This is a genomic window from Mycobacterium sp. NPDC006124 (genome assembly GCF_040614235.1).
Taxonomy (GTDB): domain Bacteria; phylum Actinomycetota; class Actinomycetes; order Mycobacteriales; family Mycobacteriaceae; genus Mycobacterium.
Genome location: NZ_JBEXUA010000018.1, coordinates 1 through 55,753, shown reverse-complemented (window position 1 = coordinate 55,753; position 55,753 = coordinate 1). Strand labels below are relative to the sequence as shown.

Sequence of the window (55,753 nt, the reverse complement as noted above, 5' to 3'; positions counted from 1 at the left end):
GACCAAGACGGCGGACGTGCCGGTCGGCTCTGGTGTCATCGTCGACGACGTGGTGATCACCCAACCCACGACCGGGGTCTTCAAGGGCTTCTCGACGGTGTGCCCGCACGCCGGATGCAACGTCAACAAGATCACCGACGGCAAGATCATCTGCCCGTGTCACAACAGCGAATTCAACCTCGACGGCACCGTGGCCCAGGGCCCGGCGAAGAAGCCGCTGGAGTCCAAGGCCGTGACCGTGCAGGGCGAGTCGATCGTCGCCGGCTGAGCCAGCTAACCGGCGGCGTTGGGTCGCAGCGGCGGGCAGTTGCCTGCCGCGTCGACGGCGAGCTCGAAGTGCCAGATCTCGTTGGCGTAGATCTGGCACAAGCCGAACCGCGAGCCGTTGGCGATCATCCACTGATCGGCGACCACCGGCCCGACGTCGACCGCCTTGCCGACGACGTGCATCGACTTCTCCGGTGACGCCACGAACTGCGCCGCCAGGTCGGCGTTGCCGTAGGTGGTCACGGCCTGGTCGAACAACCTCTGCTGAAACCCCTTGGAGCGCCAGCCAGAGGTGAGTTTCACGTCGACGCCCTCGGCGGCCGCCGCGGTGGTGGCGTCCTGAACCGCGGCGAGCAGCGCCGGCTCCAGGAAGCCGACTGCCGGATTCTTCACGTCGAACGGCGAGATCAGCTGACCGTCGGGAATCGATCCCCCCGTGGTGTCCTCGGCGGCCGTGCCGATCGACAACGGTTCGACCGCGACGGCAGGTCCGGGCGGCGGTGCGGTGGTCTGTGGCGAGGGCGTGCCGCAACTCACCAGCAGCGCGCTCAACCCCAGGGCAGTCGCCACCGATCCGCTCACCCCCCTCACCATGGGGTGAGCGTATTCGCCGCCGGCATCGACCCTTGCCTCGGAGCCTGTGGCAGGCTCCAGAGCGATGGAGCTGCCATGCCCGGACCCCGACCTGCCCCACCTCGCCGACGTCGTCCCGTCGGTGCTCGCGGCGCTGGGCGGGTCCGAATTCGAGCGCCGGATCCCCCTGCCAGACGGGCTGGCCGGTGCCTGCGTGTTGCTGGTCGACGGGCTCGGCGCCGACCTGCTGCACGCCCACGCCGGGGACGCCCCGGTGCTGGCCGGACTTCGGGGGCAGTCGCTGAGCGTGGGCTTCCCGTCGACGACGGCCGCGGGGCTGGCCGCCGTCGGCACCGGATGCCGTAGCGGTGAGCACGGGATGGTCGGGTATTCCTTCCGGCTGGGCGACGCCGGGGTGGTCAACGCCCTGCAGTGGCGCGGCCACCCAGGTGGCGAGGATGTTCGCGAGGCCCAGCCGCCCGAGCGGGTGCAGCCCCTGCCGACCACCTTCGAGAGGGCGGCGGCCGCCGGGTTCGCCGTGACCGTGGCGTCCAACGCGCAGTTCGCGGGCACCGGGCTGACCCGCGCGGTGTTGCGGGGCGGCCGCTACGTCGGCGTGTACGGCCTCGGTGACCTCGCCGCGACGGTTCGGGGTTCACTGACGAGCGGCGGCTTCTGCTACGGCTACCACGGCGACCTCGACCTCATAGGTCATCTGTACGGCCCGGGTTCGGAGGCGTGGCGACTGCAGTTGCGTCAGGTCGACCGGCTTGTCGAGTCGGTCGTCGAGGGTTTGGCGCCGGGAACCGTGCTGGCCGTCGTGGCCGACCACGGCATGGTCGCCGTCGGCGACGGCGATCGAGTCGACGTGGACGCGACGCCGGCACTGCTCGACGGCGTCGACGCCATCGGGGGCGAGGCACGCGCCCGGCACGTGTACGCCGTCGAGGGCGCGGGCGACGCCGTCCTCGCGGCGTGGCGGGAGACGCTGGGCGAGCGGGCCTGGGTGGCCTCGCGCGAGGAGGCGATCGCCGCGGGCTGGTTCGGCGAGCGCGTCGCCGACCGCGTCCGTGAGCGCATCGGCGACGTGGTGGCCGCCGGCCGCGACAGCGCGGTGATGGTGCGGCGCACCGCCGAGCCGGTCGAATCGGGGCTGATTGGACATCACGGGTCGTTGACCACCGCCGAACAGCGCGTCCCGCTGCTGTTGGCCTACGGCTAGTCTCGTCGCCGTGATCGTGCTGCTGCCGCCCTCGGAGACCAAGCGGGACGGCGGCGACGGTCCACCGCTGCACTTGGAATCGCTGAGCTGTCCCGCGTTGGGCGAGCTGCGCGCAGCGCTGGTCGGCGAACTCGTCGACCTGTCCGCCGACCGGCCGGCAGCCCGTCGCGCACTCGGCATCTCCGCGTCGCAGGACGCCGAGATCGACCGCAACGCCGCTCTGCGCACCGCACCGACGATGCCCGCCGTCGAGCGGTACACCGGGGTGCTCTACGACGCCCTCGACGTCGAATCCCTCAGCGGCGCAGCCGCTTCCCGTGCGCGCGCCCGGCTCGCCGTGGGCTCGGCGCTCTTCGGACTGCTCCGGGCCGACGACGCCGTCCCCGCCTACCGGCTCTCGGCGGGTTCCAAACTGCCCGGCGGTGCGACGCTGGCGTCGCGATGGAAGCCCGTGCTGGAGCCGGTGCTGGCGCGGCTCGCCGCCGACGAGTTGATCGTCGACCTGAGATCGGGGTCCTACGCCGCCTTGGGCAGGGTGCCCGGTGCGGTCGACGTCGACGTGGTGGCCGAGCACGCCGACGGTCGGCGCACCGTCGTCAGCCACTTCAACAAGGCGCACAAGGGCCGGCTGGCGCGAGTACTGGCGTCGAGCCGGGCCGAGCCGGGCGACGCGGCAGCGGTGGCGACCCTCGCGCGTCGCGCAGGCATGCGCGTGGAACGCACGGGCGGCGACCTGGTCGTGGTCGTACCCGCCTGACGTCACATGACCGCAATCGCGCGCGGGCTTATGGTTGCCAGATGAGCATGCGGATGCCGGCGCTCACCGTCGCGTTCGGGACGATCCTGACGTGCGCCCTCGTCCCGCAGGCATTTGCGGCAGCGCAGGCGGTGGCACGGCTGACCGCGGTGAGAGAGTCCGGCGTCGGCGACGTCGTCGCCCCGGCGGGCACGCTCGCGTTCAGTGCCGGGCTCCTCGCGCTGTTCCTGTCGCAGGGATTCGTCGTCTGGTTCCGCTGGGTACGTCCGAGCGCCCGCTTCGATGGATTCGGCCTGCTACGCCTGGCACAGCGCAAGGTCGACGGCCATGAGCCCTATTGGCCGGAGGACGTCCCCGAACTGCGCTCCCTCGCCGAGGACCGGATAGCGCGTTCGCGGCGCGTGTCCTGGGCCGAACGAATCGGCGCCGCGGCGGTAGTCGTGACGTTTCTGGGGATGGCGATGGCACCTCCGGTGTTCGGCGACGGTGTGGTGGCGGAGGCGGCCACGCAGGTCTTGCGGTATCTCTGCGTCGTGCTGGCGCTGGTCGGTTTGGCGGGAGTCGTGACGAGGCGGCGCACGCCAGCTGACGTCAGAGCCGAGGCCTTCCTCGAACGCGCCGCGTCGGTCCCCGACGGCGGCGCGACGCTGGGGCGAACCGAGAATGCGTCATAGGCGGCGATGAGCTTCGCCCCCGGGTGTGGTCTGATCCGACATGGGCAAACTCATCTACGGTTTCAACGTCTCGGTCGACGGATTCGTCGCCGACGCAGCCGGCAGCATCGACTGGTCCGAGCCGAGCGAGGAGCTGCATCGGTATTGGAACGACGTCGAGCGGGAGACCGCCGTGTCGTTCTACGGGCGGCGGCTCTACGACCTGATGTCGGCGTACTGGCCGACCGCGGACGAGGATCGAGACGCCTCACCGGTGACCGTGGACTTCGCTCGAATCTGGTGCGCCATGCCCAAGGTCGTGTTCTCCCACACCCTGGAATCGGTCGGCTGGAACTCCCGGCTCTAACGCGGCGATCCGGTCGAAGTGGTCAGGAGACTGAAGGCCGAGACCGACGGCAACCTGGCGGTGGCCGGCGCTACGCTGGCCGCGCCGATCGTCCGGGCCGGACTGGTCGACGAGTATCGACTCGTGGTCGCCCCGACGGCCGTGGGCGGCGGCACCCCGTTCTTCCCGACGCTGCCATCGTGGATCTCACTGCGACTGTTGGAGAACCGCGCGTTCCCGGGTGGCGTCGTCCTGCTGCGCTACGAGGCTGTTCACCGCTGACCGGGGAAACCGACCCCGGCTCGAATCACAGCGTGCCGAAGAACTCGATGGAGTTGCCGTCGGGATCGGCGACGAACATCCACCCCATCCCGGGAACGGGTTCGAACTCGGTCGGCGGCTCGACGACCTCGTAACCCGCGGCCTCGACCTTGGCGGCCAGTTCGCGCAGGTTTCGCACCCCGACCGTGAAGTACCTCAGACCGGCTTGCGCATGGCCGCCGCCCGCGGCCGGCGGCAACGGCGGTGGCGTGGTGTAGGTGACGAGCTTCACGACACTCCCGCCGAGGGTGTAGCGCCGCTGCGTGCCGTCGGCGAAGTCGATCTGACCTTGAGGCTCCAAGCCGAGGAAACCCTCGTAGAAGTCCACCATCGCTACGACGTTGGTCGTGACGAGACCGATCTCGACACCGGGGCTGAGCAAGTCCAGGATCACGAGCTCAATGTAGGGCCGGGCGAGGTCTGGCGCGGCTGATTTCCCGTCGCGGCGGTCGTCTGCCACACTTGTCGGTGAGGGGAGTATTCCTTCGCTACGGTGTCGTCATCACGTTGTCCAACGCTGGGCAGCCGGTGCCGTAGATCGCACCAGGTGTGCGGTGGCAGAGACCTCGGCCGTAGAACTACGCCCGGAGGCAGCCTCAGCCATGCAAGTTACTCAGATCGAATGGATCGTCACCCTGGGTGTGACGCTGGCGGTCCTCCTCTTCGACGTCATCTTCATCGCCCGTCGACCCCACGAACCCACGTTCAAGGAATGCGCGATCGCGCTGTCCTTCTACGTCGGTTTGGCAATCGCCTTCGGCGTGTGGGTCACCTACTTCCACGGCACGCAGTTCGGCGTCGAGTTCTTCGCCGGCTGGCTGACCGAGTACAGCCTCTCGATCGACAACCTGTTCATCTTCTTGATCATCATGGCCAGCTTCAAGGTGCCGAGGAAGTATCAGCAGGAGGCATTGCTGATCGGCATCATCCTGGCGCTGATCTTCCGCGGCATCTTCATCGCCATCGGCGCCGTCGCCATCAACCAGTTCTCCTGGATCTTCTACGTCTTCGGCGCCTTCCTGGTGTACACCGCGATCACGCTGGTCCGCGACACCGACCACGACGACGACGCCGAGAACAGTGTCGTGAGGTTCGCCCGCAAGCACCTGACGCTGACCGACAAGTGGGACGGTCTGAAGCTGTGGATCAAGGAGGACGGCAAGCGTCTGATGACGCCGATGTTCCTCGTCATCGTGGCGCTGGGAACCACCGACCTGCTGTTCGCGCTGGACTCGATACCCGCGATCTACGGGCTCACCAAGGAGCCCTACATCGTGTTCACCGCCAACGTCTTCGCCCTGATGGGTCTGCGCCAGCTGTACTTCCTGCTCGGCGACATGCTCAAGCGCCTGGTGTACCTGTCCCAGGGCCTGGCGTTCATCCTGGCCTTCATCGGCGTGAAGCTGGTGCTGCACGCCCTTCACGAGAACGAACTGCCGTTCATCAACGGCGGTGAGCACGTCCCGGTGCCGGAGATCCCCACCCTGGTCAGCCTCGGCGTCATCATCGTCACGCTCGTCGTCACCACCGCCGCGAGCCTGTACAAGACCCGCGTCGTCGACAAGAAGCCCGAGGCGGTCGACGAGACCACCTAGCGCCGACTTGCCGAAAGCGATGCCAGGCTTCAGGATCCGACCCAATGGATACTCAACGGGCTCGTGACCTGGCATCGCTGGACGCACTCGGGCAGGGGGAACTGCTCGCCTCCGGTGAGCTGACCGCCGCCGAACTCCTCGAGGCCGCCGTCATCCGCCTCGAGCTGGCCCGCGGGCTCAACGCCGTGGTCACCGATCTCCTCGAGCACGGGCGACGGCGAGCCTCTGCCCTCGACGAATCCGGCGCCCTGCGCACGGGGGAACTCGGCCCGCTGGCCGGCGTGCCCTTCCTGCTCAAGGATCTCGGGGCGTCCCTCGCCGGGGCGCCCGAGGTGATGGGTTCGCGCGCGCTGCGCGGCTACGTCCCGACCGAGTCGTCCTGGGTCGTCGAGCGGTATCTGGACGCCGGTCTGGTCGTGTTCGGCAAGACGAATACGCCCGAGTGGGGCAATCACTGCACCACCGAGCCGTACGTCTTCGGCCCCACGGTCAACCCGTGGTCACCGGACGTCACCCCCGGCGGGTCTAGCGGAGGGTCGGCGGCCGCGGTGGCGGCCGGGGTGGTCCCCGCGGCATCCGGCGGTGACGGCACCGGCTCCATCCGGGTGCCCGCGTCGTGCTGCGGGCTGGTGGGGCTCAAGCCGCGGCGGGGTCGCAGCTCGTTCGCCCCCGACGGCGGGCAGGGCCTGGAGGGTCTGGTCAACGGGCACGCCCTCACGCGGACCGTGCGGGACAGCGCGGCACTGCTGGACGTCATCGCCGGGTCCGCGATCGGTGACCCGTACACCGTGCCGCGGCCGGACACCTCCTTCCTGACGGCGATCACGCGGCCGCCGACCGGCATTCGAGTGCTCACCACCACCGAATCCCCATTCCCCGGGCCGCCGACCGATCCGCAGGTGGTGGCCGCCGTCGAGTCGGTGGCCAACGTCCTGGCCGACCTCGGCCACCACGTGGACGCGGGCTCGCCGACGTTCGACCCCGACGCGGTCGCCGACGCGATCGCCGTCCTGCACACCGTCAGCAACGCGCAACTGCACGCCTTCGGCAAGCAGGTCCTGGGCCGCGAACCCACCGACGACGACTTCGAACCCAGCAGCTGGGTGATGATGCGCGAGGGTTTCACCACCACCGGCGTTGCCTACGCCGAGGCAATCGGGGCGGTGCACGCCCAGACCCGCCGCTTCGCCGCCGGGATGACCGCCCACGACGTGCTTCTGGTGCCGACGCTGCTGACGACCCCGCCGCCGTACGGGTTGCTGAACCAGCCGCGCGGGACCACCAGGGCGTTCTTCGACGTCGAGTTCGCCACCACGGGCTGGACGACGATGGCCAACGTCACCGGCTGGGCTGCCGTGTCGCTTCCCCTCGGGGTCACGACCACGGGCCTGCCCGTCGGAGTGCAGTTGATGGCACCCGACGAGACGGTCCTGCTGCAGTTGGCGGCGCAACTCGAGACGGCCATGCCGTGGGCCGACCGGCGCCCCGCAGGCTGGATCGGTTAGCTCGCCGCGGCGCGCTCGGGTGCGCGGTCCGCTTCGTCGACCGCCACCGGAATGGTCGCGGTCAGCGTCGTGCCCTCACCCGGCGGGCTGACGACCTCCAAGTGGCCCGACACCGCCTCGACCCGGTCCCGCAGACCGATGATGCCCGAGCCGCCGCCGGCGGTCGCTCCCCCGATGCCGTCGTCGGCGACCTCGATGCGAAGCGCGTCCTCGACCAACCCGACCTCGATGCTGATGCCAGAGGCCTTGGCGTGCTTGGCGGCGTTGGTCATGGCCTCGGCGACGACGTAATACGCCGCCACCTCGACGGGTTCGGGGAATCGGCGGTCGAGATCCACTTTCACGCTGGCCGGCACCACCGAGCGGCGGCCCAGCGCCCGCAGCGCCGGACCCAGCCCACCCTTCGAGAGGATTGCCGGGTGGATGCCGCGGGAGAGCTCCTGGAGGTTGGTGTACAGATCGGCCAACCCGTTGATCACGTTGTCGAGCTGATTGCGGACGGTGACGTCCTCGGGTGACACGGAGGCCTCGATGGTCCGCAAGCCGAGGCCCAGGGCCACGATCCGCTGCTGGGCGCCGTCGTGGAGGTCGCGCTCGAAGCGCCGCCTGGCCTGATCGGCGGCGGCCACGATGCGCGCTCGCGACGCCCTGAGCTCGGCCTTGGTCTCGGCATTGGAGATGGCGGTGGCAACCAGGTCGGCGAAGTCGCAGATGCGCTCCTCGGTCCCGTCGGGCATCGGGCCGGGCTGTCGTGAACCGACCACCAGAGCACCCCGGGCTTCGCCGTCCACGGTCACCGGTGACCCGGCCCCAGCATGCTGACCCAACCCGTGCATGCGGCCGGCGATCTCGCCGTCTAGTGCCGCATAGTCGTCGATGCGAGCCGTACCGCCGGTGCTGCGGATCCGGCTGGTGATGCTGTCGCCGTCGACGCGCAACCGCTCCCCCACCCGAAGGGTCTCCCGGCCCGGCCGGTCACGGGCAGCCAGCACCGTGCAGAAGCCGTCGTCGTCGAACCGGACGAGGGTCACGTGGTCGACGTCGAGGCCCCGCGCCAGCTCGGTGACCGACACCGGATACACGACCTCCGGCTCGGCACCGCGGGCCACCAGCGTCGCCACCCGTCGCAGCGCGGCCTGCTGCATGGCCAGCGCGGCGGCCTCGCGGCGACGCTGTTCGGCCTCGAGGGCGCGCAGCCGCGCCTGACCGGCGAGGACGTTGGTCAGCAACGCCACCGGCAGGAACACAGACAGCGCCGCGGTCACCCCGTCGAGATGGAAGGACAGGTACACCAGCGCGCTGGCCACCGACGTGGTGATGGCCAGCCCGAAGCCCCACCCCGCGGACACGACCAGCACGCCGAGCAAGAAGATCGCGCCGAACGCGTTCTCGGGAGCCACCCTGGTCAGATAGAGCACCACCAGCGTCTCGGCGACGAGGAATCCGACCGCGACGACGACTCCCCATCCCAGTGGCCGCGCGGTGGGGCGCACGAACGCCGCCAGCAGGCGGTGGCGCAGAGCGCCGAACCAGCCGTCGCCGTCGTGCTCGGCAGTCGTCGCGCGCTCGGTCATCGCACCGGATCGTAGTGCCTTCACAGGTAACTTTCCGGCTAGCAGCAATGCCCGACGGGCGAGCGCCTGCCAAGCTCGTCGCATGATGTTCTCCAGGGGTGCGCAATGCGCTGTTTGATCGTCGACGACAGCGCCGACTTCCGCGACGCCGCCACCGACATGCTCGAACGGGCGGGCATCGACGTCGTCGGTGTGGCACGTACGGGCGAGGAGGCGCTGGCCCGATACGCCGACCTGCATCCCGACGTCACCCTCGTCGACGTCGAACTGGGCGGGGAGAGCGGTTTCGACGTCGTCGAGCGGCTTCACGACGCCGACGTACCGGCGCCGTCGGTCATCCTCATCTCGACGCACTCCGAGCAGGACTACGCCGAGATGATCGCCGAGAGTTCGGCGTTGGGCTTCCTGGCCAAGTTCGCGCTGTCACCGACCGCGATTCGCCGCATGGTCGGGCGCTGACTCGCCCTCACAGCGAGTCGAGGTACATGATCACCGCCCGCACCCGGCGGTGCTCGTCGTGAGTCTCGGGCAAGTTCAGCTTGGTCAGGATGCTGCGCACGTGCTTCTCGACGGTGCCCTCGGTCACCCAGATGCGCCCGGCGATGCCCGAATTGGACAGTCCCTCGGCCATCAGCGTCAGGACCTCGCGCTCGCGGGTGCTCAGTGCCTGCAGCGGATCGTCACGACGGCGGGCGGTGACCAGTTCCTGCACCAGCGCGGGGTCGATGACCGACGCGCCGGCGGCGATGCGGCCCGCGGTCTCGACGAAGTCGTCGACGTTGGTGATGCGGCTCTTGAGTAGGTATCCGACGGAGTGGCCACCGGCCAGCAGTTCCATCGCATGCTCGACGTCGACGTGCGCCGAGAGCACCAGAATCGCGATGTCGGGCCACTGCTCTCGGATCGACTTGGCGGCGTCGAGGCCCTCGGTGTCGTGCGACGGTGGCATCCGGATGTCGGTCAGCACCAACCCCGGCTGACGGTCGGCGACCATGTCGAGCAACTCCACGGCGTTGCCGGCCTGACCGACCACCTCGAACCCCGACCGGGTCAACAAACTGGCCAAGCCCTCCCGCAGGAGGACGTCGTCGTCGGCGACCACCACGCGCACGGCATTCATCGTCGACGATTGTCGCACTCCACGTGCTGACGTGCAGCGAGCGCACAGGATTCTTGCCACGACACCCGCATGCGACACTTCGGGGATGGTTCCGCCCATCGCCCGACCCCGACTGGAGGGCAACGTCGCCGTCGGGGACGACCGCCAGATCGGTTTCGCCGAGTTCGGTGATCCGCTGGGTCGCGCCGTGTTCTGGTTGCACGGCACCCCCGGCGCGCGCCGCCAGATCCCGGTCGAGGCCAGGGAGTACGCCGAACGGCACCGCATCCGGCTGATCGGCGTGGACCGACCCGGCATCGGTTCGTCGACGCCGCACCAGTACGACGACGTGCTGGCCTTCGCCGACGACCTTCGGACCATCGCCGACGTGCTGGGCATCGACAAGATGGCGATCATCGGGCTCTCCGGTGGCGGTCCGTACACCCTGGCGTGCGCGGCGGCGATGCCCGAGCGCGTGGTGGCGGTGGGCGTGCTCGGCGGCGTCGCGCCGACCGTCGGTCCCGACCGCATCGGCGGCGGTGCGATGGCACTGGGCTCGGCAATGGCGCCGCTCATGCCGTTCATCGGACTGCCGCTGCGGTTGGCGGCCGTCAGCATCCTCAGGTTGGCCAAACCCTTTGCCGACCGCGGCATCGACGCCTACGGGCGGTTGTCACCGGTCGGCGACCGACAGCTGCTGGCCCGGCCGGAGTTCAAGGCGATGTTCCTCGACGACCTGCTCAACGGGAGCCGCAAGCAGATGGCGGCGCCGTTCGCCGACGTCGTCGTCTTCGCGCGGGACTGGGGCTTTCGTCTCGACGAGGTCAAGGTGCCGGTGCGATGGTGGCACGGCGACAAGGACCACATCATCCCGTTCGGTCACGGCGAGCACGTGGTGGCGCTGTTGCCCGACGCCGAGCTGTACACGCTGTCCGGGGAGAGCCATCTCGCCGGCCTCGGATACGCCGAGGAGATCCTGGGCCGCCTGACGGGGCTGTGGGACGACCTCGACGCAACCCCCTGACGCGAGCCTTACTGCGAGGGCGGCGCGGTCGACCCTTGGGCGCGGCCCAGGATGCGGTCCACCCAGTCGAAGGCGTAGCCCTCGAACAGGGTGCTCCCGAGGCCCTCGCAGTGCCCGCCCCCACCCTCGGCTTCGCTGAAGGTCGTCAGGCGTCGCTCGCACGTCAGCTTGTCGAACAGCAGCTCACCCTGGGCCGCGAAGTCTCCCTCACCCTCGGTGAGCAGCGTCGGGCACTTGATGTCGGCGGCGACGTCCTCCAGCGTGAAGGTCAGCTGCTTGCGCAGGAAGTCCCCCACCGTCGCGGTCCCCATCGCCGCCATCCTCGAGCCGTACCACTCCACGTTGCGCGGACCGTCGACCGCCTTGTCGAGTTCGGCGTCCAGTTCGGCGTCTCGAGCCAGCAGGCGCGTCAGGAAGTCGTCGGCGTCCTCGAAACCCAGGGAGCCGGCGAAGGCGCCGATGCGGGACGCGAAGTCGTACTGCCCTGGGTCGGCCACCAGGGCGGCCACCCTCGACTCGAACGCCGTTGCACGCGGGCCGAGGTACCCGCCGAACGAGCGGCCCATGACGATGACCGCGTGCGGGTGCACGCCGTCCTGCCGCAGCACCCAGTCGAACGCCTCCGCGAACGGCACCTCGAAGTCGGGCCGGAAGGTGCGCCGGTGCTCGTAGAGGGTTCCGCCCTGCCCTGGGCCCTCGAAGACGAAGAAGTTGTATCCGCGCGGCAGCGCCATGTAGCCGGTGGAGACGTATCCCGATTCGGCGGTCGAGTCGTATCCGCACGGCGCGAGGATCGTCGGCCGGGGGGTGTCGGCGTCGGCGGGACGAAACAGGTACCCGGTCATCGACACGCCGTCGTACGGAATCTCGACGGTGGTGACGTGGCAGTCCAGCAGCGGCACCGCCGAGCGGAACGTCTCGCGGTGCTGGCGCCAGGCCCGTTGCAGTCGTTCGTCGTCGAGGTCGTGCCGGATGAAGAAGAACGCCTGGCGCCAGTATTCCGACGCCCGCAGGAACGCCTTGCGGGCCGTCACGACGTGGCCACCCCGCAGCGCGTCCTCGGCCAGTTCTTGAGCGACCTGGGCCGTGGCCGACCACTCCGAGAACCACGAGTCGTAGTCGCCGTCGACCACCCGGGCGGCCGTCGTCATGACCTCCCCGAGGTCTGCGGCGTTGGCCGAGACGGCGATCATCGTCCGCCCGAGTTGAGCGTCCATCTCCGTGTCGTCGAGCAGTATCTTCACGAGCCGTTCGTTCCCATCTGAGGACTTACTTCACGGGACTTGGTTCTTGGGTACCCACCTCGGGGTCGTCCCAGTGGCGGTCTGCGGGGTCCGCCCTTGCACCGGCGACGAGCCTAGCGCCGACGACGGCGTGGACGCCGCTCATCGGTCACCGGATCCTCGTGTTGGCCGGATCGTAGAGGGCCTTCAACGACACCGTCACCGGGTGCCGGACCCCACCGACGTTGACCTCGAAGTCGCCGTCGGCGACCCACCCGGCGTCCACCGCCGCGCCGTCTGCGGACCGCACGTAGGCCAGACCGACGCACGCGCCGCTCGTCTCCGCCCACGCCGCGGACGTCACCTGGCCGGCGACCTCGCCGTGGCGCAGGATCAGCTCACCGCCCCACAGCATGGCCTCGGGCGCGTCGACCCGGAAGCCGACCACGCGGCGGTGCAGCCCGTCGGTCCGGGCCCGTGCCACGGCCTTCTCGACCGCCGCCCGTCCCAGGAAGTCGACGTCGGTGGCGAGCTTGCAGGCGAACAGCAGCCCGGCTTCGACCGGGGTGTCGTTGGGAGTCAGTTCGCGACCGAAGGCGCGATAACCCTTCTCCAGCCTCAGCGATTCGATCGCGTAATAGCCGCCGCGCACCACTCCGAGATCGGCTCCGGCGACCATCAGGTCCTCGTACACGCCGACCGCGAACTCGGTGGGCACGTACAACTCCCAGCCGAGCTCACCCACATAGGTGATGCGCGTCGCGCGAACTTCTGCGTAGCCCAGCCCAATTCGCTGGCTGGTGCCGAACGGGAAGGCGTCGTCGCCCAGATCGGCGTCGGTGAGCGCGGCGAGCAGATCCCGCGACCGCGGGCCCATCACTCCGAACACCGCCAGGGACGACGTGACGTCGACCAGCCGGGCCTGCGTGCCGGCGGGCAGGTTGCGAGCGATGTGGTCCTTGTCCCGCTCGGTCGTCGCGGCGCTGCTGACCACCAGGAATTCGTCGGCGGCGGTGCGGGTGACGGTCACGTCGGATTCGTAACAGCCGCGTTCGTCGAGCATCCCGGTGTAGACGCACGACCCCACGTCGACGGCGACGTCGGCGGTGCACAGCCACTGCAGCGCCGCTTCGGCGTCCGGTCCGGTCAGCAGGTACTTCGAGAACGACGTCTGGTCGAACACGGCGACCGCGGTGCGGGTGGCGACCTGCTCGGCGGCGGAGTATGGCAGCCAGTTCTGCTTGCCCCAGGAGTACTCGATGGTCGGTTCGACCCCGGGAGGCGCGAAGAAGTTGGCTCTCTCCCAACCCATTCGGCTGCCGAAGTTGGCGTTTGCGGCGACCAGCAGGTGGTGCACCGGGGAGCGACGGAACGGCCGCGCCGTCGTCATCTCCCGGTTGGGCCAAGGGATCTCGTAGTGCAAGCCCAGCACCTCGGAGACCCGGTCGTGCAGCCACCGGGTGTTGCCGTTGAACGGCGCGAAGCGGCGCACGTCCACGCTGGTGAGGTCAGTCGTCGGTGAACCGTTGCAGATCCACTCGGCCAGTGCGCGTCCCGCGCCACCGGCCGAGGCGATGCCGACGGAGTTGAAGCCGGCGGCGACGAAGAAGTTCGCGACCTCGGGCGCCTCACCGAGGATGAACTGGTTGTCGGGGGTGAAGCTCTCCGGACCGTTGTACAGCTTCTTCAGCCCGGTCTCCTCGAGCACGGGGATGCGCAGCAGCGCGTTGTCCATCAGGATCTGAAAGTGGTCCCAATCCTCCTCGAGCAGTTGAAATTCGAAGGGGTACGGGATCGCGTCGGGGCTGACCCACGGCTTGGCCTCCGGCTCGAACCCGCCGATGACGAGGCCGCCGACCTCCTCCTTGAAGTAGGTGTAGCCGTCGGGATCCCGCAGGATCGGCATGTCGGGGTGCACACCCACGATCGGCTCGGTGACGACGTAGAAGTGCTCGGCCGAGTGCAACGGCACGTTGACCCCGGCCAGCGAGCCCACCTGCTTGGCCCACTGTCCGGCGCAGTTGACGACGATCTCGGCCTCGACGTCACCGCGGTCGGTTCGCACCCCGGTGACCCGGCCGCGGTCGAGGTTCACGCCGACGACCCTGGTGCGCTCCATGATTCGGGCACCTCGTTGGCGCGCCCCCTTGGCCAGCGCCTGCGTCAGATCCGACGGGTTGGCCTTGCCGTCGGCAGGCAGCCAGATGGCACCGACCAGGTCGTCGATGCGGATGACCGGGTAGTGCTCGAGGGCCTGCAGGGGAGTCAGCAGTTCGCACTCGAGGTCGAACGCCGCGGCGTTGGCGGCCGTCCGCCGCAATTGGATCATCCGGTCCTCGGTGCGCGCGACGGTCACTCCGCCACACTGCTTGTAGCCCGCGGTCAGTCCCGTCTCGGCTTCGAGTTCCTGATACAGCTCGGTGGAGTACTGCACCAGTCGCGTGCCGCTCTCCGAGGCCCGCAACTGCCCCACCAGACCGGCGGCGTGCCACGTGGTGCCCGACGACAGCTGCCCCTGCTCGAGCAGCAGCACGTCGCTGATGCCGAGCTTGGTGAGGTGATAGGCCACGCTCGTGCCGATCACGCCGCCGCCGACGATGACGACTCGCGCCCGGTCGGGCATGCTGCTGACGCTGGTCACATCGTCTCTCCCATGTCTCGTCCCGCCGCAGCGGCGTCGTCGAGCAGGCGGGCGAAGTCGCGGCCCCTGAACTCCTCGACGGCGTTCTCGTAGCGTTCCATCGCCCACTCCCAGAAGTCGAAGTCCATTGCGCTGCTGCCGTCTTGGATGCAGCCCCACAACGTCCAGCCGTACTGGGAGACGGTGCCCTGCAGCCGCGCCCTGGCCACCTCGGGGCCGGTGGTCCGCCCGTAGTACGCGGTGACCAATGCCTCGAGCTGGTCGAGGGACAACCCGTTGTCGCGCCAGATGTTGCCCAGCTCGAAACACGGGTCGTTGTTGCCGGAGTACTCGTAGTCGATCAGCCAGATCTTCCCGCCGTCGTCGACGAAGTTGGCCGCCAGCAGATCGTTGTTGCACGGCACCGTGACCGGGTGAGGACGGTTCAGAACCTTGCGGATGGCCGCGAACTGGTCGGCGAACTCGAGATAGCCGTCCGGCAGCCGGAATCCGTGCGTTTCGACGATTCGCAGGTATGCCGCCTGGCGAGCGAACATGTCGAAGTCGTTGCGGAACCGGGGCCCGTCGTGCAGCGTCCGGCAGGCCACGGCGGCCCTGGCGATCACGTCGTCGCGCGCGAAGTCCGCCGCGGTCAGAGTGACACCGTCGAGATAACCGATCAGCAGGATGCCGAGGTCCGGACGGTAGTCGACGACGGGTGCGCCCACCCCGGCCTGCTCGGCGGCGCAGGAGTTGAAGTACTCGTCGTCGCGGTCGATGGCCAGCAACTCCGGGTCACTGCCCGAGCACCGCGCCACGTACACCCCGTCGGCGGTGGTGACCTTGACGTTGCGGTTGGTGAGCCCGCCGACCAGATCCTCCACGACGCGCTCGCGCCCGGCGAGCACCGGCAGTCGATCGAGACGATCGTGAAGCTCGGAGTCGCTGAGCGAGAAGGACATCGGCACTCAGTCGGTGTCGCCGGGTGCGGTGAGGATGCTTCGCAGCATGTGCATCGCCACGGTGGTCGACCGTTCGCGGACGTCGGATCGGTCGCCGGGCAGCCGCAGGGTCCGGGTCAGCGTCGGCCCCTCGGCCAGCCGCACGCTGAAGCACACGGTGCCGACCGGCTTCTCGGCACTTCCCCCGCCGGGGCCGGCAATGCCGGTGATCGCGACCGCGGTGTCGGCGCCGAAGCGGGTCAGGGCGCCCGCGGCCATCGCCTCGGCCACGGGTTCGGATACCGCGCCGTGGGCCGCCAGCAGGTCGGCGTCCACCCCGAGCAGGTCCATCTTGGCCTGATTCGAGTAGCTGACCACCCCACCCGCCACGTAGTCCGACGAGCCGGCCCGGTCGGTGAGTCGCGCGGCAACCATTCCCGCCGTGCAGGATTCGGCCGTCGCGATCGTCCGGCCCGCCAGCAGCGTGGCGATCTGATCGTCGACCAGCGCGCCGTCGGTGGAGAACAACTGCTCGCCGTGCCGGTCGGTCAACAGCGCCAGCAGGTCGGCGTACACCGGGGCGGCATCGGGTTCGTACCGGGTGACGATCTCGAGCTCGCCGCGTCGCAGACAGGTGGTGATCTCGAGCCGGTCGAAGTCGGCGATCGAGGCCTCACCGTCGCGCAGGGTCTCGGCCAGGGCGGACTCTGGCAGTCCGAACATGCGAATCGTCGCCTGGGTGAACTCGGTGCGGCCCGCCAGCGCCTGCGCAACGGCGTCGGTGCCAATCGCCTTGTCCCACATGGGTTGCAACTCGCGCGGCGGTCCGGGCAACACCACCACCGCCGGCTGACCCGCCGCACCCGGCACGACGACGCCCGGCGCCGTGCCCACCGGACCCAGGATCTCGGATCCCACGGGCACCATCGCCTGCTTGCGGTTGGCCGCCATCACGGCCTCGAAGTCGGCGCCGGCCCAGGACTGCGAACGGCTCATCATCTTCTTCAGGATGTCGGCGATGGTCGCCTCGAGCGCCGCGTCCACGACCAGCTCGCGGCCGCAGAACTTCGCGACCGTGGCCACCGTCATGTCGTCTGCGGTGGGGCCGAGCCCACCGCTGGTCACGATGAGGTCGACGCCCTCGCCGGCGAGGAAGCGCAATTGGGCCTCGATGTCGGCCGGCCGGTCGCCGCAGATCGTGACGTGCGCCAACTCGACGCCCAACTCGAGCAGCCGGTCGGCGAGCCAGGGTCCGTTGCGGTCCTGGACGCGGCCGGTGAGGACTTCGGTTCCGGTGACGACGATTCCCGCGCGAGCGCTCACGTAGTAAGACATTACGACCCCCGGCGGTCGGGTGTCGTTGGCCGGGCGGCAATGTCCGGCGGCTACCGTCGGCACCCGTGACGACCTCCGTGGTCAGCGCCCTGCCCGCCATCCTCGATCCGATGTACTGGCTGGGTCACGACGGCCTGTTCGGCTCGGCGGTGCTGCCGGGGGTGATGCTGATCGTCTTCGTCGAGACGGGGCTGCTGTGCCCCTTCCTGCCCGGGGACACGCTGCTGTTCACCTCGGGTCTGCTGGCGGCCCAGGCCGACGCACCGGTCGACGTGTGGACGCTGGCGCCCTGCGCCGCGCTGGCAGCCGTGGCGGGCGGACAGGTCGGGTATCTCATCGGGTGGCGGCTCGGTCCGGCGATCTTCGCCAAGGAGGACGCCCGAATCTTCAAGAAGCACTACCTGACGTCGTCGCAGAGGTTCTTCTCCCGGCACGGGCGCAAGGCCATCGTGATCGGGCACTTCGTCGGCGTGGTGCGCACGTTCATGCCCGTCATCGCCGGAGCCTCGGCGATGCGCTACCGCGTGTTCCTGGTCTACGACGTGCTCGGTGCGGTGCTGTGGGGCGTCGGTCTCACCGTGGTGGGCTTTCACCTGGGGAGCGTGCCGTTCGTCGACGACCACCTCGAGCTTATGGTGGTGGTGATCGCAGGACTGTCCACCCTGCCGGTCGCCGCGTCGGCGGTGCAGGCCTACCTGGCCCGGCGCGGGGCGCCGGCACAGGCCTTCCGTGCCCGGCGCGGGGCGCCGGCACAGGCCTTCCGTGCCCGGCGCGGGGCGCCGGTCAGCGGGCCAGCCAGCCCTTCACCGTGTTCAGATCCCGCGAGTACGTCTCCAGGTTGTCCTCCTGGAACCGCGACCCCCCGCTGATGGCGTCGTCGCCTCGCCAGATGACGCGTACGCGAGTCTCGCCGCGGAGGTAGATGTCCACGCGGCCGTCGATGCGGCGGGTCCAGCCCGCGGCGGCGGTGGTGTCTGCGAGTTCTGACCGGAGGTCCTTCGTGGTCATCGCCATCTCCTCAGCCACGTCCTCTTCGGATGAGCTCATGGGGACATCCTTGCGGTAGCCGTTGCGTCCCGTGCGGGCACCCCGGCTTTCGGGAACCGACTCTCAGGAACCGTCCAGCGGGTCTCGGTAGCTTCGCCAGGATGTCGATCAAGCCGAACGCGTGGATGCGCGTCTACGGGCCGGTCGTCCTCCTCGTAGCGCTCGTCGCGTACGTCGGGATGTACCTGCGGTGGACGAGCCTCGCCACCCAGGTCGACCTGCTCGTCTACCGGTTCGGTGCGCGACGGGTGCTCGCGGGTGCGGACTTGTACTCGATCGGGTTGACCGGCAACCCGCGGACGCTGCTGTTCGACTACACCCCCTTCGCGGCACTGTGCGCGGTGCCGCTGACCCTGGTCACCTCGGCGACCGCGCAGGTGATCGGGCTCGTCGGGAATGCCGCGCTGCTGGTCTTCGTGGTCCGACGCTCGCTGGTGCGGCTCGGGGTCGGCACCGCGGCCGGGCTGTGGGGTCTCGGCGCGCTGTTGACCGGGTTGCTCTGCTGGCTCGATCCCGTGCGGTTGTCGCTGCAGCTCGGACAGGTGAATCTGCTGATCCTGGCGGTCGTGGTCGCCGACCTGCTCGGCCCGGACACGCGCCGGTGGGCCGGTGTGGGCATCGGTCTGGTCGCCGGAGTCAAGCTCACCCCGGCCCTGTTCGTCGTCTACCTGGTGTTCACCGGTCGGCGGCGGGCAGCGGTGACGGCGACGGCGACGTTCCTCGCGACGGTCGTCGTCGGGTTCCTCGTGCTGCCCCGCGACTCCACGTACTTCTGGCTCCGCGGGGGTTTCGACGACGTCGCGCGGATCACCAGCGACCCCGTCGCCAACACCAGCCTCAAGGGCCTGTTCATCCGGCTGCACCTCGGCGGCGCGCCGATGGTCGGCACGACGGGGGCGTTGGCGCTCGCCGCGTTGGCGGTCGCCGTGTTGGCGTGGCGTCGAGGTCACTCGGTGCTCGGGGTGGCGGTCGCCGGGATGGCCTCGGCGGCGCTGTCGCCGTTCAGTTGGAGCCACCACTGGGTGTGGGTGGTACCACTGGCGATTCACCTCGGTCACCGCGCCTACGTGGTGGGCAGCCGAGCGGCGCTGGTGTCGACGTGGTCGTCGTGGGTCGTGTTCGCCGGCTGGGTCACGTCGGCCCCGGGGGACACTCCGGAGACGGGCCTGTTGTCGCTGCGGCCGGGCGGGCGGTGGGACGTCGTCCTTCCGGCGGCCTACCTGGCGCTCTTCGCCGTCGTACTGGCCGTCACGGCGTGGTGGTTGCGCACGCCGTCGGCTCAGGAGACCGGCACCACCACCGGGGCGGTGTCGTACCCGGTGACGCGCACCCAGTCGGCGGGCGCCGAGCCGGCCGGCAGCGTCGCGCGGACGTCCACGGTCTCGCCCGGAAACACGGTCACGTAGTTGTCGTCGTAGGTGATGGGGAGCACCTCGTCGCCGTCGCGGGTCGCCGTCACCTCGGCCCGTTCGAAGAAGGCCACCTGCTTGGTGGGGTTGCGCAGCGAGATCACCACCCCGGCCCCGGACCGTCTCGCCGTCACCGCCAGGGGCACCTTCGCCAGATAGTTCAGCGGGGTCATGTCGGCCCACGTGTCCTGGTGCAGCTCGAATGCGAAGTCCCCGTCGGGGTTGCCGACGTCGTCGTTGACCTGCGACTGCCAGTACACGTTCTCGTCGACGACCTTGCCCGCGGCGTCGAGCACCTCGCAGCGGACGAAGAAGACCCGGGAGTCGCGCGCCTCCCGCGGCAGGGTGAGCGCCCGTGCGGTCCCACCGGAACCCACGGTCAGGGTGGGGCTGGTCTGGTCGTCGCGGACCCTGCCCTGCAGGTCGTAGACGCGCACGCGCACGCGGAGGTCCTTCGCCTCGTTCGGCGTCTGGTTGACCAGGGTGACGTTGGCCTGGCTGCGGTCACCGGTCGCATACGAGTCGAACACCGCCGAGATCGGCCGCAGGCCCTGCTTGGCGCCGTAGTAGGCCCCGCCGGGGCGCAGGTAGTAGTCGAAGAGATTGCCGAAGAACGAGGGCCAGTGGTTGTTGAGCATCCAGTAGATGGTCATCTTGTGCCCGGCCCAGCCGAGGGCGGCGTAGGACTCGAACTGCGCCCGGGTGGACTCGTAGTGCGCGAGTTGGGCCTTGCGGGCGAACTCGTAGGCGCTGCCCGAGGCGCCGTAGCGCCGGTTGACGGCCAGCTGGGTGCTGGTCAATGCGGTGTTGTCGGGGTTGGAACCGGCGTGGAAGTACCAGTAGTCGTTGATGGGCCACAGCTTGTCGGGCGGAATGAACTCCTGCAGGCTCGCGAACGGCGGAATGTGTTCGTTGTCGCCTTGTTCGGCCGACGCGCCGCGGGCCGCGCGGTACTTGCCGCTGAACCAGTACGACGGCGGTCGCCACGTGTAGGGCCCGGCCATTTGGATGCCGTCCCACAGTCGCTTGCCCGTGGCGTCGGTGACGTAGGACGACACGGTGTCTACGACGGCGTTCTGCCAGTGCAGGTCTCGCAGGATCTGGTGGTAGTCCTCGCGCACCCGGTCCGGCGGCCGTCCGTCGCTGGCATTGGCCCACACGAAGGCCGAGGCGTGCGAGCGGAGCATGGTGATCTGCGAGCGCAGGCTGTCGCGGGCGACGCGGTTGTCCTCGTCGTCCCACTGGGGCCACTTCTCCCACTGGTTGCAGCACATCCAGCCGACCATCAGCGGGATGCCCAACTCGTCGGCCTTCTCGGCGAAGCCCTCGTCGGGGATCTTCGACTCCAGCCGCAGCATGTTCAGGCCGAGGTCGCGGACGTAGGACAGGATGGCGTCCTCGCGGGCGGGGTCGTAGGCGTAGAGCAGGTCCGGGGTGTAGGTCGCGCCGCGGACCAGGAAGTCGCGCCCGTTGACCTGCAGGTAGAAGTTGCCGCCGCTGCCCAGTTCGGGGAAGCGGTCGTCGTCGTCGCGGAACTGGGTGACGCTGCGCACGCCGAAGCGCTGACGGGTGTCGTCGACCGCGCTGCCGAATTGGCGGAACTCGAGGTGCAGGTCGTACAGCTTGGGCGTACCCATCGTGTACGGCCACCAGAGCTCCGGCTGCGAGACGGTGAGTTGGCCGAAGTCGTCGGCGGTGAAGTCGACGTCACGGCGTTCGCCGGGACCCAGGCTGACCGCCTTCTCCACCTCGACGTCGGGCTTTCCGGTACGGCTGATGGTGGCCCGCAGCACGCCCCGGATGCGGTCGGTGGAGAAGTTGCGCAGGTTCGTGAAGATCGACAACCGGGCGCTGTCGGTATTCGGCAGGGGCAGATCGGTGTTCACCGTGGCCGCGGCGATCGCCACCGCGCCGGACATCCGCAGTGTCACAGGTTTCCAGACGCCGGCGTTGCGGTCGGCGACGAAGGAGTTTCCGTTGCCGGGATTCTTGCCGGGTCCCTGGTAGCCCAGGTAGTTCCAGTTGATCCAGTCGAACCAGCTGTCGGCGAGCTCGACCCCGTCGACGTCCTGTAGGGACCGCTCCGGGGTCACCTTGACCGCAAGCGTGTTGGGCTGCCCGGGCCGGATCCACCGGCTGACGTCGAGCTCGTGGTCGACGTACATGCCGACGATCTGCCGGTCGTCGGCGACGAGTTGGCCGTTGAGCCAGATCTCGGCGCGGTAGTTGATGCCGGGAAAGTCGAGTTGGTAGGTGCGGTGCCCGGCCTCGGCGTCGAAGGTGGTGCGGTACCACCAATCCTGCTTCCACAGGTCCTGAGGCACCTCGTCGAGGAGGTTCTTGCCGTAGTAGAGGTTCGGGTAGGTGCCGTCGGCCTGCAGGGCCTGCAGGACGGTGGCGGGCATCCGCCGGACGTCGTGCCACCCCTTCGGTGGTGGGCGGTAATCCGCGCGCGAGATCGTCGCACCGTCGTCGGCGACCTCGCGCGCCGAGGCCAGCTGCCAGCCGTCCGAGAGTGCGATGTCCTTGGCGGGCGGTTCGGGCCTGGCGAAGCGGGGAACGTCCCCGACGCTCAGGACGAGCACGACGAGCAGAACCACGAAGCCCAGGACGGCGGTGCGGCGCATCTTGGGCGCGATGGGGCTACTCCGTCCTGGCATGGGGGTACGTCAGATGACGTGGGGGTCCCTCATTGTGCCTGGCGCCCGCCGACGGGGCAGAGCGCGTCGCCGATGCGCAGATCAGACGGCTCGGGCTAGAACAGGTCCTTGTGCGGGACGTCGGTCACCAGGCCGCCGTCGACGACGAACTCCGATCCGGTGGCGAACGACGACTCGTCGCTGGCGAGGAACACCACGAAGGTGGCCACCTCGTCGGACTCGCCGGGCCGGCCGAGCGGGGCGGTCACCATGTCGTCCGGGAAGTGCTTGGTCATCGGGGTCCGGATGAAGCCCGGGTGCAGCGAGTTGATCCGAATGTTGAACTTGCCCAGCTCGATCGCCGCGGACTTGGCCAGGCCGCGCACGGCCCACTTGGTCGCCACGTAGGGGTGCACCATCGGCGCGCCGCGCAGACCCTCGATCGAGGACACGTTGATGATGGAGCCGCCGCCGGCCGCCTTCATGGCCTCGACGGAGGCCTGCATGCCGAGGAACGTGCCGGTGAGGTTGACGTCGATGACCTTCTGCCACTTGGCCATGTCGAAGCTGCCGATCTTGCCCAGCGCCACGATGCCGGCGTTGTTGACCAGGACGTTGAGCTTGCCGAATTCGGAGACCGCGGTGTTGACGGCGGCCCCCCACTGGTCGGCCTCGGTGACGTCGAGGTGCACGTAGCGCGCGGAGTCGCCGATCTCCTCGGCGAGCGCCTTGCCCTCCTCGTCGAGGATGTCACCAATGATCACTTTTGCGCCCTCGGCTACCAGCATCCGGGCGTGCGCCGCACCCATCCCCCGCGCCCCGCCGCTGATCAGTGCAACTTTTTCGTCCACGCGTCCCATGACGGGTCAGGCTACCGCATCCCCATTTCGAACTAGAACTTGTTCCAATTCCGGCGCCGGAACCGCATACTGCTGGGCATCCGTTCGAAGGAGGACCCATGGCGATCCGCGTCGCACTCATCGGCACCGGCAACTGCGGCAGCCTCGCCCTGCGGCAGCTGATCACCGACCCGCGCTTCGAACTGACGGGCGTGTGGGTGTCCTCGGCGGCCAAGGTCGGCAAGGACGCCGGCGAGCTCGCAGGCCTCGACGCGACGACGGGCATCCTGGCCGTCGACGACCTGGAGTCGATCGTGGCTGCCGCACCGGATTGCGCCGTCTACTGCGCGATGGGCGACGTTCGCCTGAAGGAGGCGATGGCCGACGTCCGGCTGTTGCTCGGTGCGGGCATCGACGTGGTGGGCTCGGCACCCGGGGTGTTGCAGTATCCCTGGCAGGTGGTACCGGACAAGTTCATCGAGCGCGTGGAAGATGCTGCTCGACAAGGCAATTCGAGTGTCTTCATCACCGGCGTCGACCCCGGCTTCGCCACCGACCTGCTGCCGTTCGCGTTGGCGAGCACATGCCAGAGCATTCAGCAGGTGCGCACGATGGAGATTGCCGACTACTCCACCTACGACGGCGTCACGGTGATGTTCGACGTGATGGGCTTCGGCAACCCGATCGGCGAATTCCCCATGCTGTTTCAGCCCGGAGTGCTGAGCATCGCCTGGGGCACGGCGATTCGCCAGCTCGCCGCCGGATTGGGCGTCGAGGTCGACGAGATCAGGGATTCGGTCGAGCAGGAACCGGCCCCCGAGGACCTCGAGGTCGCCGCCGGGCGCATCGCGAAGGGCACGGTGGCCGCGCTGCGCTTCCAGATCGAGGGAATGGTCGGCGGCAAGCCCGTCATCGTCGTGGAGCACGTCACCCGGCTGCGGGCCAACCTGCGCCCAGACTGGGCCCAGCCGGCGCATCCGGGTGGCTCCTACCGCATCGAAATCACCGGGGAGCCCTCGTACTTCGCCGACGTGGTGCCGACCAGTGCACACGGCGGCGCGCCTTACGCGGCCATCCTCGCGGCCGCAGCCCGCATCGTGAACTCGATTCCGGACGTGATCGCGGCAGCGCCTGGCATTCGCACGACCCTCGACCTTCCGATGCCGACGGGCAGAGGCGTGGTCATCTTGGACTGAGTGTGCGTCAGCGCCGGTGGATGCCCGTCCACACCAGGCGCACCGTCGTCCCCGTGGTGGAGGTCTGAATAGACGCCCGGTCGGAGAGGGCCTTCATCAGCGCAATACCGCGGCCACGGGTGCGGTCGGCGGGATGCGATGGTGCCGTGCGCCACCGGCCGCGATCGGCGACGGTGACGGTGAGCGCCGCCTCGTTCGGGTCGTGGGTGGCGCTGAGATCCATGGTGCCGCGGTACCCGGTTGACGAGTAGGCGAATTCGGCGACGTTGGCGAGCGCCTCGTAGATCGCCAGGACCAGGTCGTTGGCCTTGTGGGGTTCGAGGTCGAAGGTGCCTTGGAGCCACCGGGAGAAGTCGTCGCGGGTCTTGGCGGCGGCGTTGGCCTCCGCAGGTACGCCCACTCGCTCGAGGCGTTCTGCGCTGGTGACTGTCTTGGTGATTGAGTCGATCATCGCAAGGAGGTGGTACCCAGTCGGTGGAGCGTCTACGCGTGCTCAGGCCGTGAAGGTGGCGAGCGCCTCGTCGAGAGTCGCGTGCAGGGGCATGATGTCGGCGATGCCGACCAGCTTGAGGGGGCGGCTGGTGGCGGGCCCGTCGGCGACGATCAGGATGTCGACGCCCTCCGGCGCGGCGTCGTGGGCGGCGACCAGCACGCCCATGCCCGCCGACGCGAGGAACTCGACCTCGGTCAAGTCCACGACGAGGCCTGCCGGCGACTTGGCCAGCGCTGCGGTGATGGCGTCCTCTAGTTGCGGCGCCGTGATCATGTCGACGACACCCGAGGTGGCGACGACGGCAACCTGACCGATCAACCGTTCGTTGACTTCGCAGGTCGAGCCAGATGCCGTCGAGGTGCCATCGGTCGATTCCCGTTGTTCGTTCAAAGCCCGTCTTCCATGTTCAACCGCGGCACAGTTGGCGCGGCGCCGTGATTCTCGTTCACTGGGGCTCTGGCTGAACCCGGCGCGAATTCGAAACCGCCGACCACGAACCTATCCGATGGTTGCTCCGTCGTCCCTATCAGCCGGTGGTTCGCGCCATCGTGCCCGGGGGCCGCCGACGTCCGGCGGTCGCCACTCCCCTGTATACCTGGAGTGAAATGAACTCCGATCAGCCCGTCGCGCTGCTGCTCGACGACATCGCCGCAGCCCCGCCCAGCCGGCGCGTGGGTGCCTTCTTCGACCTGGACGGCACGCTGGTCTCGGGGTTCACGGCGACGGCGCACGCCGGCCATCGCGTCCACGCCCGCCAGGCCAGCCTCGGCGAGGTGTTGGGGGTGCTCGAAGCCTCGGTGCGGTACCGGCTGGGGCGGATGGAGTTCGAGCGCCTCGTCGTGCGCGCCGCGGGCTACCTGCGGGGTGATTCCATCGCCGAGCTCGACGACCTGGGCGAATATCTGTTCCGTCGTCACATCGAGCGCCGGATCTTCACCCAGATGCAGGCGGTGGTCCGCGCCCATCAGGACCGCGGCCACACGGTGGTGCTCAGTTCCTCGGCTCTGGCGATCCATGCCGAGCCCGTCGCGCGCTACCTCGGCATCGACACCGTCATCTGCAACCACTTCGAGGTCGACGGCGACGGACTTCTGACCGGCGGCGTCGTCGCACCGATCGTGTGGGGCCCGAACAAGGCCGCGGCGGTGGCCCGGTTCGCCAACGGCTGCGACGTCGACCTGCCGAGCAGTTACTTCTACGCCGACGGCGACGAGGACGTGGCGCTGATGAGGGTGATCGGCCATCCGCGTCCGGTCAACCCGCGGGCCGGGTTGGCAGCCGAGGCGCTTCGCCAGGGCTGGCCCGTCCTGCGCGTCGGCGTCGATCAGCGGCGCCGCGGGTCGACGCGCACCAGGCTGTGGAGGCGTCCGACGAACACCGGCGGATAAGCGCCGACACCGGCCGTGGTGAGCCACTCGGACGCCAGGTCGGAATACCGGAGCCAGTGCTGCGCGTGCGCCTCGTCGTGGATCTGCAGCAGCATCATCACCTCCAGTGGGTCGTCGAGGGCGGTGAAGACCGTCAGCCGCCGCACACCCGCCGAGAGCAGCTCCGCGCCGCGGTCGTTGACGTGCTCGCGCAACCCCTCGAGGTCGTCGACCGGCGTCACCATGGACACCACGACCTCGGGGACGGTGGCTGGGTCCGTGGCGTCGACGGTCAGCGTCTCGACCAGCTCACCGGCGAACACGGCCGGGATGTCGTCCACGCCGACCGCGTCGAACCACTCGAAGACGGCACGCGAATGCAGGATGTCCAGCAGTGGCTCGCGGGCGTGTACGGCGATGACGACCAGCACGCGCTCGGGATCTGTGATCGACGCGTACACCAGGACGTGGTGGGCGCCGATCTCGGCGAGCGCGGCTTGCCGGCGCCGCAGCAGCGTTCCGACCCGTTCGGGATGGGTGGCGCGATGATCCGAGGCCAGCACCAGGGAGTGGTGGAGCCACTGCGTCACGGCATGCCTCGCGATCGGAGAACTCCGGCGGTCGAGTGCGCTCATCGTACGGCGGGCGCCCAGTGGCCACGGGATCGACGCCGAGGTACTAAACTAGAACACGTTCCAGTTCGTCCCGTTTCACTGCACGCCACCTCGAGGAGCGATTCCCATGCACACTCCGCTTTGCGACCGACTCGGGATCGAGTTTCCGATCTTTGCCTTCACCCACTGCCGAGACGTCGTCGTGGCGGTCAGCAAGGCCGGCGGATTCGGGGTGCTCGGCGCGGTCGGCTTCAGCCCCGAGCAACTGGAGGTGGAGCTGAACTGGATCGACGAGCACATCGGCGATCACACCTACGGCGTCGACATCGTCATCCCCAACAAGTACGAGGGGATGGACTCCAACCTGTCGGCTGACGAGTTGACGAAGATGCTGGTCGACATGGTGCCCCAGGAGCACCTCGACTTCGCCAAGAAGATCCTCACCGACCACGGCGTGCCGCTGACCGCCGAGGACAACGAAAGCACCCTGCAACTGCTCGGCTGGACCGAGGCCACGGCGACGCCGCAGGTCGAGGTGGCGCTCAAGCACCCGAAGATGACGATGATCGCCAACGCGCTGGGCACCCCGCCGAAGGACATGATCGACCACATCCACGCCGAGGGCCGCACCGTGGCCGCGCTGTGCGGATCCCCGAGCCAGGCCCGCAAGCACGCCGATGCAGGGGTCGACGTGATCATCGCCCAGGGCGGCGAGGCGGGCGGTCACAGCGGCGAGATCGGCTCGATCGTGCTGTGGCCGCAGGTGGTCAAGGAGGTGGCGCCGGTGCCCGTGCTGGCCGCTGGCGGCATCGGCAGCGGTCAGCAGATCGCCGCGGCGTTGGCCCTCGGCGCACAGGGCGCCTGGACCGGGTCGCAATGGCTGATGGTCGAGGAGGCCGAGAACACCCCGGTGCAGCAGGCGGCCTACGTCAAGGCGGGCAGCCGCGACACCGTGCGGAGCCGCTCGTTCACGGGCAAGCCCGCCCGGATGCTGAAGAACGACTGGACCGAGGCGTGGGAGAACCCGGACAACCCCAAGCCATTGGGAATGCCGTTGCAGTTCATGGTGTCCGGGCTCGCGGTGGCCGCCACCAACAAGTACCCCAACGAGTCCGTCGACGTCGCGTTCAACCCGGTGGGTCAGGTGGTCGGTCAGTTCTCCAAGGTGGAGAAGACCTCGGCCGTCATCGAGCGCTGGGTGCAGGAATACCTGGAGGCGACGGGCACGCTCAACCTCCTCAACGAGGCGGCCAGCGTCTAGCTGGCCTGAACCTGGCCGCCGTCGACGACGAGGTTGCTTGCGGTGATCCACGCGGCCCGGTCAGAAGCGAGGAAGGCGATCGCTTCGGCGATGTCGGATCCTTCGCCCATTCGGCCGAGCGGGATCGCGGTGCCACCAGCCTCCGGTCCGTCGGAGGCAACCGTGCCGACGAACGCTTGCCGAATGGCGTCGGCGCCGGGCGACGCGACGTTGCCGGGGGTGAGGGTGTTGACGCGCACGCCACGCGGGCCCGCTTCTGCCGCCAGACCCGTGGTGTAGGTGGCCAACGCCGCCTTGGCGCTGGCGTAGTGCAACATCGGCGGCGGCGGGCTCAACGTCACCGCCGAGGACACGTTGACGATCGAACCCTTGCCGCGGGCATACATCGCGGGTAGCAGCGCGGCATTGAGCCGGACAGCGGCCAGGAAGTTGATGTTGAGGTCGTGGACCCATTCGGCGTCGTCGATGTCGAGAACACCGCCTAGATGAGGCGTCGATGCGCCGGCGTTGTTCACGACGACGTCGATGTCGCCGAGGATCTCCTGGGCCCGTCGGGCGAGTTCGTTCACGCCGTCGACGGTGGCGACGTCGGCGACCACGTACTCGACCCCCATGGGCAGCGAGCCTGGGTGGGATCGACCGGAGGTGACGACGCGGGCGCCGCCGTTGACGAATCTGGCGACGATCGCCGCGCCGATGCCCTTGCTACCCCCGGTGACGACGGCGGTCTTGCCGACGAGGTCGAGGATGGGCGTGCTGGGCACTTCTGATGCCACGACGGGTTGATTCACGAAACACTTCCTTCGGGTTGACCGCTCGAGTGGACGCGCTTCATCGTTTCGATGCTCAGCGTCATCATTAGATAATGATGCCATTCGTCATCAATAGCGTCAAGCTCCGGGCGTGCATTGACATGTACTTTGATGATGATCACCATTGATGGTTTGACGCGCTCGGGATCACTCGACAGCGTCCGCCAGGAAGGAACATTCCCTTGCCTCGTATCTCACGGCAGCAGAAGGAGCTGAACCGCGAGCGCATCGTGGCCGCCGCCAGCCAGGGCTTCAAGGCTCGCGGCATCGACGGCATCAGCATCGACGAGCTCATGAAGTCGGCCGGGATGACCCACGGCGGTTTCTACAACCACTTCGCATCCAAGGACGAACTCGCCCGGGAAGTCCTCAACCAGGGCTTCACCGCCTCGCTCGGTGTGGTCGACGACCTGGTCGGCGCCCACCCCCGTTCCAGCCGGGCGGCACTGAACGCGATCGTCGACGGTTACCTGTCCGCCGAGCACCGCGACCACCCCGAAGACGGATGTCCGTCGGCCACCTTGGCCGCGGACGCCGGACGGCACGCCGCCCAGGCTCAAGAGGAGTACGTGCGCGGTTTGCACGGCTACGTCGCCGCGATCACCGATCTGCTCCGGAACGGTGCGAAGGAGAACCACGCCAAGCTCGATCCGCGCCGTGCGCGGGAGCAAGCCATCGCGCTCTTCAGCCAGCTGGTCGGAGCGCAAATCATCGCTCGCGCCATTGCCCAGGCAGACCCCGACCTGTCCGACGAAGTGCTGGCCGCCAACGGCAAAGAGCTCAAACGCCGCTGAACTGGCTCTGCCGACGAGCCGCACGCTATGTATGCTGCTCTACATAATGGTATGCTGCTCTACATAATGGCGACTCCCCGCGAACGCATGATCTCCTCGACGGCGCTGCTCATCCGCGAACGCGGCGCCCACTCGACTGCCATCTCCGACGTTCTGGCGCACAGCGGGGCTCCCCGCGGCTCGGCGTATCACCACTTTCCCGGCGGACGGACCCAGCTCCTCAGTGAAGCCGTCGACTTCGCCTCCGACCACGTCGCGGCCCAGATCACCAGTACCGCAACCGGACTCGAGCTCCTCGACACCGTCGTGACCCGGTTTCGCGACGCGCTGGTCGAATCCGACTTCCGGGCGGGCTGCCCCGTCGTCGCAGTGGCCGTGGAAGCCGACAATGGACCGGTGCTGGATCGCGCGGGCGCGGCCTTCACGCGGTGGATCGACCTCATCGCCGAACGCCTCGTGCTCGACGGCGTCGCCGTGCCCCGCGCGCGGGAACTCGCGGTGTTCCTGACCTCCTCGATCGAGGGCGCCGTCGTGATCGCCAGGGCGATCCGCGACGTCGCGCCACTGGATTCGACGCACCGCCAACTGGCGGCGCTGATGCACGCCGAGATGGGGAGCACCCGAGATGACCGCTGACTGGCAACCGACCGCATGCATCCTCTGTGAGTGCAACTGCGGGGTGATCGTTCAGGTCGACGACCGCAAGCTCGTCAAGATCCGCGGCGACAAGGATCATCCGGCATCGCAGGGCTACACCTGCAACAAGGCGCTGCGCCTGGACCACTACCAAAACAGCGGCAACCGGCTGACCTCCCCGCTGCGCCGCCGGCCCGACGGCAGCTACGAGGAGATCGACTGGGACACCGCCGTCGCCGAGATCGCAGAGGGCTTCGCCACGATCCGCGACGAACACGGCGGCGACAAGATCTTCTACTACGGAGGCGGCGGCCAGGGCAATCACCTCGGCGGTGCCTACAGCGGAGCGTTCCTCAAGGCCATTGGCTCGCGATACCGGTCGAATGCATTGGCGCAGGAGAAGACTGGCGAACACTGGGTCGACGCTCAGCTCTACGGTGGGCACACCCGTGGCGAGTTCGACCATGCCGAGGTGTCGGTGTTCGTCGGCAAGAACCCGTGGATGTCACAGAGCTTTCCGCGAGCCAGGGTGGTGCTCAACGACATCGCCAAGGATCCGACCCGCTCGATGATCGTGATCGACCCGGTGGTCACCGACACGGCGAAGCTGGCGGACTTTCACCTGCGGGTACGGCCGGGGACCGATGCGTGGTGCCTGGCGGCACTGGCCGCGGTGCTGGTGCAGGAGCGACTCTGCGACGAGGCGTTCCTCGCCGAGCACGTCACCGGTGCCGAGGCAGTCCGCGAGGTGCTCGCGGAGGTGCCGATCGTCGACTACGCGCAGCGGTGTGGCGTCGACGAGCAGTTGCTGCGTGCGGCATCCCGTCGGATTGCCCGCGCGGCAAGCGTTTCGGTGTTCGAGGATCTCGGCATTCAACAGGCGCCCAACAGCACGCTCTGCTCCTACCTGAACAAATTGCTGTGGATCCTCACCGGCAACTTCGCCAAACGTGGTGCGCAGCATTTGCATTCGTCGTTCGCACCGCTCTTCAGCCCTGCCGGCGTCGGCCGCACCCCGGTCACGGGCGCCCCGATCATCGCGGGGCTGGTGCCCAGCAACGTGGTGCCGCAGGAGATCCTGACCGACCACCCCGACCGCCTCCGCGCGATGATCGTGGAGAGCAGCAACCCGGCGCACTCGGTCGCGGATTCGGCCGCGGTGTCCGAGGCGCTTCGGTCTCTCGAGCTGCTCGTCGTCGTCGACGTCGCGATGACCGAGACAGCCCGGCTCGCGCACTACGTGCTGCCCGCGGCGAGCCAGTTCGAGAAGCCCGAGGCGACGTTCTTCAATCTCGAGTTTCCGCACAACACCTTTCACCTGCGCCACCCCGTGATGGAGCCGCTGCCGGGCACCCTGGCCGAGCCGGAGATCTGGGCGAGGCTGGTCCGGGCGCTCGGCGTGGTCGACGACGCCGAGCTGACGCCTCTGCGCCGGGCGGCCGCCGAGGGGTTGGACGCCTACGCGCAGGCGTTCCTGGTCGCCGTCGGCGCCAATCCGCAGCTGGGCCGGGTGCTGCCGTTCGTGTTGTACGAGACGCTCGGGCCGGCACTTCCCGAGGGCCTGGCCGGCGCGGCGGCCCTGTGGGGCCTGGCGCAGAAGACGGCCATGACCTACCCGGCGGCCGTCCAGCGCGCCGGACACGCCGACGGCAACGCCCTGTTCGAGGCAATCCTCGCCGAGAAGTCCGGCGTGACGTTCACCGTGCACGAGTACGCCGACGACTTCGCGTTGATCTCCCATCCCGACCGCATGATCGCCGTCGAGATCCCCGAGCTGCTCGACGACGTCCGAGCCTTGCGGTCCGCACCGACGGCACTAACCAGCACGGAGTTTCCGATGGTGCTCTCCGCCGGGGAACGGCGCGCCTTCACCGCCAACGACATCCTGCGCAATCCGCGCTGGCGCACGCGTGACGCCGACGGCGCGTTGCGGATCAGCCCCCAGGACGCGACCGCGATCGGACTGGCCGACGGAGGGCGCGCCAGGATCACGACGGCGGCGGGTACGGCCGAAGCGACCGTGGAGATCACCGACACCATGCTGGCCGGGCACGTCTCGCTGCCCAACGGCTACGGAGTCGACTACCGGGAGGCCGACGGCTCGTCGACCACACCTGGCGTGGCACCCAACGCCCTGACCTCCACCGATTGGCGGGATGCCTACGCGGGCACGCCCTGGCACAAGCACGTTCCGGCGCGGGTGGAGGCGATCGCCGGTCTCGGCTGACTTGCACCCGGCGCGACCATGCGACTTACATGGTCGGCATGCCTGAAATGGATCGTCGCCGGATGCTGATGACGGGGATCGGCGTGCTCGGCGCCGCGGTCGCCCTTCCCGGAGCGACTGCACACGCCGCTCCCGCGCCGGTCAAGTACCTGTTCCGCGACGAATTCGACGGTCCTGCCGGCTCGGCGCCCGATGCCTCCAAGTGGGAGACCGCGACGGAGCGCGAGTCGATGGAGGACCCGACGTTCTGGGAGCTGCCCGGCAACGTCGGGCAATACCGCGACGATCGACGCAACGTCTATCTCGACGGCAAGTCCAACCTCGTCTTCCATGCGGCCAAGGACGGCAACACCTTCTACAGCGGCAAGTTGTTCGGCAAGTACCGCGGACCGATCGGTACCACCTGGGAGGCGCGAATCAAGCTGAACTGCCTTACTCCTGGTGCGTGGCCGGCGTGGTATCTGGCCAACAACAACCCCGTCAACGGTGGCGAGGTCGACATCATGGAGTGGTACGGCAATGGCAGCTGGGCGCCGGGGACCACGGTGCACGCCAAGCTCAACGGCGGCGAGCACTCGAGTCAGACCATCGCGGTGGACAGTGCCTGGCACACCTGGCGCACCCAGTGGGACGCCAATGGCATCCGGTTCTGGAAGGACTACGTGGACGGCGCGCAGCCGTACTTCGACGTGCCAGCCAGCGCGCTGCCGGACTGGCCGTTCAACACCCCTGGTTACACGCTGTTCCCGATCGTGAACCTGGCGGTCGCCGGATCCGGCGGCGGGGATCCCTCGGGCGGCACCTACCCCGCGGACATGCTCGTCGACTACGTCCGGGTCTGGTAGCCCGACCCGGACGCGGTCACGGGGTCGGCGCAGTCGGATCCGCGACCGGTGCCGGCGGGGGTGCGGGCGCCGGGTCGCCGGGGGTCAACGGGACGTTGGGACCGGGCGCTTGACCGGGTATCGGCGTGTTCATGCCACGCTGGGCCATACCCATGATGAGGGCTTCCTTGCCGCTGATCTCGTGGTTCTGTACCGCCTGCCACAAATCCTTGAGGTAGCTGACGTTCGGTGAGTCGTTGTCCTGGGGCACCATGGTCGACCCCGGCGGCAGGGCATCGGGGCTGGCAAGGTGCGGCACGCCGTTCGGCGGTACCGCTAAAGCCGCGGCCGGATCAGCCGCCGGCGCGGGCGCACCGGGCGCGGCGGGATCCACCGGTGCCGCGGGGGCCGCGGCCTGCACAATGGCATCCGGCCCGGGCGGCGGTCCGGGTGCGGGAAGCACCACCGCCGGTGCGGGTGGCGGCGGAGCGGGATCGAGCGGATCCGCGCCCGCGGGTGACGCGGCGGCCAGCACCGCCAGGAAGAAACCCGACGCTGCGATCGCGATCGTGACGCTCTGTGGTGCCCTCATGGTGCGTGACCCCTTCCCCCTGTGGCCTCAGGGACTGATGTTGCTAGTGGGTCCATCCACGATCGCCCCTTTTTCGTTACAGGGCAATACCCGAGCAGGTACTCGACCGACCCGGCCGGCGCGCGATAACACGTTCTACTCGCGACTTTCCGAAACCGGCCGCGGTGCCTGCGATCAGTGGTGTAGCAATGCGTTATCCCGTTAGACCGCGTCATCACGAGGAGCGTGCACGCCATGTCGAACGCTGCGACCAGCCCACACATACCTCCCGGATTCGACTTCACCGACCCGGACGTCTATGCCGAACGCCTTCCGGTGGAGGAGCTCGCGGAGATGCGTCGGGTCGCGCCGATCTGGTGGAACGCCCAACCCGACGACGTCGGCGGGTTCGGCGACGGCGGGTTCTGGGTCGTGTCCAAGCACAAGGACGTCAAGGAGGTGTCGCGGCGCAGCGACGTCTTCTCGAGCCTGGAGAAGACGGCCCTGCCGCGCTATGCCGACGGCACCGTGGGCGCGCAGATCGAGACCGGCCGCTTCGTCCTGCTCAACATGGACGCGCCGCACCACACCCATCTGCGCAAGATCGTGTCGCGGGCCTTCACGCCGCGTGCCGTCGAACGGCTGCGCGGTGAACTGGCCGAGCGCGCGCGGGACATCGCGAACAAGGCGCTGGCCGAGGGCACCGGCGACTTCGTCGAGCAGGTGTCATGCGAGCTGCCGCTACAGGCCATCGCGGGCTTGATGGGCGTGCCGCAGGAAGACCGCATGAAGCTGTTCCACTGGTCCAATCAGATGGTCGGCGACCTCGATCCGGAGTTCGCCGGCAACGACGCCATCAGCGCGTCGGTCGAGTTGATCACCTACGGCATGCAACTCGCAGCCGAGCGTGCCGACAAGCCGGGCGAGGATCTGGTCACCAAGCTCGTCCAGGCCGACGTCGAGGGTCACAAGCTCTCCGACGACGAACTGGGGTTCTTCGTCATCCTGCTCGCGGTCGCGGGCAACGAGACCACCCGCAACTCGATCACCCAGGGGATGATGGCCTTCGCCGAGTTCCCCGACCAGTGGGAACTGTTCAAGCGGGAACGCCCGGCGACCACCGCCGACGAGATCGTCCGGTGGGCCACGCCGGTGACGTCGTTCCAGCGCACCGCGTTGCAGGACACCGAGCTCTCGGGCGTGCACATCGCGAAGGGCCAGCGCGTCGTGATGATGTACCGCTCGGCCAACTTCGACGAGGACGTGTTCGACGACCCGTTCACCTTCGACATCCTGCGCGACCCCAACCCGCATGTCGGATTCGGCGGCACCGGGGCGCACTACTGCATAGGAACCAACCTGGCGCGGATGACGATCGACCTGATGTTCAACGCGATCGCCGACGCGATGCCCGACATCACTCCCCTGTCCGCGCCGGAGCGGTTGCGGTCGGGCTGGCTCAACGGCATCAAACACTGGCAGGTCGACTACACCGGTTCTTCGGCGTCGCGGTGACCGAGTAGTCGAAGATCGAGCGCCAGTAGTCCTCGGGGATCTCGGCGCCCGACTTCAGAACCATGGCCAGGCCCGTGGCCATCGCCAACCCCAGCAGGCCCAGCCACAGTCCGGCGAGCGCGATCACGACCCACGCGACGACGGTCAGAGTCGGCCACGGCGACAGCAGCACCAGTGCCGGCGCGAAGAAGAAACCGAGCCCGACGTACCAGGCCGAGCCGGCCCGGTCGCAGGCCAGGACGAACCGCAGCCAGCGGGGAATCTGGGACTGGACCGGGATCTCGCGGACGGTTCGCATCGTCGCCCCTTCGTCGATGACGCACCCGCTCGGTGTGTCACCCTCCAGGGTGCAGGCCAAGGGTAATGCGGACAATTACCTCGGAGGTAATCGATGAGCGAGGATGCGACGTTCGGGATGCTGCTGCGTCGGTGGCGGCAGCGCCGCCGAGTGAGCCAGCTGGACCTGGCCCTGACGGCAGGCGCCTCCGCCCGGCACGTCAGCTTCCTGGAGACCGGCCGCTCGTCACCCAGCCGCTCGATGGTGCTGCGGCTGGCGACGGCCCTCGACGTGCCGACGCGCGATCGGAACCAGTTGCTGCTGGCGGCCGGCCTGGCACCTGCGCACGTCGAAAGGTCATGGGACGAACCCGAGTTGGCGATCGTCCGCGACGGCGTCGCCAGAATGCTCGCCGCCTACGAGCCCTACCCCTGTCTGGCCGTGGACGGCGAGTGGAGCGTAGTCGCCGCCAACGGCGGTGCCGACGTACTGCTGCGCGGGGTGGCACCGGAGTTGCTGAGCACGCCCAACGCCCTGCGCATCTCGTTGCATCCCGACGGGCTGGCGCCGCGCATCCGCAATCTCGGCCAGTGGCGGCACCACGTCGTCGGCCGCTTGCGCCGCGAGGTCGCCGCCAGCGGCTCGCCGTCGCTGGCCGTGCTGCTCGCGGAGGTCGAGGGGTATCCAGGTGACACGGACGCCGCGTCCGACCCGAATGCGGTGGTCGTGCCGCTGGTGCTGGAGGCACTCGACGGTGCGGTCCTGACCTTCGTCAGCACGGTGACGACGTTCGGCACCGCGCTGGACCCCGTGGCCGCCGAGGTGAGTATCGAGGCGTTCCTCCCGGCCGACGCGCAGACAGTGGCCGCGCTTGGCAGGAGCGGGGCTACGCCTGGACGATGATCGGATCCCCGATGCTGACCTGGTCGTAGTACCAGGCCGCGTTGTCGGGGCTGAGGTTGATGCAGCCGTGGCTGACGTTCGCATTTCCCTGGGAGGCCACCGACCACGGCGCGGCGTGGACGTACACCCCACCCCAGGTGACCCGCACCGCGTCGTACACGGTCAGCTTGTACCCCTCGGGATCGCTCAGCGGAATACCGATGGTGCGCGAGTCCATGATGACCGGCGACTGCTTCTCCAGAGCGGTGAAGGAGCCAATCGGGGTGGTGTGCTTGGGCTTTCCCATCGAGGCCGGCATCGTGCGGGCCACCTGACCGTCGACGCTCACCGTGAAGGTGTGGGCGTCCAGGTCGGCGACGCCGACGACCGACGCACCCGCCTCGAAGTTGGTCTTGACGCCCCCCACCGACAGTGCGACGACCGAGTGGGCCGGCCAGTAGCTGCTCGGCGTCCACTGCACGACGTCGTCCTTCAGCCACGCGAAGGTGCCCTGCGGAGCGTTGGCCGAGGTGACGCGGAAGGACCGCTCCGCCGCGGCGCGATCGGCGACGGCGTCGGCGAAGGTGACCGTAACCGGCATGGCGACGCCGACCACCTGCCCGGCCGCCGGGGAGACGTTTGCGACGGCGACCGGTGCGGGTGCCGCCGCAAGTCCGGTGCCGACGGAACCGTTGAGCAGCAGGGTCGCAATTCCCGCCACCGCCAACGCATGTCGCAGAGTCATACGCACGTGTGAAGAACCTCCGGGTGTGTCGGGCTTAGCTAGATGATAGATCGGTCGGCGACGGCGAGACGTTAGCCGACTTCGGGCGAGCCACCGCCAGGAGCAGGTAGCCCAGACCGACGAAACCCGCCGCGAGCACCGCGACGTTCACCGACACCGCGGCGGCGCCGATGCTGCCCGGGTCGAGGAAGTAGTAGGGCGCGCGCCGTCCGACCCGGTTGAGGACCACCAGCGCCACGCCGAGGTAGGCGGCGGGGTACGCCAGCCAGAGCAGCGGCTGCCACCAGCGGGCGGTGCCCCGTCGTATCACCACCCAGTCCGCGACCGCCAGCACCGGCACGACGACGTGTAGCAGGAAGTTCGCCGGGGTGTAGCCCATGCTGCGACCCGTCAGCAGCAGGTTCCAGACCAGGCCGGCGACCACGACGTAGAGCACGACGGCACCTCGCAACCCGGCGCGGTCGTCGGCTCGTGGCGAGAACAGCGTCCACGCGTAGTAGGCCGCCGCCAGCAGGTTGGCCTGATAGGTGAAGGTGATCAACCGCCACGCCACCCCGGATCGCGAGGTCAGTTCGACGACGATCAACGCGGTCGCGACCGCCAGCACGATCAGGAGGCGAAGCAAGAGGCGCAGGGCGGCGCGGGTCGCCGGTGTCGGGAAGGTCGTCAACTAGCCGGGTCCGGGCGTCAGCTTCTCTTTGATGCGCGTCAGGATGCCGGGCTTCTTAGTGGGAACCGGTGCGACGTACGGGGGTGCGACCGACGGCGGCAGTGGCGTACCGACCATGGGCGGGTCGACGGCGGGGTCGACGGGTGCAGGTGCGTCCGGCGGGGCGTCGGGCGCAGCGACCGGACCCTGGTCGACGGGAGGCGCCTCGGCGGGCGTGTCGACGACCGCCACGGGCGCCTCGTCGTAGACCGGTGGCGGCGCCTCCGACGGCGGGGCCGGCGGTGCGGCCTCGACGACGGGATCCGGAATCACGACCGGCGGTGGCGGGGCCACGGGCGGCACGGCCTTGGCGACCTCGGGGGTGTCGGCCCGGACGGCGGGCACGGGCCGGCTCGGTTGGGCGGTGCGCACCGGTGTCAGCTGCGTGGTGAGTGCGATCGACACGGACACGACGAAGGTGACGGCGCCGACGGCGAGCATCGCGAGGGGGCCGGCGGTCGCGAGCGTGCGGCGGCGCACGGTCCGCGCACCGAGGGCGTCGTATTCGCCGCGGTCGGGGCGGGCCGGCACGACGAATGCGTCGTCGAGCGCGGCGCGGGGCATCTCGGTGGTCTGCGCAGAGGCCAGGGCCGCCCCGCGGGCCAGGGCGAGCTTGGCCTCCTCCGGCGCGTACACCGGGACCGACAGGGCGTCTTCGAGTTGGTGCAGCACGGGGTCGAGGTCACCGGCCGAGCCGACGACCACCAGCGCCTCGGGCGCCCAGTCGGCACGGGTGAAGACCGTACTCAGCCAGCTGATGAGGGCCTCGTCGGAGTCGACGGAGTGGTTGAACGCCGTCTGCACCGCTCCGTCGCCGGTGTTGACGATCAGCGAGATCACCGATTCCGGTTCGATCACGCAGACCGCGGTGGTCGTGTAGCCGAGCACGTCGGCGATGCCGCGGGCCAACGCCTCGGTGGCCTCGGGCATGCGGATCGCCACGACGTTGTCGAAACCCGACTCCGTGAGCGACTCCATCAGCATGGAGGCCTGAAGGTCGGCGTCTTCACTCCAGGTCACGCCGATGGAGTGCAGGCGTAGCCCGCGGGTCGCGGCGATGGCCTCGGTGCGCAACACCGCGGCGGTGGCCTGTGCGGAGGAGTGGACGTCACCGTCGGCGAAGGCGATGGAGTCGCGATCCATCGTGGCGCCGTCGGCGTCCTGGCCTTCGACCAGGACCAAGCCGACCGACGTCGGAGTCATCGACAAACCGAGGACGGCGTCCACACGTTCCCCTTCAGAGCCACGAGGCGGCCACGCACGGGCAGCACCAGCGTGGAGGACCATTGCGCGCGACATTACCCGTTGTCCTCGACCGGCGCGTGGCAGGGTGACCCCATGACGGAAGGACGGATCGAGGATCAGAGGCCAGCCCGGACCGTGTTCGGTCACCCCATCGGGCTGGTGAACCTGTTCGGCGTCGAGTTGTGGGAGCGCTTCTCCTTCTACGGAATGCTGACCATCCTCGGCTACTACCTGTACTACTCGGTCACCGACGGCGGCCTGGCGCTTCCCCAGAGCACCGCCACGGGGATCGTCGGCGCGTACGGCGGGCTGGTGTACCTCTCGACCGTGCTCGGCGGCTGGATCGCCGACCGGGTCCTGGGCATGGAGCGCACGGTGTTCTACGGCGGCGTCGTCGTCATGCTCGGGCACATCGCGCTGGCCGTCCTGCCGGGGCTGGCGGGCGTGGGCGCCGGACTGTTCCTGGTCGCCCTCGGGTCCGGCGCGCTCAAGGCGAACGCCTCCTCGCTGCTGGGCACCCTCTACGACGAGGGCGACCCGCGCTCGGACGGCGGGTTCACGCTGTTCTATCTCGGCATCAACCTTGGGGCGTTCGTCGGGCCGCTGATCACCGGTCTGCTGCAGACCAGTGTCGGCTTCCACTGGGGCTTCGGCGCCGCGGCGGTCGGCATGGCGCTGGGTCTGGGCCAGTACGTCGTCTTCCGGCGCAATCTGGGCACGCACGGCCGCGAGGTGCCAAACCCGTTGCCGCACGACCAGATCAAGGTCTACGTCGGGGCGGTGGTCGTCGTGGTCGCGGTGGTCGCGGCGGCGCTGGCGTGGGGCTTGGTGCGGCTGGAGAACCTCTCGCAGGTGACCACCGGCGTGATCGTCGTCGCCGCGGTCGTCTACTTCGTGGTGATGCTGCGCAGCCCGAAGGTCGACGCGGTGGAGCGCACCCGCGTCCGGGCGTTCATCCCGCTGTTCGTGGCCAACGCGGTGTTCTGGTCGCTGTTCCAGCAGATCTTCACCGTGCTCGCGGTGTACTCCGACGAGCGGATGGACTGGACGGTGTTCGGGTGGACGGCGCCGTCGAACTGGATCGGGTCGATCGAGCCGGTATGGGTGATCGTGCTGTCCCCCGTGTTCGCCGCGCTGTGGACCAGGCTCGGCAACCGGGCCCCCACCACGCCGCGCAAGTTCGCCTACGGCGTCGTCGGAATGGGCGTGGCGTTCCTGCTGTTCCTGCCGATGGCGGGGACGACGGGCAAGGCGGTCCCGGCACTGCTGGTGGCCGCCATCCTGGCGGTGTTCGCGGTCTCGGAGCTGATGCTCTCTCCCATCGGTCTGTCGGTCACGACGAAGTTGGCTCCCAAGGCATTTCGCGCGCAGATGATGGCGCTGTACTTCTTCTCCGTGGGCCTGGGTACGTCGATGTCGGGCGTCCTGGCCGGTTACTACGACCCCGCAAGGGAATTCGCGTACTTCGGGATCCTGGGCGCCGTCGCGATCGTCGTCGGTCTGGTCGTGTTCGGGTTGAGCCGGTGGATCAGTTCGCTCATGGAGGGCGTGCACTAGGGGCACGCCCAGCCGCCTTGGCCGAGTCGTGACCTGTCGTTGGCCGAAACCATGCCACGGCGGCGCGATGATGGGGTGCGTCGTCGGAATGGATTGACTGCCGCGACGATCGGCGAAGGAGGCGCGATGACGGCACCTGGAACACTGGTCGAGGTCGGCGTGGCGTCGGTGCACCGTCCAGGCCGGCTGGACTCCACCGCGACGTGCTCGTGTGGTTGGTCGGGTCGGCGCAGGCTGCTGACGGCCGCCGCGGAGCAGGACGCGTGGGCGCACGCCATGCGGGACGGGTGCGAGGTGTCCTGCCCCCTCGTGCTGTCCTGGTAGAACCGGTACGCTCGTACCGGTCAGCCCGTCAGGATCTCGGCCAGCAGCGCGGGTTCGACGTTGCCACCGGACACCACCACCACCGTCGGCCCCGGTGGGGTCTCCCGGCGTCGATAGGCCGCGAGCGCCGTCGCCCCGCTCGGTTCGGCCACCAGGTGCGCCCGCAGGGCGATTTCGCGGACGGCAGCTCGAATGTCGTGCTCCGACACGGTGATCAGCTCGTCGAGCACGCGTTGCAGATGGGCGAACGTCAGCTCCGAGGGCTGAGACCGAAGCCCGTCGGCGATGGTGCGGTTGCGGTCCTCGATCGACCAGTTCACGCGGTGCCCGGCCACGAGACCCGCGGCGGTGTCGGCGGCGAGTTCGGGTTCGACGCCGATCATCCGGACTCCGGGCGCCAGGGCCTTGACCGCGGTGCCGATGCCCGAGGCCAGTCCCCCGCCGCTCACCGGGACGATCACGGTGGCGACCTCGGGCAGGTCCTCGACGATCTCGAGCCCGATGGTGCCCTGCCCGGCGATGACGTCGGGGTGGTCGAACGGCGGGATCAACACCCCGCCGGTGCGGGCCACCACCTCCTCGGCGACCGCCTCGCGTCGACCGGCCGCGCACAGCACCACCTCGGCGCCGTGGCTGCGGGTGGCGTCGACCTTGACCGAGGGCGTCTCCTCGGGCATGACGATCGACGCGGCGATGCCAAAGGTGGCGGCTGCGTGGGCCACGGCCTGGGCGTGGTTTCCGCTGGAGTAGGCGACGACGCCCCGGGCCCGCACCGAGGGGTCGAGGTGGGCGATCGCGTTGAAGGCGCCGCGCACCTTGAAGGCGCCGATCGCCTGAAGGTTCTCCGGCTTGATCCACAGGGGGCGGTCCGGGTCGCCCCACGGTGCGGGCACCAGCGGCGTGCGGACGACCGATCCGCGGATGCGTGCTGCGGCGGCCCGGATGTCGTCGACGGTCACCAAGTGCATGCCCAAGAGTCTGTCAGCAGGTGTCGGCTGCCAAGGTGTGGGATGTGACCGACGCGTTCTCCTTGCCGATCGTTCCCCGCTACGCCGAAGTGGACCAACAGGGCGTGGTGTTCCACGGCCACTACCTGACCTGGTTCGACGAGGCGTCGAACGCGTTCTTGGACCACCTCCGCACGTCGATCGCCAGATTCGAGGAATGGGGTCTGGACCTGCAATTGGTACACGCCGAACTCGACTACCTGGCGTCGGTGCGCTGGCGCGACGACATCCGCGTCGCGACTCGCTGCGAGTCGACCGGGCGGACCAGCTTCTCGTTGGCCTTCGAGGTGCTGCGCCGCGCGGCGGACGGGACCGAGGGCACCACGACGCGGGGGCGCAACGTATACGTCGTGGTGTCGACCGAGGACTGGACCACTCGCGACCTTCCACCCGCGGTGCGTGAGGCACTCACTTCCGTTGCGGGTCAAGGGCGCAACGCACCCGATGGGGGTACCGTCCTTCCATGAGTCACGATCACGGGGATCATTCACACGCCGACGCACCCCGTCGCGAACTCCCACCGGGCATGGCCGAGCAACTCGACCTGCCCTACTCGGGGCTCGCCACGTTCGGTCACCGGCCCTTCCTGACCGAGGTCGAGCAGCTCGACTCCTGGCAGCCCGACGTCGCAATCGTGGGTGCGCCGTTCGACGTCGGGACGACCAACCGGCCTGGCGCACGGTTCGGTCCGCGGGCGATCCGGGCCACGGCCTACGAACCCGGGACCTATCACATGGACCTCGGCTTGGAGATCTTCGACTGGCTGGAGGTCGTCGACTTCGGCGACGCGTTCTGCCCGCACGGCATGACCGAGGTGTCGCACCGCAACATCCGGGAGCGGGTGGCGGCAGTGGCCTCCCGCGGCATCGTGCCCGTCGTGCTGGGCGGAGACCATTCGATCACCTGGCCGTCGGCCACCGCGGTGGCCGACGTGCACGGTTACGGCAACGTCGGCATCGTGCACTTCGACGCGCACGCCGACACCGCGGACATCATCGACGGCAACCTGGCCAGCCACGGCACCCCGATGCGCCGCCTGATCGAGTCCGGCGCCGTCCCCGGGACCCATTTCGTGCAGGTCGGACTGCGCGGGTACTGGCCGCCGCAGGACACCTTCGAGTGGATGCAGGAGCAAGGCATGGTGTGGCACACCATGCAGGAGATCTGGGAACGCGGCTTCAAGGCCGTGATGGTCGACGCCGTCGGCGAGGCGCTCGCCAAGGCCGACAAGCTGTACCTGTCAGTGGACATCGACGTCCTCGACCCGGCGCACGCTCCGGGTACGGGCACGCCGGAGCCCGGCGGCATCACCAGCGTCGACCTGCTTCGGATGGTGCGCCAGCTCTGTTACGAACACGACGTGGCCGGGGTCGACGTGGTGGAGGTGTCCCCCGCCTACGACCACGCCGAGCTGACGGTGAACGCCGCTCACCGCGTGGTCTTCGAGGCCCTCGCGGGTATGGCCGCCCGGCGGCGCGACGCCGCCGGGGCCGAGATGGGGCCGCCCGGACGCCGGCCGCCACCTGCGTCTTAGCCGCCGTCGGCCTAGGACTTGACCAGCGTGAACTGGCAGATGTCGGTGTAGCCCTCGGTGAACAGCTCAGCGCAACCGGTCAGGTAGCGCATGTAGCGGTCGTAGACCTCTTGGGACTGGATCGCGATGGCCTCGTCCTTGCGAGCCTCGAGCGCAGCGGCCCAGATCTCCAACGTGCGGGCGTAGTGCAGCCGCAACGGCTGAACCCTGGTCACCGTGAAGCCGACCTTGGTGGCGTGCTCCTCGACCTTGGCGACCTGCGGCAGATCGCCGCCGGGGAAGATCTCGTCCATGATGAACTTGAAGAACTTGAGCTTGGTCATCGTCAGCGGGAGCTTGCGCTCGGCGAATTCCTCGTCGCTGGGCTTGACGATGGTGTGCAGCAGCATCACGCCGTCGTCGGGCAGCACGCCGTAGGCCATCTCGAAGAAGTCGTCGTAGCGGTCGCGGCCGAAGTGCTCGAACGCGCCGATCGACACGATGCGGTCCACCGGCTCGCGGAACTGCTCCCAGCCCTGGAGGAGCACGTCCTTGCGCCGGGGACTGTCGGACTTCGCCAGCAAATTCTTGACGTGCGCCTGCTGGTTCTTGCTGAGCGTCAGACCGACGACGTCGACGTCGTGGCGTTCCAGCGCCCGGTTGACCGTCGCGCCCCAGCCGCAGCCGATGTCGAGGAGCGTCATGCCCGGCTCGAGTCCGAGCTTGCCGAGCGACAGGTCGATCTTCGCGATCTGGGCTTCCTCGAGCGTCATGTCGTCGCGCTCGAAGTACGCGCAGCTGTAGGTCTGGGTGGGATCCAGGAACAACCGGAAGAAGTCGTCTGAGAGGTCGTAGTGCGCCTGCACGTCTTCGAAGTGCGGCTCTAGGCCCTGGGTGTCGTTCTTCGTGTCTGGCAAGGTTCAGCCTTTGGCGTCTGGATTCGTGAATATCGTCAGCGGCTCCGCATGCTCGAGAGCCTTCCCCCGTAGGTCCGCGCAATCTGACGAAGACTACCCGAAACGGGAGGTCGACCTCTAATCGGTTCACCGGGTGGCGGCCACGGGTCACCAAGCCGTAAGCCGTGTTTGCTGGCGGTGTCAGGTGAGGAGTCGGCCCTCGGTGACGTCGTATTCCGCCACCGAGGCCGACAGCAGCGCGGCGCCCTGCTCGTCGGAGGGTCCGCTGCCCCGGAACTCCTCCACGGCGGCTTGCGAGGCCCACCGCTCGAAGACGTTGACGCGGCCCGGATCCAGGACGTCGGCCGAGATGGCGAAGTCCAGACACCCCGCCGTCGCGCGGGCCAGCCGCACCACCTCGCGACAGGTGGCCAGGTACACGTCGCGGACGTCGGGGTGCACCATCAGATGTCCTGCGACGACGACTGAACGGTCGGTGTTCTGGGTCACGAGTCCTAGTTCTCCCGGGGTAGCAGTTCGCTGGCGAAGCGGTCGACGAAGTCCACGGCGCCGACGCCGCCGGTGGGTCGGATGACGAACTTGGTCAGCCCCGCGTCGACGTAGCCGTCGATCATCCGGTGCAGGGCGGGCCAGCCGTCGGCGACCAGTTCGCCGGGCTCGACGTCGGGCCGCCGTGCGCGCACCGCGGCGACGACGTCGTCGGTCAGCCCGTTCTCGGCGACGGCGACGTTGACGCCGTAGTGGTCGGCCTCGACGGTGCGCCCCGCCTCGGCGGCGGCCGCCTCGATGCTCTCGCGACCGCGGCGGGCCTCCTCGGGGGTCAGGAACGAGCCGAGCCAGCCGTCGGCGAGCCGACCGATGCGGCGAAAGGCCGTCGGGGCCGATCCGCCCAGCCAGACGTCGAGCGGTCTGGACGCGCGGGGACCGACGGCCATGGATCTCGCGGTGAAGTAGTCACCGGTGAAGTCGTCACCGTCGGACTGCAGTGCCGCCCTCAGCATGACGAGCGCCTCGTCGAAGACCGCGCCGCGCTTGCCCTCGGGGACGACGAACGCGTCTCGCTCGGCGGGCAGTGCCGAACGCAGTCCGAAGACTGGCAGTACCCGCTTGGGGGCGAGGGCGGCCAGTGACGCGAGCTGCTTGGCGACGAGTACCGGATGGCGACCCGGCAGGATCGCCACCGAGGTGCCGACCTTGAGCTTGGTGGTACGTGCCAGGGCGTAGGCCATGCCGACGACGGGGTCGACGGCGTCGTCGTAGACCAGTTCGGAGAACCAGAGGGAGTCGACGCCGGCGGTCTCGAGTCGGTCGACGAGGTCCGCCAGTTCGGCGGGACTGGCCGCGGGGCCCGAGCCGAGGCTCACGCCGAATCGGATCTTCACCTCACCCAGTCTGCCCGCGATGCAGACGCGCCCGCATCTGCATGAAGGCGAACAGTCCGGCCGTGCCGGTGACCTGCTCGTAGGCGTCGACCTGCTCGGTGACGAATCGTTCGCGATGCTCGGCGGGCAGGCGGTCGGTCCAGGCGGTGGACCCCATCGCCGACCACCGGTGGAATGCCTCGCGCGACCCGAAGTCCCAGGTGCGGTCGGTGGCCACGAGGTCGTCGAGCACCAGGCCGGCCGACGCGGCCAAGGCCGCGTACCCGTCGGGGTCGACGTGGACGAACGGCGGGTCGAGGTCCTCGAACCACCTGACCCAGCGCGGCTGGCGGGACAACGTGGTGGTGACGCCCTCCAGGCTGGGTCGCGTGCCGGCGCAGACCACCTGCACCAGCAGGGATCCGCCGGGTTTGAGTACGGCGGCGATCTGGCTTAGCGCCAGACGAACCTCGGGCACCCAGTGCAACGCGTTGAACGAGACCGCGGCGTCGAACGTCTCGCCGAAGGGCAGCGCGCGGACGTCGGCGACGACGAAGCGGGGATCGACGTCCCCAGCGGCGGCCGAGCCGGCTGCGGTGGCCACCATCCGGTGCGACGGGTCGGCGCCGACCACCAGGCCGCGCGGCACGAGGGCGGCGATGGCTGCGGTGAGAAAGCCGTCGCCGCAACCGATGTCGAGGACGTGGTCGTCGGGGCGGAAGTCCAACCCGGCCATGGCCTCGGTGATCATCGTTCGCTGCAGTCCGCTCAGTGTCGCGTACTCGGCACCGTTCCAGTCCGTCACGTGCCTATGGTGACACCACGCCCGAGTGGACGACGACGAAAGCAGGTGCGGCGATGCAGGCATCGGTCACGGTGGCGATGGACGCCCCCGCGCAGAAGGTGTGGGACCTCGTCGCCGACGTCCGCAACACCGGCAAGTTCTCCCCGGAGACGTTCGAGGCTGAATGGCTCGACGGCGCGACCGGCCCGGCGCTGGGGGCCACGTTCCGCGGGCACGTGAGGCGCAATGAGATCGGTCCCGTCTACTGGACGACGTGCCGGGTGACGGCGTGCGACCCCGGCAGGGAGTTCGGCTTCGAAGTGCTCGTCGCCGGCCGGCCGGTGAACAACTGGCACTACCGGTTCACCCCCGCCGGGGGTGGCACCGACGTCACGGAGTCCTTCCGCATGAGTGAGGGTTTGTTGACGACGTTGTTCGGACTGTTCGGCGGTCAGCTCCGCAAGCGGCGCAACGTCCGCGACATGCGAAAGACGCTGGAGCGGATCCGGGCCGTGGTCGAGGCACGAGACGAGCGATGACCCGCAGGCGTAGGACGGCGCGCCTCAACCGAAGACGAAGTCGTCCGGGTCGGGTTCCCGCGTCCAGGCCCAGTAGTCGACCAGGCGCCACGGACTCAGGGTGTACACCTCGCCGTGGCTGTTCTTGTAGAACGAATGCTCGATGCTCGGGTGCGCCCACACCAGCGTGCGCATCTCCTCCTGACTGCGCCGCACCCAGTCGTCGGTGACGTCCTGACGCGGCTCCATGGACCGATGCCCGCCCGCGATCAGATGTTCCAAACAGCCTGATATGTAACGCATTTGGCATTCCGAGTGGAATATCAGGCTGCCGCCGCTGGCCAGGTTGGTGCCAGGCCCGTACAGGCAGAAGAAGTTCGGGAAGCCCGGCACCGTGATGCCGAGGTGCGCCGCCGGCCGCTCGCCCCATTGGCTCCGGAGGTCACGGCCGTCGCGACCGGTGACGGTCATGGGCCACAGCAGTTCCCCGGCACGAAAGCCGGTGGCGTAGACGATGACGTCGACGGGGTGACGCGCACCGTCGGCCGTCACCACCGCATCGGCGTCGAGGTGGTCGATCGGTGTGCGAACCAATTCGACGTCGTCGCGGGTGAGCGTCTTGAGCCAGCTGCCGTTGTCCTGCAGGGTGCGCTTGCCGGTCGCCGGGTAGTCCGGGACGACCTTGGCCTCGAGTTCGGGATCGTCGCCGATCTGACTCTTGATCCACTCGGTGAACATCACCCGGGTGATCTCGTTGATCTCGCTGACGGCGCGCCCTTGATCCGGGTAGTCGGGGTCGACGCGGGCTGCCGCGAGACCCTTGTCGCAGCCGGGCCAGAAGAGCAGGAACCGGTACCACCGCCCGTAGAACGGCAGATGGCGTAGCGCCCACTGCACGCCCTGCCCGACGGCCGCGTGGTAGTTCGGGTTGGGGAACATCCATTGGGCCGTGCGCTGGAAGACGGTGAGGTGTTCGACGTCCTCGGCGATGGCCGGCGCGATCTGGAAGCCGCTGGCGCCAGCGCCGATCAGCGCGACCCGACGCCCCCGCAGGTCGACGGAGTGATCCCACTGTGCCGAGTGAAAGGCGTTGCCGGCGAACGATTCCCGGCCGGTGATCGCCGGTATGCTGGGCCGGTCGAGCTGACCGACGGCGCTGATGAGCGCGCGAGCGTGCAGCGTCGAGGTCGTGCCGTCGGCGGCGCGGGTGTGAACGGTCCACCTCGAGGCGGCCTCGTCCCAGGTGGCACCGACGACCTCGGTCCGCCACCTGACGTGCGGTCCGACACCGCGGTCGTCCATGACGCGCTGAAAGTAGGCCTGCAGTTCGGGTTGCTCGGCGAAGAAGTGGGTCCACTGGTCGGTCGGCTCGAAGCTGTAGCAGTAGAAGTGATTTCCAACGTCGACCCGCGCCCCGGGGTAGGTGTTCTGGTACCAGGTGCCGCCGGGTCCGGCGTTCTTCTCGACGATGGTGAACGGGATTCCCGCCTCCGCGAGCCGAATACCGGCCAGCAGACCGGACTCTCCGCAGCCGACGACGACGACGGGGAACTCCTCGCGCGCGGCCGCCGACCCCGCACCGTCGCCCACCGACCGGCCGTCGGTACCGTCGAGTTCCATCTCCTCGAGCAGCATCGGCACGTACTCGTCGGGCACCGGTTCGCAGACCAGCCACTCCATCATCTCCTTGAGGAGGTCGCCGCCGACGGGCTCGGGCTCGGGGCAGCCACGGTCGCGGTAGTCGCCGATCACCCGCAGGGCAATGTCGCGGGCCGCCGCCTTGTCGTCTTCGGACAGGTAGCCCTGCACCTCGTTGAGGAACAGCCCGGCGGGTCGCAGCGCACCGCGGACGTGGGTGGGGTCCCCGGACATGTGCACCAGGCTGAGCATCAACGTGGGGATGCTGACGTCGAGCAGCGCCTCGGCGATCTCGGCGTCGGAGGACGTAAACGGTTGCCCTGCATGTGGGTTGCGCACCCGACGGTGCTACCACACGCAACGGTTGATTGGGTGCGTTATGGGCCGGGTATCAGCTCCGCATGACAGTCAACGACGACGACACCATCGCCGCGGTCGGCAAGGTCTCCGAGGCCCTCGAGTACGTCGAGCGCGCCCGGGGCCACCTGTATTCGTTCCATCAGTTGATGGGTCACGCCGACCTGACGCTGGGCGAGGCCTGCGACGAACTCCGCGAGGCCGGCCACGGCGAGGTGGCCGACCGCTTGGAGACCGACATGGTCGGCCGCAACGTCCTGCACGGGCGGTGGACCTTTCAAATCGTCGAGGAGTTCGACGACGAGTACTGGAGCAGGTTTCGCGACCACGACCGGCGGGTTCGCGACGAGCTCGTCGGTGGCGACCGGCATGTGTTCGAGGCCCAGATGAAGGAGCGCCGCCGCACTCCTGGCCGATCGGGGCACGAAGCGCGGCCGTGACGCTACGCTCGCGGCGTGGGTATCTCGACACGTGTCAACGGGGCGCCGCCGCCCGACATCGCGCTCTCCGAGGTCAATCTCGGGTCGTGGGACTTCTGGGCCGCCGACGACGACGTGCGTGAGGGCGCCTTCGCCACCCTGCGTCGGGAGGCGCCGGTGTCCAAGCACCCCGAGTTCGTCCAGGACGGGTTCGAGCAGGGTCGCGGGCATTGGGCCGTCACCCGGTACGACGACGTGTTCCATGCCAGCCGGCACCCCGAGATCTTCAGCTCCGCGCAGGGCATCGTCATCGGGGACCAGTCCCCGGAGCTCGCCGAGTACTTCGGCTCGATGATCGCGATGGACGATCCGCGGCACACCCGGCTGCGCAACATCGTCCGAAGTGCCTTCACCCCAAGGGTGCTCGCGCGCATCGAGGATTCGGTTCGCGACCGCGCCCGCCGCCTGGTGCAGGCGATGATCGCCGACCACCCGGACGGCTCCTGCGATCTGGTCGCCGAGCTGGCCGGACCGCTGCCCTTGCAGATCATCTGCGACATGATGGGCATCCCCGAGGCCGAGCATCAGAACGTCTTCCACTGGACGAACGTCATCCTTGGTTTCGGCGACCCCGAGATCACCGCGGACTTCGACGAATTCGTCAAGGTGGCCATGGACATCGGCGCCTACGCCGCGGCGCTGGCCGACGACCGGCGGGCCCGGCCCGGCGAGGACCTCACCACCAGCCTGGTGCAGGCCGAACTCGACGGTGAGCGACTCACGTCCGCGGAGGTGGCGTCGTTCTTCATCCTGTTGGTCGTGGCGGGCAACGAGACCACCCGCAACGCCATCAGCCACGGCGTCCTGGCGCTGAGCCGCTATCCCGAGCAGCGCGACCTGTGGTGGGACGACTACGATTCCGTCGCGCCGACCGCCGTCGAGGAAGTGGTGCGGTGGGCCTCGCCGGTGGCCTACATGCGGCGCACCGTCACCCAGGCGACCGAACTCGGTGGGGTGGCACTCGCCGAGGGCGACAAGGTGTCGCTCTGGTACGGGTCGGCCAATCGGGACGCCGCCAAGTTCGAGAACCCGCACCTGTTCGACGTCCGGCGCCACCCGAACCCCCACGTGGGATTCGGCGGGGGCGGTGCCCACTTCTGCCTGGGCGCGAACCTTGCGCGACGGGAGATCACCGTCGCCTTCGAGGAACTGCACCGGCGGATCCCCGACCTGGTGGCGGTCGAGGAACCCGCTCGGCTGCAGTCGGCGTTCATCCACGGCATCAAACGGCTGCCCGTCGCGTGGACTCCGGCGCGCTAACGCGACCTAGTTGACGACGCGGTGCTGCGGGTCCCGCTCGGTGCGCTGGGTGGGCTGCAACTCGTCATGCTCGACGCGGTTCAGCTCGGTGTCGCTCTCACCCTCGTGCTTGGCGCGCTCCTTCTCGGCGAGGGCGTAGGCCGCATCGGCGTCGTCCTTGCGGCGTGGGTCTACCTCATCGGCGTGCTGCCACTTGGAGTCGAGCTCCTCGCGGGAGGATGCGGCCTCGTTGCGGTGACTGGCGGCGCGGTCGTTGAGTCGGGCGGCCTCGGCGGCCTTCGCCTCGGCTTCGGCGGCGGCGGCGCGCGCCTTGGCCTCGGTCTCGGCGGCGATGGCCTCGCGCTTCTCCACCCGCGCGCTCTCCTCGCGCGCTTCCTCGCGGATCCGGTCGGCCTCGGCTCGGCGCTTCTTGTCGCGCGCGCTGCGCGCCATGAAGGACAGGCCCAGGATCAACAACAGGACCACCACGACGGCCACGACGATTGCGATGACGGTGCTGTTGCTCATGTCGGGCTCCTTCGATTCGGCGCACCAGTTATTGACGCGCACGCTGGAAGGGAGATTGCCCGGACCGGGTCGTGTTCAAACCGGGTCCGGCAAGCGGCTACACGACGTACTTGGTGAACCAGGCCTGCACGCGTTGCCAGGCGTCCGCGGCGGCCGTCGGGTCGTAGCGCTCACCGGTGTCGTTGAAGAACGCGTGGTCGGCGCCCTGTTCGACGACGAGTTCGTTGACCACCCCGGCCTTGTCGAGAGCCTGTTGCGCAGCGTCCTTGGTACCGGTCACGCGGGCGTCCTTCGAGCCGTAGAACGCGAGCACCGCCACGTCCTTGGAGCCGCTGAAGTCGGCGTCGTCCGGCGTCGGACCGTAGAACGGGACCGCGGCGGCAAGCTGCGGCTCGCCGGCTGCAAGGAGTTGCCAGACCAGACCGCCGCCCATGCAGAATCCGACGGCCGCGACCTTCACTCCCGGGGTGCGACGCTGCAATTCCTCGACCCCGGACTTCAGGTCGGCGACGAAGTCCTGCGGGGAGATCTTGCTCAGTGCGGCGGTGGCCTCGGCCGGGTCGGTGAACTTCGCGGTGCCGCCCTCGCCGGACAGCAGGTCGACCGCGAGGCTGGAGTAGCCGATCCCGGCGAAGCGTCCGGCGACCGAACGCGCCCAGTCGGTGAGGCCCTTGTTTTCGTGGATGACCAGCACCGCTCCCTTGGGCGTCTGGGCCGCCGCCCAGGCGCCCTGTAGCTCACCGCGGGGTCCCGGCCACGTCACGGGCTCGGTCTCGAGCGCGTTCTCGATGCCGGGCGGCGGCGCCTTCTCGGTCGTGGCACTGCTGGAGGTGCCGGGAGCCTCGGCGGTGGGCGTGCCGTCGGCGGGCTTGTCCGCCGAACTGCAGGCCGCGATCAGCGAGGAGGCTGCGGCGGCGCCGACGCCGATCAGCGCCAGTCGACGGAACGCCTCGCGCCGGGACATCAGTCCCTCGACGTGGTCGGTTGCGATCTCTTCGGCGATGTAACGCTGCAGCGGAGTCACCGAACCGAGTATGCCCGCAGATTTTCCAACTTGCGATGACGGACCCCTCCGACAGCTGATACTCGACGTCATGATCACCCCTGCGGGCAGCCGCGCCCTGGTCGGGCGGGTGGCCGTGGTCGCCGGGGCGACTCGCGGTGCGGGTCGTGGCATCGCCGCCGCGCTTGGGGAGGCGGGTGCGACGGTGGTGTGCACGGGGCGCACCAGCTCGGAGGTCACCCTTCACTCGGACTACGACCGGCCCGAAACCGTCGAGGAGACAGCGCGACTCGTCACCGAGCTGGGTGGCGTCGGTGTCGCGATCCCGACCGATCACCTCGACGTGCTTCAGGTGCGCGCGTTGGCCGAGCGTCTGCGGTCCGACTACGGCGTCCTCGACGTCCTGGTCAACGACATCTGGGGTGCGGAGATCCTCAAGGGGCCCCGTCGACGTGGAATCGCCCGCTGTGGGAGCACGACCTCGCCGACGGGCTGCGGATCCTTCGGCTCGGCGTCGACACGCACCTCATCACGTCGCACTGTCTGTTGCCACTGCTGGTGACGCGTCCCGGCGGTCTGCTGGTCGAGGTCACCGACGGCACGGCCGAGTTCAACGCCCACCACTACCGGCTCTCGGCGTTCTACGACCTCGCCAAGGTGTCGGTCAACCGGATCGCCTTCAGCCAGGGCCACGACCTGGCGCCCTTCGGGGCCGTGGCCGTCGCGGTGACCCCGGGATGGCTGCGCTCGGAGATGATGCTGGAGAACTATGGCGTGGGCGCGGCCAATTGGCGCGACGCACTCGACCCGTGCCGCGCCGACGGCGGGCCCGTCGCACCGCCGTCCTTCACCGAATCGGAGACGCCGCGCTTCGTGGGTCGTGGCGTCGCCGCCATCGCGGCCGACCCCGATCGGGCTCGGTGGAATCAGCGGTCGGCCAGCTCGGTGCAACTGGCGCGCGAGTACGGCTTCACCGACGTCGACGGCCGTCAACCAGACGCCTGGGCCGAGCAGTAGACATTTATAGAGATCTGTTCACGATTTCGTTGACACCGGTGCTCGACGGCTGTTCTATGACGGAGTGACCTACGACACGATCATCCGCAACGGCCGCTGGTTCGACGGCACCGGCGCCGCGTCCGCGATCCGCAACCTCGGCATCCGGGACGGTCACGTCGTGGCGGTCACGGCCGACGAACTCGACGACGCCGGCTGCCCCCGGGTGATCGACGCGACCGGTCTGTGGGTGCTGCCGGGTCTGCTCGACATCCACACCCACTACGACGTCGAGGTGCTGAACGGACCGTCGCTGGCGGAGTCGCTGCGCCACGGCGTGACCACGGTCATGCTGGGCTCCTGTTCGCTGTCCACCATCCACGTCGACGGCACTCAGGCGGGCGACCTGTTCGGCCGCGTCGAGGCAATACCCCGCGAGCACGTCATCGCCGCGGTCGACGGCCGCAAGACCTGGCGCACCTGCGAGGAGTACGTCGAGGCGCTCGAGAGTCTCCCGCTCGGACCGAATCTGGCGGCGTTCATCGGCCACTCCGACATGCGCACCGCGGTGATGGGCCTCGACCGTGCGACGCGCAAACGGGAGCGCCCAAGCCGGGTCGAGCAGGCCGAGATGGAACGCATGCTCGCCGAGGCGCTACGAGCCGGTTTCGTCGGCATGTCGTCGATGCAGTTGCTCTTCGACAAGATCGACGGCGAGGTCTGCCGGTCCCGCACCCTGCCGTCGACCTACGCCGGCGCTCGCGAACAACGCCGGCTGAAGTCGTTGCTGCGCAGGGCCGGTCGAATCTTGCAGTCCGGGCCCAACATCGAGAACCCGCTGAACCTGCTGTCGCAGATCGCGCAGTCCCTCGGGGGCGTGCGCAACCCGCTGAAGACGAGCCTGCTCTCGGCGGCCGACGTCAAGTCCAACCCGTATGCGATCGCGCTGATGGGCCCGGTCGCGCGTCTGGTCAACCGCATGGGCGGCGACTTCCGCTGGCAGCACCTGCCCGTGCCGTTCGAGGTGTACGCCGACGGCATCGACCTGGTGATCTTCGAGGAGTTCGGCGCGGGCGCGGCGGCGCTGCACCTGCGCGACGAGGTCGAACGCAACGAGATGATGCGCGACGAGCAGTACCGTCGCCGGTTCCGCAAGGAGTACGAGAGCAAGTTCGGGATGCGGGTCTGGCACCGCGACTTCTTCGACGCCGAGATCGTCGGCTGTCCGGACGCGAGCGTCGTGGGCAAGTCCTTCGGCCAGGTCGGCGTCGACCGCGGCGGTCTGCACCCCGTCGACGCGTTCCTGGACCTGGTGCTCGAACACGGCACGGCACTGCGATGGCGCACCACGATCTCCAACCACCGGCCGGAGGTGCTCAAGAAACTGGCCCGTGACCCCGGGGTGCAGATGGGCTTCTCCGACGCCGGTGCCCACCTGCGGAACATGGCCTTCTACAACATGGGGCTTCGGCTGTTGCGTCACGTCCGCGACGCCGATGCCGCGGGCACCCCGTTCATGACCGTCGAGCAGGCGGTACACCGGCTGACCGGTGAACTGGCGGACTGGTACCGGCTCGACGCCGGACATCTGAGGATCGGTGACCGGGCCGACGTCGCCATCGTCGACCCAGCCTGCCTCGACGACCGGTTGGACGCCTACGCCGAGGAACCCGTCGAGCAGTACGGCGGGCTCTCGCGCATGGTCAACCGCAACCGGGAGACGGTGCGGGCGGTGCTGGTCGGCGGACGGCCGGTGTTCCTCGACGGCGAGCCCACCGAACTGGTCGGCAACCAGCGGACCGGGCGCTTCCTGCGCGCGGCGCACCAGTCCCCCGCCGTCGCGACTCCGAAAGACGAGTTGTCCAGTGTCGGTTGAGGATGCGGTGCTCGGCATGTGGGCCGCGCTGTCCGCCCGTGACTGGGAATCGCTGAAGTCCTTCATCTCCGAGGACTGCATCTACCTCGACGTGCCGGTGGGGCCCGCGGCCGCGGCGAAGGGTCCCGAGGACATCGTGAAGAGATTGAAGATCGGATTGGAGCCGCTGGCGTCCTACGAGAACTTCACCGGCCTGCTGGTCGTCGATGGCGCGGACGCCATGTACGAGCACCACGAGGAATGGCATTGGGCTACGGGCGAATCGGCGGTCCTTCGGTTCGTCACCGTGCATCGGGTCGAGAACGGCAAGATCACGCTCTGGAAGGACTACTGGGACATGAGCGCGCTGGCCAACCATGCTCCCCCGACGTGGCTGGAGGACTTCGCCAACGCCGACATGTCCTGGATGTACGACGCGACCGGCGTGGTCTAGCAGGGGCCCGCGCGTTCTCGGTGGACGCGGTCGGCGTGATCTTGGGCGCGGGTGGTTCTGCGCCGC

Annotated in this window: 54 protein-coding genes and 4 pseudogenes (1 of these 58 cut by a window edge); 30 read left to right on the top strand and 28 right to left on the bottom strand. The window is 68.9% G+C overall.

Features of this window, described 5'->3' with window-relative positions; all coding sequences use genetic code 11:
* Positions 1–268 carry the 3' portion of a Rieske (2Fe-2S) protein gene (locus tag ABZ195_RS25725; protein WP_355222721.1) on the top strand. It extends 173 nt beyond the left edge of the window, so only the last 268 of its 441 coding nucleotides appear in the window; its start codon lies off the left edge, out of view; it ends in the stop codon at positions 266–268.
* Positions 269–273: 5 nt separating this feature from the next.
* Here the strand turns inward: ABZ195_RS25725 and ABZ195_RS25720 are convergent, their stop codons facing one another.
* Positions 274–861: a M15 family metallopeptidase gene (locus tag ABZ195_RS25720; protein ID WP_355222720.1), complete on the bottom strand. Its 588-nt coding sequence runs from the start codon at positions 859–861 to the stop codon at positions 274–276.
* A gap of 64 nt (positions 862–925) precedes the next feature.
* On the opposite strand from ABZ195_RS25720, the gene ABZ195_RS25715 reads away from it, so the two are divergent.
* The 4 genes and pseudogenes from ABZ195_RS25715 to ABZ195_RS25700 all read left to right on the top strand — a co-directional run bounded on the left by ABZ195_RS25715 (position 926) and on the right by ABZ195_RS25700 (position 4,100).
* Complete coding sequence (locus ABZ195_RS25715) at positions 926–2,062, top strand: nucleotide pyrophosphatase/phosphodiesterase family protein (protein WP_355222719.1); 1,137 nt, start codon at positions 926–928, stop codon at positions 2,060–2,062.
* Positions 2,063–2,072: 10 nt separating this feature from the next.
* Positions 2,073–2,819 (top strand): peroxide stress protein YaaA, encoded by a 747-nt coding sequence (gene yaaA, locus ABZ195_RS25710; RefSeq protein WP_355222718.1) that lies wholly within the window; start codon positions 2,073–2,075, stop codon positions 2,817–2,819.
* A 41-nt stretch (positions 2,820–2,860) separates the two neighbouring features.
* Positions 2,861–3,493, top strand: coding sequence for a hypothetical protein (locus ABZ195_RS25705; protein WP_355222717.1), 633 nt, complete (start codon positions 2,861–2,863; stop codon positions 3,491–3,493).
* Between the two features lie 40 nt (positions 3,494–3,533).
* Positions 3,534–4,100: pseudogene (locus tag ABZ195_RS25700) on the top strand (dihydrofolate reductase family protein).
* Between the two features lie 25 nt (positions 4,101–4,125).
* Here ABZ195_RS25700 and ABZ195_RS25695 read toward each other — a convergent pair.
* Positions 4,126–4,533, bottom strand: coding sequence for a VOC family protein (locus ABZ195_RS25695; RefSeq protein WP_355222716.1), 408 nt, complete (start codon positions 4,531–4,533; stop codon positions 4,126–4,128).
* A 208-nt stretch (positions 4,534–4,741) separates the two neighbouring features.
* Between ABZ195_RS25695 and ABZ195_RS25690 the strand changes: the two genes are divergently transcribed.
* Both ABZ195_RS25690 and ABZ195_RS25685 read left to right on the top strand, forming a co-directional pair.
* The gene (locus ABZ195_RS25690; RefSeq protein WP_355222715.1) at positions 4,742–5,734 is read left to right on the top strand and encodes a TerC family protein; all 993 of its coding nucleotides are present in this window, start codon (positions 4,742–4,744) and stop codon (positions 5,732–5,734) included.
* Between the two features lie 44 nt (positions 5,735–5,778).
* Positions 5,779–7,239 carry an amidase gene (locus ABZ195_RS25685; protein ID WP_355222714.1) on the top strand — a complete coding sequence of 487 codons (1,461 nt, stop codon included), beginning with the start codon at positions 5,779–5,781 and terminating at the stop codon, positions 7,237–7,239.
* On the opposite strand, the gene ABZ195_RS25680 is transcribed toward ABZ195_RS25685, so the two are convergent.
* The gene (locus ABZ195_RS25680) at positions 7,236–8,813 is read right to left on the bottom strand and encodes an ATP-binding protein (protein ID WP_355222713.1); all 1,578 of its coding nucleotides are present in this window, start codon (positions 8,811–8,813) and stop codon (positions 7,236–7,238) included. The genes ABZ195_RS25685 and ABZ195_RS25680 overlap by 4 nt on opposite strands.
* Positions 8,814–8,918: 105 nt before the next feature.
* On the opposite strand from ABZ195_RS25680, the gene ABZ195_RS25675 reads away from it, so the two are divergent.
* On the top strand, positions 8,919–9,272 hold the full coding sequence (locus ABZ195_RS25675) for a response regulator (RefSeq protein WP_355222712.1): 354 nt from the start codon (positions 8,919–8,921) through the stop codon (positions 9,270–9,272).
* Positions 9,273–9,279: 7 nt separating this feature from the next.
* Here ABZ195_RS25675 and ABZ195_RS25670 read toward each other — a convergent pair whose 3' ends face one another.
* Positions 9,280–9,933: a response regulator transcription factor gene (locus ABZ195_RS25670; RefSeq protein WP_355222711.1), complete on the bottom strand. Its 654-nt coding sequence runs from the start codon at positions 9,931–9,933 to the stop codon at positions 9,280–9,282.
* A gap of 85 nt (positions 9,934–10,018) precedes the next feature.
* On the opposite strand from ABZ195_RS25670, the gene ABZ195_RS25665 reads away from it, so the two are divergent.
* Entirely contained in the window at positions 10,019–10,936 is a 918-nt protein-coding gene (locus tag ABZ195_RS25665; protein WP_355222710.1) for an alpha/beta hydrolase, read from the top strand.
* Positions 10,937–10,944: 8 nt separating this feature from the next.
* Here ABZ195_RS25665 and ABZ195_RS25660 read toward each other — a convergent pair whose 3' ends face one another.
* The 4 genes from ABZ195_RS25660 to ABZ195_RS25645 form a co-directional block, all read right to left on the bottom strand.
* Positions 10,945–12,180, bottom strand: coding sequence for an alpha/beta fold hydrolase (locus ABZ195_RS25660; RefSeq protein ID WP_355222709.1), 1,236 nt, complete (start codon positions 12,178–12,180; stop codon positions 10,945–10,947).
* A 148-nt stretch (positions 12,181–12,328) separates the two neighbouring features.
* Positions 12,329–14,782 (bottom strand): FAD-dependent oxidoreductase, encoded by a 2,454-nt coding sequence (locus tag ABZ195_RS25655; RefSeq protein WP_355222763.1) that lies wholly within the window; start codon positions 14,780–14,782, stop codon positions 12,329–12,331.
* Positions 14,783–14,796: 14 nt separating this feature from the next.
* The gene (locus ABZ195_RS25650) at positions 14,797–15,741 is read right to left on the bottom strand and encodes a phosphotransferase (protein ID WP_355222708.1); all 945 of its coding nucleotides are present in this window, start codon (positions 15,739–15,741) and stop codon (positions 14,797–14,799) included.
* A gap of 6 nt (positions 15,742–15,747) precedes the next feature.
* Positions 15,748–17,043: a competence/damage-inducible protein A gene (locus ABZ195_RS25645; protein WP_355222707.1), complete on the bottom strand. Its 1,296-nt coding sequence runs from the start codon at positions 17,041–17,043 to the stop codon at positions 15,748–15,750.
* A 122-nt stretch (positions 17,044–17,165) separates the two neighbouring features.
* Here ABZ195_RS25645 and ABZ195_RS25640 point away from each other — a divergent pair.
* Positions 17,166–17,768: pseudogene (locus ABZ195_RS25640) on the top strand (VTT domain-containing protein); the annotation flags it as partial.
* 70 nt (positions 17,769–17,838) lie between these two features.
* On the opposite strand, the gene ABZ195_RS25635 reads toward ABZ195_RS25640, so the two are convergent.
* Positions 17,839–18,063 (bottom strand): hypothetical protein, encoded by a 225-nt coding sequence (locus ABZ195_RS25635; protein ID WP_355222762.1) that lies wholly within the window; start codon positions 18,061–18,063, stop codon positions 17,839–17,841.
* Between the two features lie 29 nt (positions 18,064–18,092).
* On the opposite strand from ABZ195_RS25635, the pseudogene ABZ195_RS25630 reads away from it, so the two are divergent.
* A pseudogene (locus ABZ195_RS25630) lies at positions 18,093–19,091 on the top strand (glycosyltransferase family 87 protein); the annotation flags it as partial.
* A 290-nt stretch (positions 19,092–19,381) separates the two neighbouring features.
* Here the strand turns inward: ABZ195_RS25630 and ABZ195_RS25625 are convergent.
* Entirely contained in the window at positions 19,382–22,171 is a 2,790-nt protein-coding gene (locus ABZ195_RS25625; RefSeq protein ID WP_355222706.1) for a sugar-binding domain-containing protein, read from the bottom strand.
* A gap of 95 nt (positions 22,172–22,266) precedes the next feature.
* Positions 22,267–23,010 carry a glucose 1-dehydrogenase gene (locus ABZ195_RS25620; protein ID WP_355222705.1) on the bottom strand — a complete coding sequence of 248 codons (744 nt, stop codon included), beginning with the start codon at positions 23,008–23,010 and terminating at the stop codon, positions 22,267–22,269.
* A 98-nt stretch (positions 23,011–23,108) separates the two neighbouring features.
* Between ABZ195_RS25620 and ABZ195_RS25615 the strand changes: the two genes are divergently transcribed.
* Entirely contained in the window at positions 23,109–24,185 is a 1,077-nt protein-coding gene (locus ABZ195_RS25615) for a diacylglycerol kinase (protein WP_355222704.1), read from the top strand.
* 7 nt (positions 24,186–24,192) lie between these two features.
* Here the strand turns inward: ABZ195_RS25615 and ABZ195_RS25610 are convergent, their stop codons facing one another.
* Positions 24,193–24,636: an ATP-binding protein gene (locus ABZ195_RS25610; RefSeq protein ID WP_355222703.1), complete on the bottom strand. Its 444-nt coding sequence runs from the start codon at positions 24,634–24,636 to the stop codon at positions 24,193–24,195.
* Positions 24,637–24,678: 42 nt separating this feature from the next.
* Positions 24,679–25,068, bottom strand: coding sequence for an STAS domain-containing protein (locus ABZ195_RS25605; protein WP_355222702.1), 390 nt, complete (start codon positions 25,066–25,068; stop codon positions 24,679–24,681).
* A 215-nt stretch (positions 25,069–25,283) separates the two neighbouring features.
* Between ABZ195_RS25605 and ABZ195_RS25600 the strand changes: the two genes are divergently transcribed.
* Positions 25,284–26,066 carry an HAD-IB family hydrolase gene (locus tag ABZ195_RS25600; protein WP_355222701.1) on the top strand — a complete coding sequence of 261 codons (783 nt, stop codon included), beginning with the start codon at positions 25,284–25,286 and terminating at the stop codon, positions 26,064–26,066.
* Here the strand turns inward: ABZ195_RS25600 and ABZ195_RS25595 are convergent.
* Positions 26,003–26,635, bottom strand: a complete 633-nt coding sequence (locus tag ABZ195_RS25595; protein ID WP_355222700.1) for a fatty-acid--CoA ligase — start codon at positions 26,633–26,635, stop codon at positions 26,003–26,005. The genes ABZ195_RS25600 and ABZ195_RS25595 overlap by 64 nt on opposite strands.
* Before the next feature lie 151 nt (positions 26,636–26,786).
* Between ABZ195_RS25595 and ABZ195_RS25590 the strand changes: the two genes are divergently transcribed.
* A complete protein-coding gene (locus ABZ195_RS25590) occupies positions 26,787–27,920 on the top strand; it encodes a nitronate monooxygenase family protein (protein WP_355222699.1) in 1,134 nt (377 codons plus the stop codon).
* Here ABZ195_RS25590 and ABZ195_RS25585 read toward each other — a convergent pair.
* Positions 27,917–28,711 carry an SDR family oxidoreductase gene (locus tag ABZ195_RS25585; protein WP_355222698.1) on the bottom strand — a complete coding sequence of 265 codons (795 nt, stop codon included), beginning with the start codon at positions 28,709–28,711 and terminating at the stop codon, positions 27,917–27,919. The genes ABZ195_RS25590 and ABZ195_RS25585 overlap by 4 nt on opposite strands.
* A gap of 203 nt (positions 28,712–28,914) precedes the next feature.
* On the opposite strand from ABZ195_RS25585, the gene ABZ195_RS25580 reads away from it, so the two are divergent.
* The 4 genes from ABZ195_RS25580 (at position 28,915) to ABZ195_RS25565 (ending at position 33,234) form a co-directional block, all read left to right on the top strand.
* Positions 28,915–29,526, top strand: a complete 612-nt coding sequence (locus ABZ195_RS25580; RefSeq protein WP_355222697.1) for a TetR/AcrR family transcriptional regulator — start codon at positions 28,915–28,917, stop codon at positions 29,524–29,526.
* A 66-nt stretch (positions 29,527–29,592) separates the two neighbouring features.
* Positions 29,593–30,162 (top strand): TetR/AcrR family transcriptional regulator, encoded by a 570-nt coding sequence (locus tag ABZ195_RS25575; protein WP_355222696.1) that lies wholly within the window; start codon positions 29,593–29,595, stop codon positions 30,160–30,162.
* Entirely contained in the window at positions 30,152–32,389 is a 2,238-nt protein-coding gene (locus ABZ195_RS25570; protein ID WP_355222695.1) for a molybdopterin-dependent oxidoreductase, read from the top strand. Before ABZ195_RS25575 ends, ABZ195_RS25570 begins: the two co-directional genes overlap by 11 nt.
* 38 nt (positions 32,390–32,427) lie before the next feature.
* Positions 32,428–33,234 (top strand): glycoside hydrolase family 16 protein, encoded by an 807-nt coding sequence (locus ABZ195_RS25565; RefSeq protein ID WP_355222694.1) that lies wholly within the window; start codon positions 32,428–32,430, stop codon positions 33,232–33,234.
* A 16-nt stretch (positions 33,235–33,250) separates the two neighbouring features.
* Here ABZ195_RS25565 and ABZ195_RS25560 read toward each other — a convergent pair whose 3' ends face one another.
* Positions 33,251–33,805, bottom strand: coding sequence for a hypothetical protein (locus ABZ195_RS25560; protein ID WP_355222693.1), 555 nt, complete (start codon positions 33,803–33,805; stop codon positions 33,251–33,253).
* 234 nt (positions 33,806–34,039) lie between these two features.
* Between ABZ195_RS25560 and ABZ195_RS25555 the strand changes: the two genes are divergently transcribed.
* The gene (locus ABZ195_RS25555; RefSeq protein WP_355222692.1) at positions 34,040–35,299 is read left to right on the top strand and encodes a cytochrome P450; all 1,260 of its coding nucleotides are present in this window, start codon (positions 34,040–34,042) and stop codon (positions 35,297–35,299) included.
* Here ABZ195_RS25555 and ABZ195_RS25550 read toward each other — a convergent pair.
* Positions 35,253–35,597, bottom strand: coding sequence for a hypothetical protein (locus ABZ195_RS25550; protein WP_355222691.1), 345 nt, complete (start codon positions 35,595–35,597; stop codon positions 35,253–35,255). The genes ABZ195_RS25555 and ABZ195_RS25550 overlap by 47 nt on opposite strands.
* 93 nt (positions 35,598–35,690) lie before the next feature.
* On the opposite strand from ABZ195_RS25550, the gene ABZ195_RS25545 reads away from it, so the two are divergent.
* A complete protein-coding gene (locus ABZ195_RS25545; RefSeq protein ID WP_355222690.1) occupies positions 35,691–36,479 on the top strand; it encodes a helix-turn-helix transcriptional regulator in 789 nt (262 codons plus the stop codon).
* On the opposite strand, the gene ABZ195_RS25540 is transcribed toward ABZ195_RS25545, so the two are convergent.
* The 3 genes from ABZ195_RS25540 to ABZ195_RS25530 are packed head-to-tail and all read right to left on the bottom strand — an operon-like array spanning position 36,463 to position 39,139.
* Positions 36,463–37,203, bottom strand: a complete 741-nt coding sequence (locus ABZ195_RS25540) for a L,D-transpeptidase (protein WP_355222761.1) — start codon at positions 37,201–37,203, stop codon at positions 36,463–36,465. The genes ABZ195_RS25545 and ABZ195_RS25540 overlap by 17 nt on opposite strands.
* 34 nt (positions 37,204–37,237) lie before the next feature.
* Positions 37,238–37,873, bottom strand: a complete 636-nt coding sequence (locus ABZ195_RS25535; protein WP_355222689.1) for a Pr6Pr family membrane protein — start codon at positions 37,871–37,873, stop codon at positions 37,238–37,240.
* Positions 37,874–39,139 (bottom strand): hypothetical protein, encoded by a 1,266-nt coding sequence (locus tag ABZ195_RS25530; RefSeq protein WP_355222688.1) that lies wholly within the window; start codon positions 39,137–39,139, stop codon positions 37,874–37,876.
* A 111-nt stretch (positions 39,140–39,250) separates the two neighbouring features.
* Here ABZ195_RS25530 and ABZ195_RS25525 point away from each other — a divergent pair, with 111 nt between their 5' ends.
* Both ABZ195_RS25525 and ABZ195_RS25520 read left to right on the top strand, forming a co-directional pair.
* Entirely contained in the window at positions 39,251–40,714 is a 1,464-nt protein-coding gene (locus ABZ195_RS25525; protein WP_355222687.1) for an oligopeptide:H+ symporter, read from the top strand.
* A 126-nt stretch (positions 40,715–40,840) separates the two neighbouring features.
* On the top strand, positions 40,841–41,038 hold the full coding sequence (locus ABZ195_RS25520) for a hypothetical protein (protein ID WP_355222686.1): 198 nt from the start codon (positions 40,841–40,843) through the stop codon (positions 41,036–41,038).
* A gap of 20 nt (positions 41,039–41,058) precedes the next feature.
* Here the strand turns inward: ABZ195_RS25520 and ABZ195_RS25515 are convergent, their stop codons facing one another.
* Complete coding sequence (locus ABZ195_RS25515; protein ID WP_355222685.1) at positions 41,059–42,006, bottom strand: threonine/serine dehydratase; 948 nt, start codon at positions 42,004–42,006, stop codon at positions 41,059–41,061.
* A gap of 44 nt (positions 42,007–42,050) precedes the next feature.
* On the opposite strand from ABZ195_RS25515, the gene ABZ195_RS25510 reads away from it, so the two are divergent.
* Positions 42,051–42,512 carry a thioesterase family protein gene (locus ABZ195_RS25510; protein ID WP_355222684.1) on the top strand — a complete coding sequence of 154 codons (462 nt, stop codon included), beginning with the start codon at positions 42,051–42,053 and terminating at the stop codon, positions 42,510–42,512.
* A gap of 59 nt (positions 42,513–42,571) precedes the next feature.
* Positions 42,572–43,579, top strand: a complete 1,008-nt coding sequence (gene speB / locus ABZ195_RS25505) for an agmatinase (protein ID WP_355222760.1) — start codon at positions 42,572–42,574, stop codon at positions 43,577–43,579.
* An 11-nt stretch (positions 43,580–43,590) separates the two neighbouring features.
* Here the strand turns inward: speB and ABZ195_RS25500 are convergent, their stop codons facing one another.
* The 4 genes from ABZ195_RS25500 to ABZ195_RS25485 form a co-directional block, all read right to left on the bottom strand.
* On the bottom strand, positions 43,591–44,475 hold the full coding sequence (locus tag ABZ195_RS25500) for a cyclopropane mycolic acid synthase family methyltransferase (protein WP_355222683.1): 885 nt from the start codon (positions 44,473–44,475) through the stop codon (positions 43,591–43,593).
* 180 nt (positions 44,476–44,655) lie between these two features.
* Positions 44,656–44,964: an antibiotic biosynthesis monooxygenase family protein gene (locus tag ABZ195_RS25495; RefSeq protein ID WP_355222682.1), complete on the bottom strand. Its 309-nt coding sequence runs from the start codon at positions 44,962–44,964 to the stop codon at positions 44,656–44,658.
* A 5-nt stretch (positions 44,965–44,969) separates the two neighbouring features.
* A complete protein-coding gene (locus ABZ195_RS25490) occupies positions 44,970–45,857 on the bottom strand; it encodes a TIGR03854 family LLM class F420-dependent oxidoreductase (RefSeq protein ID WP_355222681.1) in 888 nt (295 codons plus the stop codon).
* A 1-nt stretch (position 45,858) separates the two neighbouring features.
* Positions 45,859–46,641 carry a methyltransferase domain-containing protein gene (locus ABZ195_RS25485; RefSeq protein ID WP_355222680.1) on the bottom strand — a complete coding sequence of 261 codons (783 nt, stop codon included), beginning with the start codon at positions 46,639–46,641 and terminating at the stop codon, positions 45,859–45,861.
* Between the two features lie 53 nt (positions 46,642–46,694).
* Between ABZ195_RS25485 and ABZ195_RS25480 the strand changes: the two genes are divergently transcribed.
* Positions 46,695–47,159 (top strand): SRPBCC family protein, encoded by a 465-nt coding sequence (locus tag ABZ195_RS25480; RefSeq protein WP_355222679.1) that lies wholly within the window; start codon positions 46,695–46,697, stop codon positions 47,157–47,159.
* Positions 47,160–47,183: 24 nt separating this feature from the next.
* On the opposite strand, the gene ABZ195_RS25475 is transcribed toward ABZ195_RS25480, so the two are convergent.
* On the bottom strand, positions 47,184–49,115 hold the full coding sequence (locus ABZ195_RS25475) for an NAD(P)/FAD-dependent oxidoreductase (protein ID WP_355222678.1): 1,932 nt from the start codon (positions 49,113–49,115) through the stop codon (positions 47,184–47,186).
* Between the two features lie 62 nt (positions 49,116–49,177).
* Between ABZ195_RS25475 and ABZ195_RS25470 the strand changes: the two genes are divergently transcribed.
* Positions 49,178–49,573 carry a hypothetical protein gene (locus ABZ195_RS25470; RefSeq protein WP_355222677.1) on the top strand — a complete coding sequence of 132 codons (396 nt, stop codon included), beginning with the start codon at positions 49,178–49,180 and terminating at the stop codon, positions 49,571–49,573.
* 15 nt (positions 49,574–49,588) lie between these two features.
* Entirely contained in the window at positions 49,589–50,872 is a 1,284-nt protein-coding gene (locus ABZ195_RS25465; protein ID WP_355222676.1) for a cytochrome P450, read from the top strand.
* Between the two features lie 6 nt (positions 50,873–50,878).
* Here the strand turns inward: ABZ195_RS25465 and ABZ195_RS25460 are convergent, their stop codons facing one another.
* Complete coding sequence (locus ABZ195_RS25460) at positions 50,879–51,379, bottom strand: hypothetical protein (protein WP_355222675.1); 501 nt, start codon at positions 51,377–51,379, stop codon at positions 50,879–50,881.
* 97 nt (positions 51,380–51,476) lie between these two features.
* Entirely contained in the window at positions 51,477–52,403 is a 927-nt protein-coding gene (locus ABZ195_RS25455) for a dienelactone hydrolase family protein (protein WP_355222674.1), read from the bottom strand.
* Positions 52,404–52,473: 70 nt separating this feature from the next.
* On the opposite strand from ABZ195_RS25455, the pseudogene ABZ195_RS25450 reads away from it, so the two are divergent.
* From ABZ195_RS25450 to ABZ195_RS25440, 3 genes and pseudogenes are all read left to right on the top strand, one after another.
* Positions 52,474–53,399: pseudogene (locus ABZ195_RS25450) on the top strand (SDR family oxidoreductase).
* A gap of 64 nt (positions 53,400–53,463) precedes the next feature.
* The gene (locus tag ABZ195_RS25445; protein ID WP_355222672.1) at positions 53,464–55,254 is read left to right on the top strand and encodes an amidohydrolase family protein; all 1,791 of its coding nucleotides are present in this window, start codon (positions 53,464–53,466) and stop codon (positions 55,252–55,254) included.
* A complete protein-coding gene (locus tag ABZ195_RS25440) occupies positions 55,244–55,687 on the top strand; it encodes a nuclear transport factor 2 family protein (protein WP_355222671.1) in 444 nt (147 codons plus the stop codon). The genes ABZ195_RS25445 and ABZ195_RS25440 overlap by 11 nt, the downstream gene beginning before the upstream one ends.
* Positions 55,688–55,753 lie beyond the last annotated feature (66 nt).

What these genes read in the sequence shown, in the direction of transcription:
- ABZ195_RS25655 (WP_355222763.1), bottom strand. Translation starts at nt 14,782, where the DNA reads ATGCCCGACCGGGCGCGAGTCGTCATCGTCGGCGGCGGCGTGATCGGC.
- ABZ195_RS25550 (WP_355222691.1), bottom strand. Translation starts at nt 35,597, where the DNA reads ATGCGAACCGTCCGCGAGATCCCGGTCCAGTCCCAGATTCCCCGCTGG.
- ABZ195_RS25610 (WP_355222703.1), bottom strand. Translation starts at nt 24,636, where the DNA reads ATGATCGACTCAATCACCAAGACAGTCACCAGCGCAGAACGCCTCGAG.
- ABZ195_RS25625 (WP_355222706.1), bottom strand. Translation starts at nt 22,171, where the DNA reads ATGCCAGGACGGAGTAGCCCCATCGCGCCCAAGATGCGCCGCACCGCC.
- ABZ195_RS25680 (WP_355222713.1), bottom strand. Translation starts at nt 8,813, where the DNA reads ATGACCGAGCGCGCGACGACTGCCGAGCACGACGGCGACGGCTGGTTC.
- ABZ195_RS25650 (WP_355222708.1), bottom strand. Translation starts at nt 15,741, where the DNA reads ATGTCCTTCTCGCTCAGCGACTCCGAGCTTCACGATCGTCTCGATCGA.
- ABZ195_RS25545 (WP_355222690.1), top strand. Translation starts at nt 35,691, where the DNA reads ATGAGCGAGGATGCGACGTTCGGGATGCTGCTGCGTCGGTGGCGGCAG.
- ABZ195_RS25565 (WP_355222694.1), top strand. Translation starts at nt 32,428, where the DNA reads ATGCCTGAAATGGATCGTCGCCGGATGCTGATGACGGGGATCGGCGTG.
- ABZ195_RS25720 (WP_355222720.1), bottom strand. Translation starts at nt 861, where the DNA reads ATGGTGAGGGGGGTGAGCGGATCGGTGGCGACTGCCCTGGGGTTGAGC.
- ABZ195_RS25675 (WP_355222712.1), top strand. Translation starts at nt 8,919, where the DNA reads ATGCGCTGTTTGATCGTCGACGACAGCGCCGACTTCCGCGACGCCGCC.
- ABZ195_RS25705 (WP_355222717.1), top strand. Translation starts at nt 2,861, where the DNA reads ATGAGCATGCGGATGCCGGCGCTCACCGTCGCGTTCGGGACGATCCTG.
- ABZ195_RS25520 (WP_355222686.1), top strand. Translation starts at nt 40,841, where the DNA reads ATGACGGCACCTGGAACACTGGTCGAGGTCGGCGTGGCGTCGGTGCAC.
- ABZ195_RS25540 (WP_355222761.1), bottom strand. Translation starts at nt 37,203, where the DNA reads ATGACTCTGCGACATGCGTTGGCGGTGGCGGGAATTGCGACCCTGCTG.
- ABZ195_RS25685 (WP_355222714.1), top strand. Translation starts at nt 5,779, where the DNA reads ATGGATACTCAACGGGCTCGTGACCTGGCATCGCTGGACGCACTCGGG.
- ABZ195_RS25615 (WP_355222704.1), top strand. Translation starts at nt 23,109, where the DNA reads ATGGCGATCCGCGTCGCACTCATCGGCACCGGCAACTGCGGCAGCCTC.
- ABZ195_RS25635 (WP_355222762.1), bottom strand. Translation starts at nt 18,063, where the DNA reads ATGACCACGAAGGACCTCCGGTCAGAACTCGCAGACACCACCGCCGCC.
- ABZ195_RS25600 (WP_355222701.1), top strand. Translation starts at nt 25,284, where the DNA reads ATGAACTCCGATCAGCCCGTCGCGCTGCTGCTCGACGACATCGCCGCA.
- ABZ195_RS25690 (WP_355222715.1), top strand. Translation starts at nt 4,742, where the DNA reads ATGCAAGTTACTCAGATCGAATGGATCGTCACCCTGGGTGTGACGCTG.
- ABZ195_RS25470 (WP_355222677.1), top strand. Translation starts at nt 49,178, where the DNA reads ATGACAGTCAACGACGACGACACCATCGCCGCGGTCGGCAAGGTCTCC.
- ABZ195_RS25460 (WP_355222675.1), bottom strand. Translation starts at nt 51,379, where the DNA reads ATGAGCAACAGCACCGTCATCGCAATCGTCGTGGCCGTCGTGGTGGTC.
- ABZ195_RS25555 (WP_355222692.1), top strand. Translation starts at nt 34,040, where the DNA reads ATGTCGAACGCTGCGACCAGCCCACACATACCTCCCGGATTCGACTTC.
- ABZ195_RS25515 (WP_355222685.1), bottom strand. Translation starts at nt 42,006, where the DNA reads ATGCACTTGGTGACCGTCGACGACATCCGGGCCGCCGCAGCACGCATC.
- ABZ195_RS25665 (WP_355222710.1), top strand. Translation starts at nt 10,019, where the DNA reads ATGGTTCCGCCCATCGCCCGACCCCGACTGGAGGGCAACGTCGCCGTC.
- ABZ195_RS25590 (WP_355222699.1), top strand. Translation starts at nt 26,787, where the DNA reads ATGCACACTCCGCTTTGCGACCGACTCGGGATCGAGTTTCCGATCTTT.
- ABZ195_RS25525 (WP_355222687.1), top strand. Translation starts at nt 39,251, where the DNA reads ATGACGGAAGGACGGATCGAGGATCAGAGGCCAGCCCGGACCGTGTTC.
- speB (WP_355222760.1), top strand. Translation starts at nt 42,572, where the DNA reads ATGGCCGAGCAACTCGACCTGCCCTACTCGGGGCTCGCCACGTTCGGT.
- ABZ195_RS25670 (WP_355222711.1), bottom strand. Translation starts at nt 9,933, where the DNA reads ATGAATGCCGTGCGCGTGGTGGTCGCCGACGACGACGTCCTCCTGCGG.
- ABZ195_RS25715 (WP_355222719.1), top strand. Translation starts at nt 926, where the DNA reads ATGGAGCTGCCATGCCCGGACCCCGACCTGCCCCACCTCGCCGACGTC.
- ABZ195_RS25480 (WP_355222679.1), top strand. Translation starts at nt 46,695, where the DNA reads ATGCAGGCATCGGTCACGGTGGCGATGGACGCCCCCGCGCAGAAGGTG.
- ABZ195_RS25620 (WP_355222705.1), bottom strand. Translation starts at nt 23,010, where the DNA reads ATGGGACGCGTGGACGAAAAAGTTGCACTGATCAGCGGCGGGGCGCGG.
- ABZ195_RS25575 (WP_355222696.1), top strand. Translation starts at nt 29,593, where the DNA reads ATGGCGACTCCCCGCGAACGCATGATCTCCTCGACGGCGCTGCTCATC.
- ABZ195_RS25570 (WP_355222695.1), top strand. Translation starts at nt 30,152, where the DNA reads ATGACCGCTGACTGGCAACCGACCGCATGCATCCTCTGTGAGTGCAAC.
- ABZ195_RS25560 (WP_355222693.1), bottom strand. Translation starts at nt 33,805, where the DNA reads ATGAGGGCACCACAGAGCGTCACGATCGCGATCGCAGCGTCGGGTTTC.